At 42.6% G+C, this 57,671-nt stretch carries 49 protein-coding genes and 1 tRNA gene (2 of these 50 cut by a window edge); 33 read left to right on the top strand and 17 right to left on the bottom strand.

Annotated features, from left to right (window positions below):
* On the bottom strand, positions 1–326 hold the beginning of the coding sequence (locus BM378_RS07705; protein WP_036966104.1) for a DUF350 domain-containing protein. 568 nt of this gene lie to the left of the window's left edge; only the first 326 of its 894 coding nucleotides appear in the window; the start codon lies at positions 324–326; the stop codon falls past the left edge of the window.
* A gap of 73 nt (positions 327–399) precedes the next feature.
* Between BM378_RS07705 and glnE the strand changes: the two genes are divergently transcribed.
* Positions 400–3,192 carry a bifunctional [glutamate--ammonia ligase]-adenylyl-L-tyrosine phosphorylase/[glutamate--ammonia-ligase] adenylyltransferase gene (gene glnE, locus BM378_RS07700; RefSeq protein ID WP_036966107.1) on the top strand — a complete coding sequence of 931 codons (2,793 nt, stop codon included), beginning with the start codon at positions 400–402 and terminating at the stop codon, positions 3,190–3,192.
* Here glnE and BM378_RS07695 read toward each other — a convergent pair.
* The 3 genes from BM378_RS07695 to tolC all read right to left on the bottom strand — a co-directional run bounded on the left by BM378_RS07695 (position 3,181) and on the right by tolC (position 6,190).
* Positions 3,181–3,756 carry a TcpQ domain-containing protein gene (locus BM378_RS07695; RefSeq protein WP_036966110.1) on the bottom strand — a complete coding sequence of 192 codons (576 nt, stop codon included), beginning with the start codon at positions 3,754–3,756 and terminating at the stop codon, positions 3,181–3,183. The two genes, glnE and BM378_RS07695, sit on opposite strands and share 12 nt — an antisense overlap.
* 59 nt (positions 3,757–3,815) lie before the next feature.
* Positions 3,816–4,742, bottom strand: coding sequence for an LpxL/LpxP family Kdo(2)-lipid IV(A) lauroyl/palmitoleoyl acyltransferase (lpxL, locus tag BM378_RS07690; protein WP_036966113.1), 927 nt, complete (start codon positions 4,740–4,742; stop codon positions 3,816–3,818).
* 107 nt (positions 4,743–4,849) lie between these two features.
* A complete protein-coding gene (tolC, locus tag BM378_RS07685) occupies positions 4,850–6,190 on the bottom strand; it encodes an outer membrane channel protein TolC (protein WP_036966116.1) in 1,341 nt (446 codons plus the stop codon).
* A 151-nt stretch (positions 6,191–6,341) separates the two neighbouring features.
* Between tolC and BM378_RS07680 the strand changes: the two genes are divergently transcribed.
* The 10 genes from BM378_RS07680 to BM378_RS07635 all read left to right on the top strand — a co-directional run bounded on the left by BM378_RS07680 (position 6,342) and on the right by BM378_RS07635 (position 16,745).
* Positions 6,342–6,974 carry an NUDIX domain-containing protein gene (locus tag BM378_RS07680; RefSeq protein ID WP_036966119.1) on the top strand — a complete coding sequence of 211 codons (633 nt, stop codon included), beginning with the start codon at positions 6,342–6,344 and terminating at the stop codon, positions 6,972–6,974.
* Positions 6,975–6,989: 15 nt separating this feature from the next.
* Entirely contained in the window at positions 6,990–7,448 is a 459-nt protein-coding gene (locus BM378_RS07675; protein ID WP_036966122.1) for a DUF1249 domain-containing protein, read from the top strand.
* The gene (locus tag BM378_RS07670) at positions 7,435–8,217 is read left to right on the top strand and encodes a metallophosphoesterase (protein WP_074988928.1); all 783 of its coding nucleotides are present in this window, start codon (positions 7,435–7,437) and stop codon (positions 8,215–8,217) included. The genes BM378_RS07675 and BM378_RS07670 overlap by 14 nt, the downstream gene beginning before the upstream one ends.
* Complete coding sequence (locus BM378_RS07665; RefSeq protein WP_036966129.1) at positions 8,202–8,762, top strand: YqiA/YcfP family alpha/beta fold hydrolase; 561 nt, start codon at positions 8,202–8,204, stop codon at positions 8,760–8,762. Before BM378_RS07670 ends, BM378_RS07665 begins: the two co-directional genes overlap by 16 nt.
* Positions 8,763–8,795: 33 nt before the next feature.
* Positions 8,796–10,685, top strand: coding sequence for a DNA topoisomerase IV subunit B (gene parE, locus BM378_RS07660; protein WP_036966132.1), 1,890 nt, complete (start codon positions 8,796–8,798; stop codon positions 10,683–10,685).
* Positions 10,686–10,734: 49 nt separating this feature from the next.
* The gene (locus BM378_RS07655) at positions 10,735–11,835 is read left to right on the top strand and encodes a PQQ-dependent sugar dehydrogenase (RefSeq protein ID WP_036966136.1); all 1,101 of its coding nucleotides are present in this window, start codon (positions 10,735–10,737) and stop codon (positions 11,833–11,835) included.
* A gap of 10 nt (positions 11,836–11,845) precedes the next feature.
* Positions 11,846–14,143: a DNA topoisomerase IV subunit A gene (gene parC / locus BM378_RS07650; RefSeq protein WP_036966139.1), complete on the top strand. Its 2,298-nt coding sequence runs from the start codon at positions 11,846–11,848 to the stop codon at positions 14,141–14,143.
* Between the two features lie 140 nt (positions 14,144–14,283).
* On the top strand, positions 14,284–14,997 hold the full coding sequence (locus BM378_RS07645; RefSeq protein ID WP_036966142.1) for a 1-acylglycerol-3-phosphate O-acyltransferase: 714 nt from the start codon (positions 14,284–14,286) through the stop codon (positions 14,995–14,997).
* A complete protein-coding gene (gene rraB / locus BM378_RS07640; RefSeq protein ID WP_036966145.1) occupies positions 14,997–15,332 on the top strand; it encodes a ribonuclease E inhibitor RraB in 336 nt (111 codons plus the stop codon). Before BM378_RS07645 ends, rraB begins: the two co-directional genes overlap by 1 nt.
* Positions 15,333–15,527: 195 nt before the next feature.
* Entirely contained in the window at positions 15,528–16,745 is a 1,218-nt protein-coding gene (locus tag BM378_RS07635) for an HD-GYP domain-containing protein (protein ID WP_074988927.1), read from the top strand.
* On the opposite strand, the gene BM378_RS07630 is transcribed toward BM378_RS07635, so the two are convergent.
* Complete coding sequence (locus tag BM378_RS07630) at positions 16,705–17,028, bottom strand: hypothetical protein (RefSeq protein WP_036966150.1); 324 nt, start codon at positions 17,026–17,028, stop codon at positions 16,705–16,707. The two genes, BM378_RS07635 and BM378_RS07630, sit on opposite strands and share 41 nt — an antisense overlap.
* 334 nt (positions 17,029–17,362) lie before the next feature.
* On the opposite strand from BM378_RS07630, the gene BM378_RS07625 reads away from it, so the two are divergent.
* The gene (locus BM378_RS07625) at positions 17,363–18,640 is read left to right on the top strand and encodes an outer membrane protein transport protein (protein WP_036966153.1); all 1,278 of its coding nucleotides are present in this window, start codon (positions 17,363–17,365) and stop codon (positions 18,638–18,640) included.
* 127 nt (positions 18,641–18,767) lie between these two features.
* On the opposite strand, the gene BM378_RS07620 is transcribed toward BM378_RS07625, so the two are convergent.
* The 3 genes from BM378_RS07620 to pepA all read right to left on the bottom strand — a co-directional run bounded on the left by BM378_RS07620 (position 18,768) and on the right by pepA (position 23,734).
* A complete protein-coding gene (locus BM378_RS07620; RefSeq protein WP_065979700.1) occupies positions 18,768–21,623 on the bottom strand; it encodes a valine--tRNA ligase in 2,856 nt (951 codons plus the stop codon).
* Between the two features lie 23 nt (positions 21,624–21,646).
* Positions 21,647–22,093, bottom strand: a complete 447-nt coding sequence (locus tag BM378_RS07615; RefSeq protein ID WP_036966161.1) for a DNA polymerase III subunit chi — start codon at positions 22,091–22,093, stop codon at positions 21,647–21,649.
* A gap of 126 nt (positions 22,094–22,219) precedes the next feature.
* On the bottom strand, positions 22,220–23,734 hold the full coding sequence (pepA, locus tag BM378_RS07610; RefSeq protein WP_036966165.1) for a leucyl aminopeptidase: 1,515 nt from the start codon (positions 23,732–23,734) through the stop codon (positions 22,220–22,222).
* A 322-nt stretch (positions 23,735–24,056) separates the two neighbouring features.
* Here pepA and lptF point away from each other — a divergent pair, with 322 nt between their 5' ends.
* On the top strand, positions 24,057–25,169 hold the full coding sequence (gene lptF, locus BM378_RS07605) for an LPS export ABC transporter permease LptF (RefSeq protein ID WP_036966168.1): 1,113 nt from the start codon (positions 24,057–24,059) through the stop codon (positions 25,167–25,169).
* Positions 25,166–26,233 (top strand): LPS export ABC transporter permease LptG, encoded by a 1,068-nt coding sequence (gene lptG / locus BM378_RS07600; RefSeq protein WP_074988926.1) that lies wholly within the window; start codon positions 25,166–25,168, stop codon positions 26,231–26,233. Before lptF ends, lptG begins: the two co-directional genes overlap by 4 nt.
* Positions 26,234–26,347: 114 nt before the next feature.
* Here the strand turns inward: lptG and BM378_RS07595 are convergent, their stop codons facing one another.
* Positions 26,348–26,848 carry an RDD family protein gene (locus BM378_RS07595; protein WP_036966174.1) on the bottom strand — a complete coding sequence of 167 codons (501 nt, stop codon included), beginning with the start codon at positions 26,846–26,848 and terminating at the stop codon, positions 26,348–26,350.
* A gap of 140 nt (positions 26,849–26,988) precedes the next feature.
* Here BM378_RS07595 and BM378_RS07590 point away from each other — a divergent pair, with 140 nt between their 5' ends.
* The 5 genes from BM378_RS07590 (at position 26,989) to BM378_RS07570 (ending at position 33,063) form a co-directional block, all read left to right on the top strand.
* Positions 26,989–28,647, top strand: coding sequence for an acyl-CoA dehydrogenase family protein (locus BM378_RS07590; RefSeq protein ID WP_065979701.1), 1,659 nt, complete (start codon positions 26,989–26,991; stop codon positions 28,645–28,647).
* A 170-nt stretch (positions 28,648–28,817) separates the two neighbouring features.
* Positions 28,818–28,902: transfer RNA gene (locus tag BM378_RS07585), tRNA-Leu, on the top strand.
* A gap of 517 nt (positions 28,903–29,419) precedes the next feature.
* Entirely contained in the window at positions 29,420–31,591 is a 2,172-nt protein-coding gene (locus BM378_RS07580) for a putative bifunctional diguanylate cyclase/phosphodiesterase (RefSeq protein WP_074988925.1), read from the top strand.
* Between the two features lie 46 nt (positions 31,592–31,637).
* Positions 31,638–32,645, top strand: coding sequence for a fatty acid desaturase (locus BM378_RS07575; protein ID WP_074988924.1), 1,008 nt, complete (start codon positions 31,638–31,640; stop codon positions 32,643–32,645).
* Between the two features lies 1 nt (position 32,646).
* Positions 32,647–33,063: a GFA family protein gene (locus tag BM378_RS07570; protein WP_074988923.1), complete on the top strand. Its 417-nt coding sequence runs from the start codon at positions 32,647–32,649 to the stop codon at positions 33,061–33,063.
* A 9-nt stretch (positions 33,064–33,072) separates the two neighbouring features.
* On the opposite strand, the gene BM378_RS07565 is transcribed toward BM378_RS07570, so the two are convergent.
* The 3 genes from BM378_RS07565 to rhlP form a co-directional block, all read right to left on the bottom strand.
* Positions 33,073–34,275 (bottom strand): MFS transporter, encoded by a 1,203-nt coding sequence (locus BM378_RS07565; protein ID WP_074988922.1) that lies wholly within the window; start codon positions 34,273–34,275, stop codon positions 33,073–33,075.
* A 96-nt stretch (positions 34,276–34,371) separates the two neighbouring features.
* Positions 34,372–36,432 carry a TonB-dependent receptor gene (locus BM378_RS07560; protein ID WP_074988921.1) on the bottom strand — a complete coding sequence of 687 codons (2,061 nt, stop codon included), beginning with the start codon at positions 36,430–36,432 and terminating at the stop codon, positions 34,372–34,374.
* Between the two features lie 76 nt (positions 36,433–36,508).
* On the bottom strand, positions 36,509–37,327 hold the full coding sequence (rhlP, locus tag BM378_RS07555) for a rhombotarget lipoprotein (RefSeq protein WP_065979707.1): 819 nt from the start codon (positions 37,325–37,327) through the stop codon (positions 36,509–36,511).
* 260 nt (positions 37,328–37,587) lie between these two features.
* Between rhlP and BM378_RS07550 the strand changes: the two genes are divergently transcribed.
* The 3 genes from BM378_RS07550 (at position 37,588) to BM378_RS07540 (ending at position 39,533) form a co-directional block, all read left to right on the top strand.
* Complete coding sequence (locus tag BM378_RS07550; protein ID WP_036966195.1) at positions 37,588–38,022, top strand: hypothetical protein; 435 nt, start codon at positions 37,588–37,590, stop codon at positions 38,020–38,022.
* A 98-nt stretch (positions 38,023–38,120) separates the two neighbouring features.
* On the top strand, positions 38,121–38,441 hold the full coding sequence (locus BM378_RS07545) for a hypothetical protein (RefSeq protein ID WP_065979708.1): 321 nt from the start codon (positions 38,121–38,123) through the stop codon (positions 38,439–38,441).
* Positions 38,442–38,459: 18 nt separating this feature from the next.
* On the top strand, positions 38,460–39,533 hold the full coding sequence (locus tag BM378_RS07540) for an endonuclease/exonuclease/phosphatase family protein (RefSeq protein WP_074988920.1): 1,074 nt from the start codon (positions 38,460–38,462) through the stop codon (positions 39,531–39,533).
* A gap of 31 nt (positions 39,534–39,564) precedes the next feature.
* On the opposite strand, the gene BM378_RS07535 is transcribed toward BM378_RS07540, so the two are convergent.
* The gene (locus BM378_RS07535) at positions 39,565–40,941 is read right to left on the bottom strand and encodes an NAD-dependent succinate-semialdehyde dehydrogenase (RefSeq protein WP_074988919.1); all 1,377 of its coding nucleotides are present in this window, start codon (positions 40,939–40,941) and stop codon (positions 39,565–39,567) included.
* 168 nt (positions 40,942–41,109) lie between these two features.
* On the opposite strand from BM378_RS07535, the gene BM378_RS07530 reads away from it, so the two are divergent.
* Genes BM378_RS07530 through BM378_RS07520 form a run of 3 tightly spaced genes read left to right on the top strand, consistent with a single transcriptional unit; the run spans position 41,110 to position 43,254 of the window.
* Positions 41,110–42,147, top strand: coding sequence for an NAD(P)H-dependent flavin oxidoreductase (locus BM378_RS07530; protein WP_074988918.1), 1,038 nt, complete (start codon positions 41,110–41,112; stop codon positions 42,145–42,147).
* Complete coding sequence (locus tag BM378_RS07525; RefSeq protein WP_036966211.1) at positions 42,144–42,710, top strand: Crp/Fnr family transcriptional regulator; 567 nt, start codon at positions 42,144–42,146, stop codon at positions 42,708–42,710. The genes BM378_RS07530 and BM378_RS07525 overlap by 4 nt, the downstream gene beginning before the upstream one ends.
* 49 nt (positions 42,711–42,759) lie before the next feature.
* Positions 42,760–43,254 carry a YgjV family protein gene (locus tag BM378_RS07520; RefSeq protein ID WP_074988917.1) on the top strand — a complete coding sequence of 165 codons (495 nt, stop codon included), beginning with the start codon at positions 42,760–42,762 and terminating at the stop codon, positions 43,252–43,254.
* 60 nt (positions 43,255–43,314) lie between these two features.
* Here BM378_RS07520 and BM378_RS07515 read toward each other — a convergent pair whose 3' ends face one another.
* The gene (locus BM378_RS07515; protein ID WP_074988916.1) at positions 43,315–43,827 is read right to left on the bottom strand and encodes an NUDIX hydrolase; all 513 of its coding nucleotides are present in this window, start codon (positions 43,825–43,827) and stop codon (positions 43,315–43,317) included.
* 220 nt (positions 43,828–44,047) lie between these two features.
* Between BM378_RS07515 and BM378_RS07510 the strand changes: the two genes are divergently transcribed.
* From BM378_RS07510 to BM378_RS07490, 5 genes are read left to right on the top strand one after another with little or no spacing between them, the layout of a single operon-like run.
* Positions 44,048–45,388, top strand: coding sequence for a sigma-54-dependent transcriptional regulator (locus BM378_RS07510; protein ID WP_036966220.1), 1,341 nt, complete (start codon positions 44,048–44,050; stop codon positions 45,386–45,388).
* 14 nt (positions 45,389–45,402) lie between these two features.
* Positions 45,403–45,612 carry a histidine kinase gene (locus BM378_RS07505; RefSeq protein ID WP_036966223.1) on the top strand — a complete coding sequence of 70 codons (210 nt, stop codon included), beginning with the start codon at positions 45,403–45,405 and terminating at the stop codon, positions 45,610–45,612.
* A gap of 22 nt (positions 45,613–45,634) precedes the next feature.
* Positions 45,635–47,113 carry a sensor histidine kinase gene (locus tag BM378_RS07500; RefSeq protein ID WP_036966226.1) on the top strand — a complete coding sequence of 493 codons (1,479 nt, stop codon included), beginning with the start codon at positions 45,635–45,637 and terminating at the stop codon, positions 47,111–47,113.
* The gene (locus BM378_RS07495) at positions 47,114–47,575 is read left to right on the top strand and encodes a response regulator (RefSeq protein WP_036966232.1); all 462 of its coding nucleotides are present in this window, start codon (positions 47,114–47,116) and stop codon (positions 47,573–47,575) included.
* 10 nt (positions 47,576–47,585) lie between these two features.
* Positions 47,586–49,553, top strand: a complete 1,968-nt coding sequence (locus BM378_RS07490; RefSeq protein ID WP_065979714.1) for a response regulator — start codon at positions 47,586–47,588, stop codon at positions 49,551–49,553.
* Here BM378_RS07490 and BM378_RS07485 read toward each other — a convergent pair.
* Genes BM378_RS07485 through BM378_RS07475 form a run of 3 tightly spaced genes read right to left on the bottom strand, consistent with a single transcriptional unit; the run spans position 49,540 to position 53,252 of the window.
* Positions 49,540–50,544, bottom strand: coding sequence for a LacI family DNA-binding transcriptional regulator (locus BM378_RS07485; protein ID WP_036966238.1), 1,005 nt, complete (start codon positions 50,542–50,544; stop codon positions 49,540–49,542). The two genes, BM378_RS07490 and BM378_RS07485, sit on opposite strands and share 14 nt — an antisense overlap.
* A 23-nt stretch (positions 50,545–50,567) precedes the next feature.
* Complete coding sequence (locus BM378_RS07480) at positions 50,568–51,899, bottom strand: glycoside-pentoside-hexuronide (GPH):cation symporter (RefSeq protein WP_036966243.1); 1,332 nt, start codon at positions 51,897–51,899, stop codon at positions 50,568–50,570.
* Positions 51,900–51,917: 18 nt separating this feature from the next.
* Entirely contained in the window at positions 51,918–53,252 is a 1,335-nt protein-coding gene (locus BM378_RS07475; protein WP_083422887.1) for a GH1 family beta-glucosidase, read from the bottom strand.
* A 234-nt stretch (positions 53,253–53,486) separates the two neighbouring features.
* Between BM378_RS07475 and BM378_RS07470 the strand changes: the two genes are divergently transcribed.
* The 3 genes in view from BM378_RS07470 to BM378_RS07460 are tightly spaced (at most 11 nt apart) and all read left to right on the top strand, a layout consistent with a single transcriptional unit that may run on beyond the window.
* A complete protein-coding gene (locus tag BM378_RS07470) occupies positions 53,487–54,752 on the top strand; it encodes a sugar MFS transporter (RefSeq protein WP_074988914.1) in 1,266 nt (421 codons plus the stop codon).
* Between the two features lie 11 nt (positions 54,753–54,763).
* Positions 54,764–57,280, top strand: a complete 2,517-nt coding sequence (locus tag BM378_RS07465) for a glycoside hydrolase family 3 protein (RefSeq protein ID WP_036966252.1) — start codon at positions 54,764–54,766, stop codon at positions 57,278–57,280.
* On the top strand, positions 57,271–57,671 hold the 5' portion of the coding sequence (locus BM378_RS07460; protein ID WP_074988913.1) for a glycoside hydrolase family 16 protein. The gene runs 631 nt beyond the window's last position; only the first 401 of its 1,032 coding nucleotides appear in the window; its start codon is at positions 57,271–57,273; the stop codon falls past the right edge of the window. The genes BM378_RS07465 and BM378_RS07460 overlap by 10 nt, the downstream gene beginning before the upstream one ends.

Genomic DNA, 57,671 nt, shown 5'->3' with positions numbered 1-57,671 from the left:
AGAATCCATTTGCGATGAATTAAGTGGCCGACTTTAATAAAGGCAAATAATAACGCGATTAAAATAACCACCTTGAGTGGGTTAGACTGGGCTGCACTTAGACTAATTTCATCAAAAATGTACGCGATAGTCGCGATCACTACTAAGATTTCACTGGCAAAGCTGATCCCCATTGCAAAGTTATCATGCTGGGCTAGTTCTTCCTTAAGCGCTTGTTTTGCTTTGATTTGCGTTAGGATGCGTAGGAGCACGATGGTGATGCAAATTACAGCGAAACTAATGGCAATCGCAAGTAAACTAGTGTTAGATAGTGATAAATATTGCATGCAGATCCCTGCTAAAAAGATTCTTTGATAATCATTCTAGTACGGTTACAGGTAAGTTAAAAGAGAGTATTTAATGAGTAATTTACACCCGCTTCCAGAAGCGCTTCAGCAGCTAGGTCAGACACGATTTGCTGATTTGTATCCAGGCCAAGATGTTGAACCAAGTATTGTTAACTTATTGTCTTTAAGTGACTTTGCCTGGAGCTGCTTACAATCGCAACCAACATTAAAAGCGTGGTTGTTAGATACCGATGAACTTGCTAATCGCACCACAGAACCGCCCCTCAATAGCAATGAACTCTCAACCCTTGATGATGCCGCGGCAATGGCAAAACTGCGTGTATACCGAGAAAAATATTGGCTAAAAGTCGCCTATTTAGACTTATGTTGCCAAAACCCGATTGATGACAGCATTGCTTATATCTCCGAGCTTTCAGATCAACTTATCGACAGTGCCAATCAGTGGGCATTTGCACAAGTAGCAAACGTGAGTGGCACACCGCTGAACAGTGCTGGAGAGGCCATTCCTATGATGGTACTTGGCATGGGGAAATTAGGGGGCAAAGAGCTTAATTATTCGTCTGATATTGATTTGATTTTTTCATACCCGCGAGATGTCGCAACCCAAGGTGGACGTCGCTCTGTCGAAGCACAGGTCTTTTACACAAAGGTTGCCCAAAAGCTTATTATGGCGCTAAATCAAACCACCGTTAATGGCCAAGTTTTTCGTGTTGATATGCGTCTGCGCCCATTTGGCGAAAGTGGCCCTCTGGTCATGAGCTTTCAAGCACTTGAAGATTATTACCAAGAACAAGGGCGTGAATGGGAGCGTTACGCCATGCTTAAAGGGCGTTTAATTGGCGCTGAAAATGGTTACTGGAAAGAGTTTTATGAGCTACTAAGGCCCTTCGTATACCGACGTTATATCGATTTTTCGGTGATTGAATCTTTACGAAAAATGAAACAAATGATCGCACAAGAAGTACGCCGAAAACGTTTAACTAATAACATAAAACTTGGCGCAGGCGGAATTCGTGAGGTGGAATTTGTGGTGCAAGCACTGCAAATGGTTCGCGGCGGGCGCGAAGCTAACTTGCAAACTCAGTCGCTCTTATTAGCTTTGCAAGAGCTTGTTAATAATCAAGTGATTGAGAAAAAAGAAGCTGATTTACTTAAGCATAATTACTTAGCGCTTCGTCGTATTGAACAGTACTTACAAATTTTCGCAGACAAACAAACACAAACATTGCCAGATGACGCGCAAAATCAGCAGCGTTTATGCTACTTACTTAAGCAGCCCGATTTTGATAGCTGTCTTGTGGCTATTAATAAAATAATGGCCGACGTGCATGGTGAGTTTGAGCAGGTGATAGGCTTTGAAAGTGACAGTGCAGACCCATGTGAAAGTGAATTTATCAGTGCATGGGAAATGACCGACGTCAGTTTAATGTGCGAGCCTAATCTAGATTGGCAGACTGCGCTTGATGATTTTAAAGCACGCTTAACAAAAGCCAAAATAGGCACCCGTGGTCGTGATATTCTCGATAAACTCATGCCACTATTGCTTAAGCAACTTACGGTAACGAAAGCGAGTAGCGATGCCTTTACCATGATTTGCCAAGTGCTGAATAAAATTATCTCGCGAACGGCTTACCTAGAGCTTTTATATGAAAACCCAGGTGCACTTAATCAATTGGTTGCACTGTGTTGTCATAGTAAATGGATTGGCGAACATATTTCTCGTTATCCAATTTTGCTTGATGAATTAATTGATCCCCAGGTGCTTTACAAACCAACGCCGTTATCTGCTTACAAAGATGAAATTAGGCAGTATTTTCTACGCATCGAGCATGGCGATCTTGAGTTACAAATGGAAGCTTTACGCCAGTTTAAGCAAACTCATCAATTGCGGATTGCCGCGGCCGATGCCACAGGTGTTCTTGATGTCATGAAAGTAAGCGATCACTTAACTGCGCTTGCAGAAGCGATTGTAGAGCAAGCGGTTAATATTGCATGGCATGCTTGTGTTGAGCGTTTTGGCCGACCAACAAATACCTCGGAGCAAGAAAAAGGATTTGCAGTTATTGCTTATGGAAAAACGGGGGGATTTGAAGTGGGCTACGACTCTGACCTCGATTTAGTGTTTGTTCACAACCACGATGGCAGTAGCTACACCGATGGCGATAAGTCGATTGATTCGCGTCAATTTTATTTAAAACTCGCTCAGCGATTGATGCACTTATTTAATACTCGTACAGCATCAGGCATTTTGTATGAACTGGATACGCGTCTGCGGCCTGAAGGGGCGTCGGGGTTACTCGCAATTAATCTTGAAAGCTACTACCACTACCAGCAAACGCAGGCCTGGACATGGGAGCATCAAGCCCTTGTACGCTCGCGTATGATCTACGGTCAGGCATCGTTGAGTGAACGTTTTGCAGAAATTCGTCAAGATGTATTGTGCCAAGCGCGTGAAGCAGACAAATTACAAAAAGACGTGGTTGAAATGCGCGAAAAAATGCGTGCCCATCTTGCCAAGGGGACCGAAGAGTTATTTGATTTAAAGCAAGACCAAGGCGGTATAACCGATATTGAATTTATCACTCAATATGTTGTGCTCAAAAATGCGCATCAGCACCGTGCGCTGACATGTTGGTCTGATAATGTGCGCATTTTGGCTGATGCCGCTCGTTTTGGGTGTATTTCAGAACACATGCAGCGCGATTTAGTCGCTGCATACATTGAGTATCGCTCGCGTTATCATATGATGAGTTTAAATCAGCAAGGCCGTTGTGCCCCTCGTGCTGAGCTAACTCAGCACATAGCACTTGTAAAGCAGGTGTGGCAGCAAGTATTAGCTTTTTAAACGACGGCAGTTTTCACGTACATAAGCAGAGGGCAGTTCAGTGATCACCGCTGCTCTTTGCTTAAAGCAGAAAAATGTATACACCTCGCTTTCAAAGTCGTCGTTAATTGCCCTGCCTACTTGGTACAGGGCAGAGACAAAATTACTATCAACACGAAAGTGATCTTTAACAACGTAATCTTTGCTTAAATACCAATACAACACAATGTCTTCGTTACGTGCGTAATCGGACAACACATCCTTGAGGGTTGTGCCGTTTTCAAAGCGACGCGGTTGCACATCACCCGTCCAGTTAGGTGAAGAGGGCTCAACGACTTTTTCTCGTTCAAACAACGCCATATCAAGGCTTGTTTCAGGTGCGGGCAACTTGAGCACGTATTTATCACGCTCGTTGTCTTTACTGTTCACTTGATTTCTAAGGGCAGCGTAAAAACGGGATAGTCCCTGTGCTGCAGCATTCTGAGTATCCTTGATATCAAGAACTGGCCCGCTGCCAAATAAAAAATAAATCGCAGCAGCAATTAAAATTACAGCTAATGATAAATGCTTAACCCAAAACCACATTTCTAATTCTCTTGTTGTTTACTCGTTTAATAAAACCATACAAATTAAAAATTGTCACTCTACTTATAATAAGAAGGGGCATTCTCGTCAGGGCGTGTTTTAAAACGGCGGTGTAACCACATGTATTGTTCGGGCGCTAAGTCGATTGCCTGTTCCATACGTTGGTTAACACGCGTCACATCTGTCAGGTTATCGCCAGATGGAAAATTTTCAAGAGCCGGCAGTACCGTTAAATGATAACGCCCTTGCTCATCTCTGCGACTAGTCAAGCTCACCGTTTCACAATATTTACTGCTTGAAAAAAGTAATGTTCCCGTGGTGGTTGCTGCATCTTGAACGGCATAAAAGGGCGCAAACTCACAACGGTTACGGCCATAATCTTGATCAGGTAAGTAATAGCATACTTTTTTGTTTTTAAGCGCTTGTAGTAAGCCTTTTACATCGCGTTTGCCAATTAGGTATTCGTTAGAACGCAACCGCCCGTTGGTGGTGAAGTATTCCATCAATGGATTATTGTGTGGGCGATAAAAGCCTATGCCTTGGTGCTTTATTCCCATGATTCGGCTGGCCATTTCTAAATGCAAAAAATGTGGAACCAGTAACAAAACTCCTTTACCCGATTGCTGCGCTTTTTCAAAGTGTTCAAGTCCTGTTACTGAACCAAACACTTTTTTAATTCGCCACTCTGGCCACCACCAAGCCATGCTTGTTTCCATCATGGCTATGCCGGTGTTTTCCATGTTTTTTAGTACCAACTCACGTTGCTCGTGTTCAGGCATATTAGGAAAACATAACCGAATATTTACTTCTGCAATATGGCGGCGGCGCTTCATAAAGCGATGCACTAAACGGCCGATGAGTTTGCCGAGAAATAATTGGAATTTATGTGGTAACCAAGAAATTAAATACAGAAAAAATACGCCAACCCAAGTAAGCCAATAACGAGGGCCTAAAAAAGACGCTTTAAAGGGAGATGAACTAACCACAAAAATTATCTCTAAAAATAAAAAAGCTAGTTTAACTGTAAGTGTTTAAAAATACAAAAAGCCAGCAATAGCTGGCTTATAGAATCGTCAAGAATGATAAGAAATACTTAGATTTCTTTTAATCCTTGATTAATCGCGACGAGGTCTTCACCTGTTAAAGTACCCGCAGCTTGCTTCAAGCGTAATGTAGAAACAACATAACGGTAACGTACGTTGGCAAGGTTACTTTTCGCGTTATAAAGATTTTGTGTGCTGATCAGTACGTCAACAATGGTACGTGTACCGACTTCAAAACCTGCTTCAGTCGCTTTTAATGCACTTTCGGCTGACACAACCGCTTGTTGAAGTGCTTTGTATGTAGCGATATCTGAAACCACTTGGTTATAAGACGTAATAACAGAACGTGTAACTGCACGTAAACTTGCTTCTAAATCTTCGCTTGCTGCAACGTAGAATGCACGCGCTTGATCTGTCGCAGCTACAGTTGCTCCACCAGAGTAAATTGGTACACTGAAATTAACGCCCACTCTGGCCGTATCTGTGCGTGGCTCATGTGAGTTTTTATTTAAATCTTCTAGGCCGTCACTGTACGATGCGTTGAGTGTCAGCTTAGGGTAGTGTCCTGCTTTTGCTAAGTCGATTTGATCTTTTGCAATATCGACAGTCACTTTTGACACTTGCAGATTTAAGTTTTTCTCTTCAGCGATTTTTATGTAATCAGTTGACTGTTTACTAGGTGCAACCGTTGAAAAAGTGTCCGTGTTCAACATGTCTAATTTAGCATGATATTTACCCGTGATTTCACGAAGTTGCTCACGCGCTGTTTCGACACTGTTCTTAGCAACAATTTCTTTTGCGACTGAGTTATCAAACTGAGCTTGAGCTTCATGAACGTCAGTTATCGCGGTTAAACCCACTGCATACCGCTCTTTTGTTTGTTGAAGTTGGCGCTCAATGGCACGTTTCTCAGCTTGCACAAACTCTAAGTTATCAATCGCGCTCAATACATTGAAATAGCCTTCTGCCACACGCACGATAAGATCTTGTTTTGCAAAGTCGTATTGTGCAGATGCTTGTAAAGCCTGTTTATCAGCAATACCTAGGGTATTCCAAGCACCTAAATCAAATAATGTTTGGCTTAAGCTGATGCCACGGCTGAATACATCTGTATCGCGACTAAACTCAGCATAACCTGTCGCATCAGTGCCTTCGTATAATGTTGAATCTGTTGATTCATAGCCAAGGCTAAGACCAATTTGCGGTAATAGTGCACTTAACGCGCGATCGCTCTCATAAGCTTGCGCATCTGCTTGGGCTTTTGCTTTAAGTACGGTAGGATCGTTTGCTGTTGCAATCTCGTAAACTTGAAGTAGGTCTTCAGCGTAACTTGCTGTTGCAGTCAATGCGCTTGAAAAACCGATAAGCGCAGCGAGTAGTGTTTTTTTCATTGTTCGTTCAGTCCTTAGACAATTTTCGTACTGTCACCATGGTACTCTTTTTTAATGAATAACCAAAAAAAAAATACGTAAATCTGCATGTCCAAGTGTAACAGAATATAATTGGCCGTATTTTTTACGCATAATGTATAGGAAATAGAGAATGAAAATAACCGCAATCTCACAATTTAGCCATGACGACATAGAGTTAAAGCCTATTGAACGTGTTTATGATGGTTTTTTTAAGATCAATTTATATTGCTTTCGTCATGCACTGTTTGCCGGTGGACAGTCTGTCGAAGTAAAGCGTGAAATATTAGAACGAGGCCATGCGGTTGCCGTACTTCCTTATGATCCGGTGACTGATCAGGTGCTGTTAATTGAGCAAATACGCATTGGGGCATTGGCCTCAAAACACTCTCCTTGGTTACTTGAATGCATAGCGGGTATGGCTGATGGCAGTACTGACTATGAAGAAGTCGCCAAACGCGAAGCGTTTGAAGAGGCGGGGATTGAGCTTGATAAACTTGAATTCATGATGTCGTATCTTTCAAGTCCGGGTGGAACAACAGAGCGTTTGTTCTTGTATTTAGCCTATACTGACCTATCTCAATACCAAGGTGGTATTTTTGGTCTTGATAACGAAGATGAAGACATCAAAACACATATAATGTCATATGATGAAGCCATGCTGCGATTGGAGCAAGGTGAAATAGACAATGCTGCAACGGTTATTTCGCTACAATGGTTAGCACTGAACAGGCAACGTATAGTGTCTGATTTGCAAAACGACTAACGAGTAGGGGGCATTTTGACGTACGTCACGGCTGAACAACGTTACATTCAGAGCTTACCTAAGTACTTAACTTTGTGTGAGCACAATTATGTGCGTGCATTAAAGTTACTTCCTCAAGAGCGTCAAGTTGACCAAGAACGTAAAGTTCAGTTGGGAAGTAGTACTTTTGTGGTCAAAATTGACAATACAGCAAAGTACACCATGGATATCTCGATTAGTCAGGAAGCGGGACACGTACATTCGGTTAAACCGCTGTATTTAACCGTTCGTATGTACCATGATGCGAAAGTCGCCGAAATAATTCATCATGATTTTCATCAGCGCATTAAACCTTCGTATGCTTATCCTAATCCAAATATGCATCAAAAAGACGAGAAATATCAGCTGAATGCTTTTTTATATGACTGGTTAGTGGCTTGTGTTGAAAATGGTCGCGCAGTATTAAATTGGGATGTTAACAATGGCTTGGTTTAGCGACGCTTACCATTTTGAAAAATCGCAGTTAACGGTTGCCCATGTTACAGATTGTCACTTATTTAAAGATCAAAGTGGCGAGTACTTTGGGGTTAATACCGCAGAGTATTTTGCACGTTGTTTAGCCGCAATTGCAGAGCATCAAGTCGACTGCGTTGTATTTGGTGGTGACTTAACGCAAGATCATAGCCGCGATTCATACCAGTTATTCGCTAAACTAATTGCGGATTCACCGCTGTTGTGTCCCGTATTTTGGTTGCCGGGTAATCACGATGAGTTACAGGAATACCATGCGATTGCGGGTCCTCACATTTTAAGCCATAAGCGAATTACTTTTCAGGGTGGGCAATTATTGTTGGCTAACTCGAAAGGCGCAACACCTGCGGGATGGGTAAAACAGGCGCATTTAGAGGAGCTTAGTAAGGGAGTGGATGACACACCTAGTGTGGTGTTTTGTCATCATAACCCATTACCTATAAACGGTTATCTCGATAAACACCTCCTTGAAAATGGCCCGCAATTGTTAAATGCGTTGGTGAACACTCATCACTGCATCGCGTTGTTTCATGGTCACGTTCATCATGATTATAAGTATGCATTTCGCGGCTTGAATATATACGCAACACCCGCAAGCTCCATCCAGTTTACCAAGCAAACTACACAGTGGCAGCAAGAGGATTTAGGGCCTGCTTTTCGTTTAATTACCCTAAACTTTGATGATACGCATAGCGTGCAGTTAACAACGGATGTAGTATGGCTAAACGGGTAATTTATATTCATGGCTTTAACAGCTCTGAAAAGTCTTATAAAGCGGTGCGTTTTGGTGAGCATATGGCGCAATTTGATGTTGACTATCAAGTGCCTCGTTTAACCCATGAGCCATTGCATGCCATGCTACAGCTAGAGCAGCTCATCACGGCAGATACCGTGTTGTTAGGCAGTTCGCTTGGTGGGTTTTATGCGACGTATTTGTCGCAGCGTTATGGCCTCCCTGCTGTTGTCATTAATCCCGCGGTTCGTCCTTTTGAGCTGCTTGATAATCTCTTGGGACCAAACTATAACCCGTATCAAAATGTTCATTATGAGCTTGATAAGCGGCATATGGATGCATTGCGCAGCTTGTATTTAGCGCAAATAAAAACGCCGTCATTACTCTATTTGTTACAGCAAACAGGCGACGAAGTACTGCCTTATCAAGAGGCGGTTAAATATTATTCTCAATGTAAGCAACGCGTTGAATTTGGAGGCGATCATAGTTTTATCGGCTTCGAACAAACCTTTGCAAGTATTGTAGATTTTCTTAAAATCACGTAAAACATAGCTAAGCGCATAAAAGATATAAAAACTATGAGTCAGCAAAATTATAACGCCGAAGCAATTGAAGTCTTAAACGGGTTAGAACCTGTTAAACGCCGCCCTGGTATGTATACCGACACGGTGCGTCCTAATCACTTAGGCCAAGAGGTTATCGATAACAGTGTCGATGAAGCAATGGCAGGCCATGCAACAAAAATAGATGTCATTCTTCATGAAGATAACTCATTAGAAGTCATTGATGATGGCCGAGGGATGCCAATCGATATTCACCCTGAAGAAGGAATTCCCGGGGTAGAGCTTATTTTTACCAAGCTACATGCAGGTGGTAAGTTCTCAAATAAGAACTATCAATTCTCAGGTGGTTTGCACGGCGTAGGTATTTCGGTTGTGAATGCGCTATCTACTCGTGTTGAAGTGACTGTTCGCCGCGATGCGCAGCAATTTAGAATGGCCTTTGAACACGGCGATAAAGTCGAAGACTTAAACGTTATTGGCACGGTTGGTAAGCGTAATACCGGGACAACGGTTCGTTTTTGGCCTGATGCCAGCTATTTTGACTCAGCGAACTTTTCGATCACCAAACTTAATCACTTATTAAAAGCCAAAGCCGTATTATGCCCAGGTTTGCGCATCAAATTTACCAATAAGCAAACTAAAGAAACACTCGAGTGGTACTACGAAACAGGCCTAAAAGACTATTTAAATGAGGCTGTAAAAGGCTTTGATGTCTTGCCTAAAGAGCCGTTTATAGGTGAGTTTGCCAGCTCAACAGAAGGCGCTGATTGGGCAGTTGTGTGGTTACCTGATGGTGGTGAATCGATTGCCGAGAGCTATGTAAATTTAATTCCAACCGCACAGGGCGGAACCCATGTAAACGGCTTGCGCCAAGGGCTTTTAGAGGCGATGCGTGAGTTTTGTGAGTTTAGAAACTTACTGCCACGTGGTGTAAAACTGACCCCAGATGATATTTGGGAGCGTTGTAGTTATGTGCTGTCAGTTAAAATGCAAGACCCGCAATTTGCAGGTCAAACAAAAGAAAAGCTGTCTTCGCGTTCATGTGCTGCATTTGTGTCTGGTGTGGTGAAAGACTCATTTAGTTTATGGTTAAACGAGCACACCGAAACTGCCGAGTTACTTGCCGATTTATGTATTTCTAATGCGCAACGTCGTTTACGTGCAGCCAAAAAAGTAGTGCGTAAACGCATTACCTCAGGCCCTGCATTACCTGGTAAGTTAACAGATTGCAGCGCGCAAGATAATGACCGCACTGAACTGTTTTTAGTTGAGGGTGACTCGGCGGGTGGTTCGGCTAAACAAGCACGTGATCGCGAGTTCCAAGCGATTATGCCGCTGCGAGGTAAAATCTTAAATACGTGGGAAGTAGAGTCTGGGCAAATTTTGGCATCGCAAGAAGTTCACGATATTTCGGTAGCACTCGGCATTGACCCTGATTCGAGTGACCTATCTGGTCTGCGCTACAATAAAATCTGTATCTTAGCGGATGCTGACTCGGATGGATTACACATTGCCACCTTGTTGTGTGCATTGTTTGTGCGTCACTTTCCTGCGCTTATCAAAAAAGGCCATGTGTACGTGGCAATGCCCCCTTTATTTCGAATCGACATTGGTAAGGATGTGTATTACGCCCTTGATGAAGACGAAAAAAATGGCATTTTAGCCCGGATAGAAGCAGAGAAAAAACGCGGTAAAGTTAATGTACAACGCTTCAAAGGTCTTGGTGAGATGAATCCGCTGCAATTACGCGAAACCACCATGGATCCTAATACACGTCGCTTAGTGCAGCTAACACTTGATGAGGAAGAGCAAACCATGGAAATGATGGACATGTTGCTTGCTAAAAAGCGTTCTTCAGACCGTCGTCAGTGGCTAGAAGATCACGGTAATCGTGCACAAGTTTAAATATAGAGCTGCAACTTAGTTGCTGAAAATGAATTAAAAGGCAAGAAAAATGAAAAAAATACTGACTTCATTATTATCACTGAGCTTGTTGTCAGCGCCAGTGATGGCAAAAGATATTTTAGATAAACTAACGGTTGCTGATGGCTTCAACGTTAGTTTATTTGCAGATGATGTTGAGAATGCGCGTCAAATTGCCGTTTCTAAAAAAGGCATTGTGTATGTCGGCTCGCGAAAAGCGGGCAATGTTTATGCGCTTATCGATCATAACAGTGATGGTGTAGCAGATAAGAAAATTGTGATTGCCAAAGGGCTCGAAATGCCGTCGGGTTTAGCAATAAAAGACGGCGATTTATACGTTGCTGAAGTGTCACGTATTATTCGTTTTAAAGAAATTGATAAACATTTAAAAGCACCCAAATTTGAGGTGGTTTACGATAAGTTCCCAACCGATCGTCACCATGGCTGGAAGTTTATTAGCTTTGCGCCAACGGGGGAGTTAATTGTTCCTGTTGGTGTACCGTGTAATATTTGTGCAGAAGATGACAAGTACGGCCGTATTTTCTCTTTGGATGTTGATACCAAAGAAATTAAAACGATTGCCAAAGGTGTACGTAATTCAGTGGGCTTTGATTATCACCCAACTACCCATGCTTTTTGGTTCAGTGACAATGGCCGTGACATGATGGGCGATGACATGCCTCCATGCGAGATTAACCGAGTAGGTGAAGGAGAAGAAGGCGCTCATTACGGTTTCCCTTATGTGCATGCAGGGGCTATTTTAGACCCTGAATTTGGCAAAGGTAAGCGTATTGCTGATTACAAATCACCTGCACTGGCGCTGGGGGCGCATGTTGCACCATTAGGTATTCATTTCTACAACGGTAAGCAATTTCCGGCCAACTACAAAGAACAGTTATTTGTTGCTGAGCATGGTTCGTGGAATCGTTCGAAAAAGTCGGGTTATAGAGTCATGCTAGCCAATGTTGAACAAGGCCGTATTACAAAGTACACCCCATTCATTACTGGCTTTATGCAAAATGAAGAAACATTTGGTCGCCCAGTTGCATTTGCAGAACTTGCAGATGGCAGCTTATTGATCTCAGACGATTACGCTAATGCGATTTACCGCGTTAGCGCTAAGAAAAAATAGGTAAGCGTTAATGAGTGATACAGATACCTTGCTGATGCAGGGCATAGAACAACAAACAATGGGGCGCTTTACTGAAGACGCCTATTTAAATTATTCGATGTACGTCATTATGGACCGCGCCTTACCGCATGTAGGCGATGGTCTAAAACCTGTACAGCGCCGTATTATTTATGCGATGAGTGAGCTGGGCTTATCGGCACAAGCAAAATATAAAAAATCAGCGCGTACCGTGGGTGATGTTTTAGGTAAATACCATCCACATGGTGACAGCGCATGTTACGAAGCCATGGTCTTAATGGCGCAGCCGTTTTCTTACCGTTATCCGCTGGTGGATGGGCAAGGTAACTGGGGGGCAGCGGATGATCCTAAGTCATTTGCTGCAATGCGTTATACCGAAGCACGATTATCAAAGTTCTCAGAAGTTTTACTTAAAGAGCTTGGGCAGGGAACTGTTGATTGGACGGCTAACTTTGATGGCACATTAGATGAGCCGATGGTGCTGCCTGCTCGTTTACCGCATATTTTACTTAATGGTGTGACGGGTATTGCGGTGGGGATGGCAACCGATATTCCACCACACAATGTGCGAGAAGTGGCGAGTGCATGTTGTTTATTACTCGATAAACCAAAAACTGAAATCGAAGAACTGCTGGAATTAGTGCATGCGCCTGATTACCCAACAGAAGCTGAGATCATCACACCAAAAGACGATATTCGTAAAATTTATCAAACTGGTCGTGGTTCAATTAAAATGCGTGCAATCTACACCGAAGAACATGGTGATATTGTTATTACGGCGCTACCGCATCAATGTTCAGGTGCTAAGGTACTTGAACAAATAGCTGCGCAAATGAATGCGAAAAAGCTGCCAATGGTGGCAGATTTACGTGATGAATCTGATCACGAAAACCCAACGCGTATCGTTATTGTACCGCGCTCAAATCGCATTAAAGCAGAGCCATTAATGGCTCACTTATTTGCGACAACCGATTTAGAAAAGAACTACCGCGTAAACTTAAATATGCTGGGTTTAGATGGACGCCCACAAGTAAAAGATTTACTCAGCATTTTAACTGAATGGTTGACGTTCCGCCGTGAAACAGTACGTCGTCGTTTACAGTACCGTTTAGATAAAGTACTTGCGCGCTTACATATTTTAGAAGGTTTATTAACTGCTTTCTTAAATATTGATGAAGTGATTGAAATCATCCGTACTGAAGATAAGCCAAAGCCAGTGCTGATGGAGCGTTTCGCAATAACAGACACGCAAGCCGAAGCGATTTTAGAATTAAAACTACGTCACTTAGCGAAACTTGAAGAGTTTAAAATTAAAGGCGAGCAGGATGAGCTTGCCAAAGAGCGTGATAAATTAGAGCAAACGCTAGGGTCAGATCGTCGTATGTCGACGTTAATGAAGAAAGAAATTCAAGAAGCTGCTGAAATGTACGGAGACGATCGTCGTTCGCCTGTTGTTGAGCGTGTTGAAGCAAAAGCGTTGAGTGAGAAAGATCTTATTCCATCAGAATCAGTCACTGTTGTGCTGTCTGAAAAAGGCTGGGCACGTGTCGGTAAAGGCCATGATTTAGATGTGGAAGGACTCAGCTATAAATCGGGCGATAACTACAAAGCATCGGCGCGAGGTAAGAGCAACCAGCCTGCGGTGTTCCTTGACTCAAGTGGTCGGGCATTTGCCACGGATGCGCACAGCTTACCGTCAGCGCGAAGCCAAGGTGAGCCAATGACAGGGCGCTTTAATTTAAGCTCTGGGGCTAACTTTGAACATGTGGTGATGGCAGAAGACAATCAAGTATTATTGATGGCTTCAGATGCAGGTTATGGCTTTATTAGCGACTTTAAAGATCTTGTTAGTAAGAATAAGAATGGTAAAGCGCTGGTTAGCGTGCCTAAAGGCGGAGAGCTACTTGCTCCTATCCGTGTGAGTGATGTTGCGACAGATTACTGTATGGCGATTTCAAATGAAGGCCGTATGCTGTTATTCCCATTACGTGATTTACCTAAGCTAAGCAAAGGCAAGGGAAACAAGATTATTTCTATTCCTAGTGCAAAAGTACAAGCCCGTGAAGAGTTTGTAAAAGTACTTGCGGTGGTGCCAGAGGGCAGCAGTGTGACACTTCATGCAGGCAAGCGTAAATTAACCTTAAAACCAAGTGATCTTGAGCATTATCATGGTGAGCGCGGTCGACGAGGTAATAAGCTACCACGCGGGTTACAGCGTGTAGATGAAGCGGTGGTAGAAATAACACACACCGATGAACCAGACGAATCCTCAACAGATTTGAGTGAATAAATTAAGAAGGCCTGCTAAGCAGGCCTTTTTTATTGCAACGAAAAGAGATTAATATCTTAGCGCACACATGTACGCCAAAAGCTATGGTAATGACATATTTCACGTTATAATGCGCGCTGATTTACTCGAGGAGAATCCGTTTGTTAGCTGTTTTTCGTATTATTATCATGGCGTTATTTATTGTTTTAAGCTGTGTGTTTGGTTTGCTTTTATGCATTTTTAAACCATTTCACAATAATAATGTGCACATTGTTTCAGGTTGGTTTAGTAAAATGGCGGTGTTGCTAGGCGTCAAGCTTGAGCTGACTTATCACCCTGACGCTAAAAATGTGGGTCCAGCAGTGTATGTAGCAAATCATCAAAACAACTACGACATATTCACCTTACCCGCGATGGTGCCAGAAAATTGTGTCAGCCTTGGTAAGAAAAGCTTAAAGTGGATTCCGTTTTTTGGTCAGCTATACTGGCTTTCAGGTAATATTTTAATTGACCGTGCAAACCGCTCAAAAGCAGCGGGTACCATTTCTAAATCAGCCGAAAAAATAAAGCAAAAAGGTCTGTCTGTGTGGATGTTCCCAGAGGGAACTCGGAGTTATGGTCGCGGTTTACTGCCTTTTAAAACGGGGGCATTTCATACCGCAATGAGTGCCGATGTCCCCATTGTGCCTGTTTGTATGAGTACCACGCATAAAACTATTAAGCTAAACCGCTTAGACAATGGTACAATTTACCTTGAAATGTTAGCGCCGATTTATCTTGATAAAGACGTAACTGCACGTGAGCATGCGTCGCATGTTCATAATATTATGGCTGCTAAAATAACTGAATTAGATGCTCAAGTGAGAAATAAATAATGGAAAATTGGCGCGAAATTAGTGAAGACATTGTTACTTCACTCCTTGAAGATGGCTCAGATCCTGAAGTACTGTATGAAGTTGAACATCACTTCGTAAGTGAAAACTTCGAAAAATTAGAGCAAGCTGCGCTAGCCGCATTTAAACTTGGCTACGATGTTGAAGAACCTGCAGAACTTGAGCTAGAAGATGGCCAAAAAGTATGGAGCTTTGACGTCGTTGTTGAAGCTGAGCTTGACGTTGAAGTCATAATGGAAGATGTTGATAAATTAGAAGCTCTTGCACAGCAATGTGACGTTGAGTATGACGGTTGGGGCACATACTTTCAGGAATAAAATGTAGCAGCGGGTTTACCCCGCGTTACTGTCTGAATTATGGCGCGATATACAATCGCGCTTATAATTTCCTAACCTCTAACCTCTAACCTCTAAAATTAACTCATACCTATTTCGTATTCGAGACTTGATCTATAGACATTTTTTTCGGTTGGGCGATAATGAAAACTCGATTTTTTATGCACTAACCTTTTTATGTTAATCACCTTACCGATTGCCGAACTTGTACCAGGGATGTTTGTTGACAGTGTCAGTAAGCAACAAGAACACATAAACAGTATTAAAATAAAAACGCGTGGTTTAGTGCGTGATAAAACCATTATTAAGCGTTTAATTTCTGAGGGCGTTGAAGAACTCCTTATCGATTTTGCTCAGAGTGATGTTGCGCTTCCTAAAAAATACCAACCAGTTGCAGAACCAAGCAAACCAATTGTAGAGCAAACTGACGCCCTTAATACTAAGTCGCACGCTGTAACGGTTGAGCAGGAGTTTCTTAAGGCGAGTGTTCACTACGAACAGTACAGCCGTAAATTACAAGCACTTTACTCAGACATCACCGCGGGTCTGAAAATGAATATGAGTTTATTAGATGATATTGCGGTTGATATTGTCGGCTCTGTGTTTCGAAATCACAATGCGCTGACGATATTAACGCGTCTTAAAGACAAGCATATCTATAATTGGCGTCATATGATTAATACCGCAATTTTAGTTAGTGTGTTTGCTAAGTATCTAGGCTACAAAGAAAAAACGATAAAAGAGCTTGCTATGGGGGCGCTTTTGCATGATATAGGGCAAGCAAAAATGCCGCAAGGAGTGCTATCAAAGCCCAGTGCATTGAATGACACAGAAATGCAGGTTGTTAGAAAACATGTCGCACAAAGCTTAGGTGTGATTAAAGGTGAAAAGGGAATTAGCCCTTTAATGCTTGATATGGTCGTTAATCATCATGAACGCTTAGATGGCAGTGGCTACCCGCGTGGCATTGGCGCTGAAAAGCTGAGTCGGCCAGCGCGAATGATGGCCATAGTCGATGTGTATGATGCAATGACAGCAGACCGCCCTCATCAATTAGGCGAAGAGCCTATCTCGGCATTACGTTACTTGTTGGCTAATAAGCACCTGTTTGACTCAGAACTTGTACAGCGGTTTATTAAGTGCTTGGGAGTACATCCAGTTGGCACAATTGTTAAGCTTAACAATGAACGTCTTGCGTTAGTGATGGAAGGGAATCACGAGAACCCTATAAAGCCTAAAGTAAAAATATTTTATAATGCTAAACACAAGCACCATATTACCGCTAAAGATGTTAATTTAAGCGAAAACCATGAATTAAAGATTGTTGCTAGTATCAAACCGCTTGATTACCAGCTTAATTTGGCTCGTTTGTTAAAAGAGCATTTGCTTGTTTAGCTTTAGTGCAGCGCTTTTTGGCATTACGTTTAGCTGAAATAAATGCACCACTAAAACAACTTACCATTAATACCAACCACAATAATGTGCCTTTTTCGACATGCAAAGCAACACAACACAACAATAACGACAGAACCGCGCTGCACATCGCACCTAACCAATACTGATTAACGGGGTTATCGCACTCACCGGCTTTGGTGCAAGCACAGTAGTTTGCTTTACAGAAGTAGTAAACACTGACTCCACATAAGAGCAATGCAGTAAAAATAAAAGCGATTTCCATAACCATGCCTGATCCATTAACACACTGTTTTTAGTCTAAAGCGATGCTAAAAAGATGTCAATGCAAATGATAATTGATATCAATTACTATTTGTTACCAGAGATCTGATGAGTTTTAATAAGTTGTTATCTTGTTGTTAAAATGTGGGTTTTTTACCTATTTCTAACGAAAAATTACAGTTTTTTGATCTTAATTAAGGTAATGTTCGAAAGTTTGTAATTATTAGAATAAAACATCTAATACCAACATGTAGCGCTAACTTTAAAAGCTAACTAGCTGGTTGCACTATAAATTGGTATCGCTAACGCATTAGATTGCAAGAGGACACAGATTTATGAAGTTCACTAAAACATTAATTGCAGCATCACTTGCTGTTGTTTCTGCTGACAGCTTTGCTGCAGCTTTCCAATTAGCAGAGCAAAATGTATCGGGTTTAGGCCGTGCATACGCAGGTGAAGCAGCCGTTGCTGATGATGCTTCAGTTGTAGCTCGTAACCCTGCACTTATGTCTTTATTCAAAGACAAGCAAATTTCAGTGGCAGGCATTGCTGTTATTCCAGACGTAAGCTTAAAAGGCCAGAGCGCTGCATATGGTTTAGATGCAAACTCAATTGATGATGATAGCATCGCTCCATCTGCATTTATTCCTGCGGGTTACTTCACCATGCCATTAAATGACAAAGTGTCGTTAGGTTTTGGTGCTTTTTCTAACTTTGGTCTTTCAACTGAGTTTAATGACGACTATGCGGCAGGCTCGATTGCGGGTGAAACTGAAATCGTAACTGTTAACATGAATGCCAGTGCATCGTACAAAATCAACGAGCAGTTCAGCGTAGGTCTTGGCTTAAACTATGTTTACGCTGATGCAAAAGTAGTTCGTAATGCCGGTGCTAACCCATTTGGTATCCCTGCGAATACGCAAATTGCTCACCTTGAAGGTGACGATTACGGTTTTGGTTGGAACGTGGGTGCAATGTACCAACTTGATGAAAATAACCGCTTTGGCTTTAGCTACCGCAGCGAAACAGATATCGATTTTGAAGGTGAGTACTCAAACCAATTACCTGCAGCTGTGGGTGGTTTAGCGGGCATGACTGTACCTGGCGAGCTAAAATTAACATTACCAGCGATTGCTGAGTTCTCTGGTTCACACCAATTAGACAAAAAGCTAGGCGTACACTACAGCATTTTATGGACTGGTTGGGATAGCTTCCAGAAATTAGAAGCGTATACACCAAGCCGTGAAACGCCTGTTTTCTCTAAAGAAGAGAATTTCTCTGATTCAATGCGTTACTCAATTGGTACTGACTATCAGTACAGCGATGCGTTATTACTTCGTGCAGGTATTGCCTACGATGAATCGCCAGCTGATCAATCACACCTTTCAATCTCTATTCCTGATACAGACCGTTTCTGGTTCTCGTTCGGTGGTAATTACGCATTTAGCGAAAACTCAAATATCGACTTAGGTGTGAGTATTCTTCGTGGTAAAACACAAAACTTCACTGAAAAAGATAGTTTAGCAGCGTCACTTGGCCAAAATGTTTCATGGGAATATGAATCAAAAGGTCATGCTGTACTATTAGGTGCTCAGTATAACTACACATTTTAATATTTAAGGCGATTTTTATACTGTGTAAAAATCGCTGATACTTATTAGAAATTAAAAAAGCCGCATCATGAAATACCATGATGCGGCTTTTTTGTAAGCGCGAATTAATCGCGCTTAGTGTATGGCGTTATAGGCTTTCTATTTTCGCCTTTTGCGCTAATAGTTTGTCTTTTGCATCTGTAAACTCAGCAAGCTTAGCGTGCTCTTTAGCAAGAACTGCTTCAGGTGCGTTGTTCACAAACTTTTCGTTGGCAAGTTTATTTTGTACTTGCGCTAAGCCTTTTTCAGCTTTTTCTAGCTGCTTAGCAATACGACCAAGCTCAGCTTCAACATCAATTAAGCCAGCCATTGGGATCATGATTTCCAAGTTGCCAACATACGATGTTGCACACGCTGGCGCATCGTCTTTATTTTCAAGCAGCGTGAACGCTTCAAGCTTAGCAAGTGATGCTAAGAATGCTTCGTTATCAGCTAAACGGCGCGTGTCTTCATCTGATGCATTAGCCAGTAAAACCGACAATGGTTTACTTGGGCTAATATCCATTTCACCACGGATATTACGGATAGCTAGAATGAACTGTTTAACCCACTCTAGGTCGTCCATTGCTTGGCTGTCGACGTTTGCAGCTGTGTAAACAGGGAAAGCTTGCACCATAATACTGGTGTTTGCAGTTTCAATACCCGCCAGCGGTGCAACACGTTGCCAGATTGTTTCTGTGATATAAGGCATCATTGGGTGCATTAAGCGCAGTAAGCTTTCTAATACCGTGATAAGAGTATGACGCGTACCACGTTGTTGTGCTTCGTTGCCTTTGAATAATACCGGCTTAGTGAGCTCTAAGTACCAATCACAGAACTGGTTCCATGTGAACTCGTAGATAGTGTTTGCAGCAAGGTCAAAACGGTAGTTTTCTAGGTGCTCTGTGTAGGTTTTAACCGTGGCTTCAAATTGACCTAAAATCCAACGGTCAGCCAGTGAATACTGCTTTTCAGCCTCAGTATTAAAACCACAATCTTGCTCTTCCGTATTCATTAATACGTAACGGCTCGCATTCCATAGTTTATTACAGAAGTTACGATAACCTTCAAGGCGGTTCATATCCCAGTTTATGTCACGGCCTGTTGAAGCCATTGCCGCTAATGTGAAACGTAGGGCATCTGTACCGTGTGCTTCAATACCATTTTCGAATGTTTTACGGGTATTCTTTTCAATCTTCTTCGCAAGCTGTGGCTGCATCATGTTGCCAGTGCGCTTTTCAACGAGACTTTCAAGGTCGATACCGTCAATCATATCGATTGGGTCAAGTACGTTACCTTTTGATTTAGACATTTTGTCGCCGTTTTCATCACGGATAAGACCGGTGACATAAACAGTTTTAAATGGAACTTGTGGCTTGCCGTCTTCATCTTTGATGAAGTGCATGGTCATCATGATCATACGCGCAACCCAGAAGAAGATAATGTCGAAACCGGTTACCAATACATCTGAAGGGTGGAAGGTTTTTAAATCATCTGTGTTTGCAGGCCAACCCTGTGTTGAGAAGGTCCACAGTGCTGATGAAAACCATGTATCAAGTACGTCTTCGTCTTGTTTAAGCGCCACGTTATCAGCAATGTTATTGTCGCGGCGAACTTCTGCTTCGTCACGGCCAACATACACGTTACCTTCGTTGTCGTACCAAGCTGGAATACGATGACCCCACCAAAGTTGACGTGAAATACACCAGTCTTGTACGTCGTTCATCCACGAGAAGTACATGTTCTCATATTGTTGTGGTACAAATTTAATGTCACCGTTTTTAACGGCTTCTTTGGCTGGTTCTGCAAGCGGTGCTACACGCACGTACCATTGGTCTGTTAGTAGAGGCTCAATTACCACACCAGAGCGGTCACCGTAAGGAACCGTTAGGCTGTGGTCTTCAATTTTTTCTAATAAACCCAGTTCTTCAAATTCGCTCACAATTGCCTTGCGCGCATCAAAACGGTCAAGACCGTGCAAGCGTTCAGGAATAGGTGCATCAAGCGCCAGCTCTTTACCGTCGAAAGTATAGCTTTCGCCTTGGCTTAATACTGCCGCATCTTTGTTGAAGATGTTGATCATAGGCAGTTGATGACGTTTGCCTACTTCGTTATCGTTAAAGTCGTGCGCTGGCGTGATTTTCACACACCCCGTGCCTTTTTCCATGTCGGCATGTTCATCGGCAACAATAGGAATACGACGATTGACGATAGGCAATAAAATTTCTTTGCCGATCAGGTCTTGGTAACGCTCATCATCAGGGTTAACAGCCACGCCAGTATCACCTAACATGGTTTCTGGACGCGTTGTTGCTACGATGATGTAGTCTTTACCGTCTTGTGTTTTTACGCCATCAGCGAGTGGATAGCGAAGGTTCCACATATGGCCTTGCTTGTCTTTATTTTCAACTTCAAGATCAGAGATGGCTGTGTGTAACTTAGGATCCCAGTTTACTAGACGCTTACCACGGTAGATTAAATCGTCTTTATGAAGACGTACGAACACTTCTTTTACGGCTTCAGATAGACCTTCGTCCATAGTGAAACGTTCACGGTCCCAATCGACTGACGCACCTAAGCGACGTAATTGTTTGGTAATTGTGCCGCCAGAGTGATTTTTCCACTCCCAAATTTTGTCGATAAATGCATCACGACCTAAGTCATGGCGTGTTTTACCTTCTTCGGCAGCAAGCTTACGCTCAACCAGCATTTGTGTTGCGATACCTGCGTGGTCGGTACCTACTTGCCATAATGTGTTGTTGCCTTGCATACGCTTTAAACGTGTTAGCGTATCCATGATAGTGTCTTGGAATGCGTGGCCCATGTGTAAGCTACCCGTGACGTTTGGTGGCGGGATCATGATTGAGTATGCGTCACCTTGGCCAGATGGTTTAAAGTAGCCTTTTTCTTCCCAGTCTTGATATAAAGACTGTTCAATATCTTGCGGATTGTAGGTTTTATCCATTACACAGAACCTTAAATAAATGCTTAAATGTCAATTTCTTGCGTTGCAATATGGGCGCCCAGTTGGCGAAGCTTTTTAAACCGCTCACGGGCAGCTTGTTTAGCGGTTGGCTCAACGGGAACAAAGTCAAAAACTTGCTGAAAACGGCGAATAAAATCCGGCAGGTGTTCAGCTAAGTTGATTAATATCTTTCTGTTGCCGACAGGTGGCGTCATACCAATTTCTACTGGAGCGCCGCCTTTAGGGCCTTCACCTTGTAGGTTGTGTGGTATGAAACTATCTGGTTCAAATGACCAAATGATGTCGTCGATTGTGTGGGCCGTGTCGATGTTATCGGCGTAAATAAATACGCGATGACCAAGACGATACTGATCCGCAGCGATTTTAGCGGCAAGATCAAAACACGCTTTATCAGCTTGCTGGCTGTTATCATCTTGTTTTAGAACGTAAAATTGTGCGTTCATGCTCATTGTGACGGGCGTCCCCACAGATACACAGATCAAAGCAGAGATTTTGACATAGAACGCGTATTGCTTCAATTAATAAGGCGCCATTTGGCGCCTTATTTAGCGTTACTTACTCTGTAAATAACGTGCTTAGTCGTGGCTTGCTTCGCTAATGCCAGCACGGTTTAGTAAATACTGTGTCAACATTGGCACCGGACGACCCGTTGCACCTTTGTTTTTACCACCACTGCGCCATGCTGTACCAGCGATATCTAAATGCGCCCAATTGTATTTTTTGGTGAATTTAGACAAGAAACACGCAGCAGTAATTGTCCCAGCTGCACGGCCACCTAAGTTGGTGAAATCAGCAAATGGGCTTTCAAGTTGTTCTTGATAATCATCCCACAGTGGCAACTGCCATGCGCGGTCGCCACTTTGCTCAGATGCTTTAAGTAAGTCATGGGCAAGCGGGTTATGATTTGAAAGTAACCCCGTTGCATGCGAACCAAGCGCAATAATACAGGCACCCGTTAAGGTGGCTACATCGACCACGGTATCGGGTTCAAAGCGCTCAACATAGGTGAGTGCATCACACAGCACTAAACGGCCTTCTGCATCCGTATTTAATACTTCAACAGTTTGACCTGACATTGTCGTTAAAATATCACCCGGACGATAAGCATTTGAACCAGGCATGTTTTCACAACCAGCAAGCACACCAACCACATTAATAGGTAACTGCATTTGAGCCAATGCGCGCATTGTGCCAATAACCCCAGCTGCACCGCCCATGTCGTATTTCATTTCATCCATGGCTTCGCCTGGTTTGATTGAAATACCGCCAGAGTCAAAGGTTAAACCTTTACCAACGAGTACGATAGGGGCTTGGTCTTTGTCGGCACCTTGGTATTTAATCACCGACATCACAGACTCGTTCGCACTACCACGGCCGACAGCAAGGTATGAATTCATGCCAAGCTCAGCCATTTTTTCTTCACCAATAATTTCAACCGTGACATTGTCAAAGTTGTCGGCAAGCTCTTGTGCTTGCTCACCTAAATACGCTGGGTTACAGATATTAGGTGGCATATTGGCAACGTCTTTACATAATTTACTACCGGCTGCGATAGCTAAACCATGCTCAATTGCACTTTCGCCAATCGTGAGTTCACGGCGTGTCGGTACATTGAAGACAATTTTGCGTAATGGTCGACGAGGATCGCTTTTTTTACTTTTAAGCTGATTAAATGTGTATAAACAATCTTGTGTCGTTTCAACGGCTTGACGTACTTTCCAATAAGTATCACGGCTTTTAACGTGCTGCTCTGTTAAAAAGCATACCGCTTCCATAGAGCCTGTCTCGTTCAGCGTGTTAATGGTTTTAGAGATGATTTGTTTATATTGTTTGTCGTCCAACTCTCGCTCTTTACCACAGCCTACAAGTAAAACGCGTTCGCTCAGTACATTGGGTACATGATGCAACAACAATACTTGACCAGGCTTACCTTCAAGGTCGCCACGGCGCAGTAAATTTGAAATATAACCATCGCTGATTTTATCTAGCTGTTCACCAATGGGCGATAAACGACGTGGCTCATAAACGCCAACTACAATACATGCGCTACGTTGTTTTTCTGGACTACCACTTTTTACGCTAAATTCCATTGTCACTCCTGATTTTGAGTCGTATAACCTTAGTAAATAAGGGTAAGAAATTCATTTTCGAGTCCTTTCTTACATTTTTTAGTTTATTAACACTAATATTAGCTCATAAACTATGACTCTATTTACGTGTTTTTGAACTTTATCTTATTGTGAATATCAATATCACATAATAGATGCCATCTGTACTATAAATGCAAGATTATATGTTCTTGCTAGGTATGATATTTAATTGTGATGGCATATAATAAAGTGAGTAAAATAACTAGTTTACTCAAAATTTCTTACTATTCCAGTGAAACACGATGTTTAACAGGGGCGAGCATTGCTAATTTTCCGTTATTTGACCACTGAAGTCTTAAAGTCGCAGGTCGCCGTATTTTTAACTTTAATGACCATTTTTGTGTCGCAAAAGTTTGTGGTGATTTTAGGTGATGCCTCAGATGGAGGACTTCCTGCAAAGCTTGTGCTTTCGATGATCGCGTTAAAACTACCGCAGCTTGCGTCGCTTATTCTCCCTTTGAGTATCTTTTTAGGCATTATTTTGGCCTATAGTCGTATTTATGCCGATAGCGAAATGACGGTGTTTAGAGCCTGTGGCGTCAGTGAATGGTATGTTGTGCGCGTCACGCTTATTTCAAGTACAGCGATGGCCATTCTTGCGGGTGCCTTAACACTGTACATTGCACCTTGGGCGAGTGAGCAAGAGTATCAATTAAAAGAACAAGCAAAAGCCGATGCTGGTTTGTCTGCGCTTCGAGCGGGTCGTTTTCAGCAAACAGGCAACGAAAAAGCCGTTGTCTTTATTCATAATATTGAAAACGGTGGTAAAGAACTTCACAAAGTTTTTGTTGCCCAGTTACCTGACCGTGAGAAAGGTGATTTGGCACGGTTAGTCTACGCAGAGCGTGGTGTCGTGATTGAACAAGATAACGGTGAGCAACAACTTATTTTGAATGATGGTAAGCGTTATGAAACAGACGGTGAATCTGCGGCGCTTAACCTGACAGAGTTTGATGGTTATAGCGTACAAATCCAAGACCAAGAAATTGAACATCAACGCCGTAAATTAGAAGCCGTACCAACGTTTGATTTATTTAAAATGAAAAGTGTAGAAGCGGTTGCTCAGTGGCAGTGGCGTATTGCAATACCGCTTTCGATTCCACTGCTTACTTTACTGGCCGTTCCGCTTAGTGTGGTTAACCCACGACAAGGTAAATTTGCTAAATTAGTGCCTGCAATCAGCTTGTATTTAGGGTATTTCATCCTTCTTAATGCCGCTAAATTTGCTGTTGAAGATGGTAAAATACCACCTTCAATTGGGCTGTGGTGGATTCATTTATCTGCCTTGTTTATTGGTGGTTTATTGATTATTAAAGGCCGCCCGCTCGGCGCATGGTTAAAAGCAGTGGTGACTAAGCGGGAGTTAAGCGCATGATGAAAACACTCGACTGGTATTTAGGCCGCAGCATTATTCAAACTACAGGATTTGCATTAATGGTGCTGGTTGGTATCAGTACCCTTATTAAATTTATTGAACAGTTAAAATCGGTAGGGCGTGGCAGTTATGATATTGCGACAGCACTGATTTACACTGTGTACAGCATGCCGGGAGACTTGGTTATTTTCTTTCCGATGGCAGCGCTCATTGGTGGCTTAACGGGACTCGGTGCTTTAGCATCAAACAGTGAGTTGGTGGTGATGCAGGCCGCGGGCATGTCGCGTTTACAGATTATTGCCTCGGTAATGAAAACTGCCATGTTTATGGCTATCTGTATGATGGCGCTTGGTGAGTGGGGAGCGCCCGAAGCACAGCTTAAAGCGAAAGAAATACGCAACCACGCTATTAACGGGGGTGATGTCTTTAATGCCAAACAAGGTGTATGGGCAAAAGATGGCAGCAACTTTATAAATATAGAAGATGTTGATCAGCAAGGCGTATTGCGTGGTGTACATATGTATCATTTTGATAAGTCATTGCAATTAACTCAAATAACGAAAGCAAAAGAAGCCATAAACCGAAAAGATGGTTGGCTGTTGCGTGGCGTTAATAAAGTTAAAATCACGCCAGAACAGATTAGCACTGAACAGCAAACTGAAGAGTTTTACGATTCACAGTTAACAGCAGAAAAATTAGGGGTTGTATCGGTAAAACCAGAAGCGTTATCGTTTACTGGGCTTTGGTCATATTTGAGTTACCTAAAACAAAATGAACAAGATACCAGCACCTATGAGTTAGCACTGTGGCGCAAAGTAATGCAGCCTGTGTCTATCGCGGTGATGTTATTAGTGGCGTTGTCGTTTATATTTGGCCCACTGCGAACCGTTACAATGGGCGCTCGAATCATTATGGGGGTTATAACCGGCATTACCTTCCACTTAACCAATGAAATATTTGGCCCTGTGGTGATGGTATATCAAATTCCAGCGGTTGTCGGTGCGGTGTTGCCAAGCATTCTATTTATTGGTTTTGCGACCTACTTGCTAAATAAGCGTGTGTAGTAAACGTACTTAATTACAAAAAAAGCGTGACCATTTAGTCACGCTTTTTTGTATCTACTGTATCGCTTTACCAATCAGTGATTACACCAATAAGCTTAATTAAGCGAACTGCGCCTAATCCAATGAGCGATAAATGCGTTTATTTTCTTCTTTTGTGAGCGTAATTACTTCTGTTTTAGCTATGTAATCTTGCAGTGCACGTTTGTTTTTAAAATCAATCAGCACCACTAAATTACCCAAACCTAATAAAGCACATATTGCTCTTAGCGCACCTTGTTGCCAGCTAATCAGCTTACCATCGAGGGTTTGTACTTTTAAGCGCCATGCGCGCATGCCTATGGTTTGCCCGCTTTTAGCCCAAAAGTAACTAAAAAATGCCACGCTCACTAACACCAGTAATCCACTACGGATGCCATAAAGCAAAGGGGAGTTTTGAATATACGCTGAGACATCCTCAGCATTGCCAATACTCAACACATCAAGTGAAATAAGTCCCTGAACAGCCAGTAGGTATAGCACAGTTGTGAGCATTGCAAAGGCAATCACAACCAAGGTGTCGTAAATTAACGAGGCAAAACGGCGCCAAAAACCGGCACGAGGAAACTCAGCTGACATAAACACTCTCATCCTATTAAATTGCGCTGTAGTTTAGCAAAGTCCTTAGCAAACAAGAAATACTTAGCGAGGGTTTCGCTTGTCGACAAACAGGTCTGACCTGCTATAGTTGAAAAAATAATAAAAAAGAGAGCCCTTCTATGTCTGTTTCTTCGAGTGAAACCCACGTGGTATTTAATCAACCCAAACCGCTTGAAAACTATAACGCGTACGAGGCTGACGACGTGTTGCAGTATTGGCAAAATTGTTTTGCGGGACAATGGGGAACAGCGCATCTTTCTGCTTTTGGGCAACAGGTGGGAGGGGAACTGTTACAAGCTGGGTTCTTGGCAAATAAGCATTTGCCTGAACTTAATACACATAACCGCTTTGGTGAGCGTATTGACCATGTTGATTACCATCCAAGTTATCATCAGCTTATGCAGCATGCCATAGCGCAAGGACACTGTGCCTTACCTTGGCAGCAAAAAAAGCAAGGCAGTCATGTTGTACGCGCGGTGATGGCTGTACTACATAATCATGCTGACCCAGGGTCAGGTTGCCCGCTAACGATGACCTTTGCGAGTGTGCCCGCTATTGCCAGTCAAGCCAATATCGCTGAAGTTTGGCTGCCAAAAATACTGGCCAATCATTATGATGGCGACAACAAGCCGTGGTTTGAAAAACAAGGTGTTACGATTGGTATGGCCATGACCGAAAAGCAAGGAGGCACCGATGTACGAGCAAATACCACCAAAGCAACACCACTAAATGAAGGCGGTGCAGGGCAGCTTTACGTGCTTGAAGGACACAAATGGTTTTGTTCAGCCCCCATGAGCGATGCTTTTTTAGTGCTCGCCTATGCCCCTAATTCACAATTGTCGTGCTTTTTAGTGCCGCGCTGGCTTGAAAGTGGTGAAAAAAATGCCGTCTATATTCAGCGTTTAAAAAATAAATTAGGAAATCAGTCAAATGCCAGTTCTGAAATCGAGTTTAGATCAGCGCATGGCTGGATGTTGGGCGAACCAGGCAGTGGTATTAAGACGATTATTCAAATGGTCGCACTCACACGGTATGACTGTATGCTCGGCTCAAGTTCATTGATGATGCAAGCAGTAAAAGAAGCGGTATGGCACACATCAGAGCGCGCTGTTTTTGGAAAAAAACTGCATCAACAGCCATTAATGCTGAATGTCTTAGCTGATTTAGCATTGGAAGCAGAGGCCGCGTTGGCAATCTCGATGCGGATTGCCCACGCACTTGATAAACAAGACGATGATAGCGAAGCTGCACTCGTTCGCAGTGCGACTGCGATTGGAAAGTACTGGATTTGCAAGCGTGCAGTTCAGCACACCTTCGAGGCGATGGAATGCATTGGTGGAGTAGGTTATGTGCAAGACAATATTGCCAGTCGCCTTTATAAAGAAGCCCCTGTTAATTCAATTTGGGAAGGGTCAGGTAACGTGCAATGCTTAGATTTAATGCGCGTGTTTAACCGCGAGCCAGAATCGTTAACGGCGCTTATGAAGGAGCTTGAAAAAGCACGTGCACTAAACAGTGATTACGCCGATAAGCTTGATGAATTGCAGGCATTACTAACCGATACGTCACATTTAGAAATACAGGCTCGGCGGATCATTGAGCGCTTAGCACAGCTTTGGCAAGCCGCAACGCTCTTGCAGTTTGGTGAACCCATTATCGCACACGCATTTGTAACAAGCCGTTTGAAAGGTCCTCACTTTTCGCAGTATGGTTGTTTAAGCCATGAAATAGACTGTCAGGCCATTGTTTCTCGAATGATGCCAAAGCACACTGGTTAACAACTTGTTTAATAATTGTGCGGTTGATTCATCAGGCCGCATAAAACGCTTGCTGCCTCACCCATTCTTTGTATAATGCTTGGCATAGAGACAAAAGCAGTTAAAAAGCTTATTGCTCTAAAGTGGTTTTTCTTTATCTTCTCGTGTTTAGAAGGTTAAAGAAAAATGAAGCCAGTGTGATGGAATTGGTAGACATGACGGATTCAAAATCCGTTGCCTTCGGGCGTGGCGGTTCAAGTCCGCCCACTGGTACCACTTTTTAACCTCAGCACCTTTTGCTGGGGTTTTTTTATGCCTGAAATAAATCAGTTATGTGTCTTATGTTGTGTGTTCGCGTTTTTGAGTAACACACGGGGCGTGGCAATTAGGCAAGTAAAGTCTGCGCATCGTGTCTTTTTGCCTGCGTACCTTTTAACCACTGTATCTTTTAGCCATCGTATCTTTTAACCACCGCAACTTTAAACATTCGTGCCTTTTGCAAGAGGGGGCATAAAGACAGCTTTCAGTATAATGCCATGGCTAACCTTTCATTCATTTTCTTCTGGCATGCTCTGATTGCCCCTATAAAATCCTTTTTGTTCTATTATTAATCACAGGTGTTCAAACAATGTTGAGTAATTAAATAACCCCTGATTTTGTGTGTCTACTTGATTGAAAATTAATCATAATGGACTAGAGTAGCATGGTATTTATAGGCTTCATGTAATACAATTTGAAACCTTAACTTTAAGTTAAGTCAAACACTTAGTGCATATAAGATAAGGCGGGAAGCGTGGGTACATTCGACCTAAAACGTATTGTTGAAAGTATATCTAATCTTAAAAGTGAAAACTTTTATAATGCTATATGCCTCTCTTTGTCAGAAGTGGTGGGTGCGTCACACGTTTTTTTAGCTCATGTTGATGAAGACACCATGCAGGCAACAACGCTAACGTTGGTGGCCAATGACGAAATCGTTGAAAACATTAGTTATGATATTCGCTGCACGCCTTGCAACGATGTAAGTTGCGGCGGTATCTCGAGCTATAGCTCAGGCGTACAGCAATTATTTCCAGACGATAAATTACTCGTTGATATGGGTATTGAAGCGTATGTCGGGGTGCCCTTGCAGAGTATGTCTGGTAAAACAGATACCATTCTCGTTGCACTTTTTCAGCATGCAATCAGTGATGCCATGCAAATTGAGTCTTTCTTTTCCTTATTTACAGGCCTTATTCAACGAGAGATTGAAAAAGATCGCTTTATTGCCAAGTTAGATTTTGCCAATCAATTGATAGAACAAAGTCACGAAGCTATTTTTATCTGCAATGAAAATGTCGAGATCATATACGCAAATACTGCATTTACGAATATGACTGGCTATTCGTTCGACGAGATTATAGGAAAAAATCCTAAAATATTGAGTTCGAATAAGCATGCATCGCATTTTTATCGTGCCATGTGGCATCACATTGATACCGAAGGTAAATGGTCTGGTGAGATCATGAATAAGAACAAGCAAGGGGACTTATACACCCAGTTTTTATCAATTACTAAAATGGTTAACAATGGTGAGGTGTGTTACGTCGCCTTCATTCTCGATATCACAGAGAAAAAAGAAGCTGAGCGGAAAATTTATTTTCATGCAAATCATGACCAACTGACGGGCCTCACAAATCGCTTTTATTTTAAAGAACGTATTTGTGATTTAATTTCGGCACCGTCGCATCAAAATGATGTTAATACGCACTTGGCAGTGATTTATTTTGATGTTGATCGATTTCAAGATATTAACACCGTATATGGCTTAACCTTCGGGGATAAACTGCTATGTGAAATAGCAAATCGGCTGGCATATACCTTTAAAGAGTGTGCATTTTCACGCATCGATGGTGACAGCTTTGCAATATTACAGACCTATCAGGATAGCCATGAGCTTGAACTTGTCTGTAAACAAATTAATGCTTTATTAATTGAGCCTTTTTCTATTGGCGGTATTCGTCAGCATGTAACAGTGACACTGGGTATCAGTCATTATGAATATAATAATGTACTGACATCGCAGGTTAAAATTGAAAAAATAGCCCGTCGTCTTATTAGGCAAGCTGAGCTGGCTAGCTTAAACGCAAAACAAACAGCGGATCCATATTTACACTTTTGTACTGAAATGGACGACAAGGTTAAAAAACACAATTTACTGGTAGAGCAACTGACACAGGCTGTTAAGAACAACGAGATAGAGGTTTATTTTCAACCAATTATTGATATTGAAAATAACACAGTTGCTAAATTCGAGAGCTTAGTCAGGTGGCAAAACCAAGGGCAGTGGGTGTCGCCTGTAGAGTTTATACCATTAGCGGAAGAGTCGCGTGTCATAATTCCACTCGGTGAATTGGTGTTAATAAAAACGTGTCAGCAAATTAAGGCACTTGAAGCACAAGGGTATGATCAACTGGTATTTAATGTTAACCGTTCATTATTTGAGTTTGCAGAGTACAACCCTGAACGCAATGTGTGGATTGACATCATAAAGAGTCAAGGTGTTAAGCCTTCGCAAATATCGTTTGAATTAACTGAAAGTGTACTTGCCCCCGAAAATACCAATCACCTCGACGTGCTTACTCAACTTAAAGCAGCAGGGTGTTTAATTTCGTTAGACGACTTTGGTACTGGTTACTCATCGTTAAGTTACCTGCGTCGTTTTCCGGTTGATGTGCTCAAGCTCGACAAGTCGTTTATTGATGAAATACATGTTGATTTAGCTGACGAAGCCTTAGTTAGATCAATCATTCAAATGAGTCGTGTACTGGGTATTAAAGTGGTTGCTGAAGGGGTTGAAGAATACGCTCAACTTGAAGTGTTAACGGATGCTGGTTGTGACTATATTCAAGGTTATTACTTTTCAAAACCTTTGCCACCCAGTCAGATACTTCCTTTTTTAGAGCAATTTGCTAGAGACCGCTGAGTATTCGCGGTATGATTTTGGTATACACAAACGAGCAAACGTAACTATGCCAAAATTAACCGCTAAGCAAAATATTCAGGCGATTGTCAGTGCTATTAAAACAGAAGAACAAGCACTGAGAGCGAAATACCCTGTTCTTAATCAACAAAATAGTATTGCTTTGGTTATTTTGTTGTTGTCACTATTGTCATTAATTGGTGTCGCGTCACTTTATTATATGAGCCTCATTCCCGCGTGGTTGTGTATTATTTTAGCGGCTGTGATTACGTCTATTTCTCACGAACTTGAACATGACCTTATTCATAAGCAATATTTTAGTAAACGTCCTTGGCTTCATAATTTTATGATGCTGGTTGTGTGGTTAATGCGACCAAATACGGTGAACCCGTGGTATCGACGTAAAATTCATTTGCACCATCATAAGGTCTCAGGAACCAATCAAGACTTAGAAGAACGTTTGGTCGGTAATGGCATAAAAAACCCGCTTGTTAGGGCTGTGGTGATTGTTGATGGTTTGTTGGGATTAGTAATCAGCAGTAAGCGCTTTAATAAAGAAATTAAAGGCTTTAAGTTTTTGACCGTATTTAACGCGGGGTTTCCAATTGCGACCGCCTATTTCGTTATTTTATATGGGGTAATCGCGTACTACTTACTGCAGTTATTTATGCCGTTAGAATCTATGTTACCTAGTTGGGGGGTAGATGTGCTGGCGGTTGCTGAGTTTTTGATGGTGGTGTTAATAATACCAAATATTATTCGTTCATCATCGCTCAATTTTATTACTTCATCGATGCATTACTACGGTGGTGTAAACAATGTGATTGAGCAAACTCACGTGATTAATAGTCGCTGGTTTATACCTTTTCAATTATTTTGTTTTGACTTTGGTCGTACCCATACTATTCATCATTTTGTGCCAAATCAGCCGTTTTATATTCGCCAACTTATTAGTCAAAAAATACTGCCTATTATGGCGCAGCACGGGGTAAGATTTAATGACTTACGCAGTATCAAGCGTGCGAATCTATACGAAACTAAACAAGAGGGAGTTTAATATGCAAATCACGGGTCGTTGTCACTGTGGTGAGGTAACTTACCAAGCACAAGTTGATGAAAATAAAGTATTTAACTGTCATTGTACCGACTGTCAAATAATTTCAGGGGCACCATTTCGTACCGTTGTTATGTCAATGCCCGATGCTGTTACATTCACGGGTGCTATACCAAAAGAATATATAAAAATCGCTGAAAGCGGTAATCAAAGAGCGCAGGGGTTTTGTGCTAATTGTGGTACTGCTTTGTACGCGACCTCAGTCGGCGAAGGCGAGCGCATTTATGGCTTACGTTTAGGGGCTGTTGAGCAAGCCGCTGAGCTTATTCCAAACACACATATTTGGTATCGTTCTCATAAACCATGGCTTGATAACTTAGCGGATATGAGCACATTTGAAATCACGGCAGCCAGTCAATAAGGGGCTGTACTATTTATTGTTGATAGTTACGTCATTGTTGATAGTTACGTTTCGGCCACTCAAGTAACCAAATAGCGCGCATAATAGGCTTGATACAATACATAGCCAGAGCGCGCCAGCCCAATTATTAAAAAAGCTATGTAATGTACCGGCCAAGATTGGCCCTGTTGCGGCCAGTAAATAGCCGATACATTGCGCCATACCTGATAAAGCAGCAGCTTGCTGCGCATTATGAGTACGTAAACTCACAAACGATAAACCTAAAATAAAACAAGCACCTGAGCAAAACCCTAAGGTGACAGACCAAATCATAGCGAAGCTTGGGGCGTACAATAATCCAAATGAACATAGCGCACCTAATAAGGCCAAGCTAAAAGTGAGTATTCGCTGATCATTTAGTTTTGCTAATAAGGGAATAAGCACGATACCGGGTAATGCTGAGGCAACTTGAAACGCACCTTGCAAGGCTCCAGCGTGTTCAGCTGTATGACCAAACTCAATCAAAATACTCGGCAGCCAACCAAGCATAATGTAAGTAAAAAATGAGTTAAAACCGAGTAATAGTGTTATTTGCCACGCTAATGGTGAATGCCAAACTTTCGCCTGAGTGGTGTGTGATACCTGTGCTTTGCTAGGCATCGTATGCTGTTTTAACTGAGGAAGCCAAACAACAATGGCCAGTAACACCAGTAATGAATAACTGGCTAAAGCCACTTGCCAGCCTATTTCTTTGTATTCTGCAAGGGGAGTGATCAGTGCTGAATAACTCCCGCCAAATATGCCCATTGCAAGTACGTAGCTTGACGTCATTACCGCCACTTTATGCGAAAAATCACGCTTAATAAGACTTGGCAATAATACATTACCAATCGCAATACCAACGCCAATCACGGCGGTGCCAATAAATAAAACACTTGCAGAATCAATCAGGCGAGACAAAACACCCACGCCAATCAGGAGCAGAGCGATAAACAACGACAGTTCCAGACCATATTTTTTAGCCAAGCTTGCTGCCATGGGGGAGGCAATGGCAAAGGCTATCAGGGGTAAAGTGGTCAACATACCGGCTTGCGATGCTGTGAGCTTAAATTGCTCAATAATCTGTTCAAGTACTGGCGCAATGCCTGTGATGGGCGCGCGTAAGCTGGCTGCAATAAGAAAAATGCCAAGCACTAATAAAAGGGTGCGAATTGCGTTTTGAGAAGATGGCACGCTGTTTAGACACTTAAGTAAGAGATAAAACTATCATACCTAAATACTAAACAGCGTGGGTGAACTATGAGATAGCTCACCAAATAATGCGGTCACTTAAAACTGATAACGTGCTGATAACATTGCGTTGCGGGGTCTTCCTGGAAAATAGCGATCGCCGTTAAAGCTCGTGTAGTCTGCTCGTTCAGCATAGTGCTCATCGGTTAAGTTGTTCACGCGCAGAGTGACAGCAAACGTAGGGGTAAGCTGCCAAGCTGCTGTTAAATTAACCAGCGTGTGGCCTTCGTAACGATGAAGATTTTCAGGGTCGGTAAAATAGCCGCTGGTGTTGTAGAGCTCAAGCGCTACCCGAGTCATATCATTAGCCTGCCAAAGTAATTGTAAGTTAGCGATATTACGCGGGGCGGTATCGACCTCATTGCCATTGATATTAACCTCACCTAATAGTTGGTCATAGCTGTAGGTATGCTTAGCGTGCGTTGCAGCTAATTGCATTGAGATAGTGGGCGTAATGGCGTAGGCGAGTTCAAGCTCAATGCCGCGATGCTGGGTTTGCCCGTCATTGACATAGAAAAAGTCACTGTCGCGGAAAATCGTATTTTCTTTATTCATAGCATAAGCACTTATCACGTAATGAAGTTGTGCTTGCTGACCTTTGAAGCCAAATTCCAGATTTTTTGCAATTTCTGATTTTAACTCAGCAACGCTTTGTTCACGCTGAAGCTGATAAAGCTCAGCCGCTTGCGGCGCTCGAAAGCCTTCAGACGCATTGGCATAAATAAAGTGATTATTGGTAAATTGGTAGCTTATGCCAAGTTTAGGTGAGAAATTAGCAAAGCTATTAATACCGCTTTCTGGGCGAGAATAGCGACAGCCACCCATTCCGCACGGGGTGCCATCTTCTTTCGTGCGCCCTGCGAGCATATGGTTCGTGTAATCATAACGCATGTGTTCGTATCGGCCCCCTACAGTGACTAATAGTTCATCATATTGCCAGTCTAGGTTTATAAATGGTGCCAGTAAGCGACTCGTAACCTGATAATCATAATGTTTACCCTGAGGGACTGTTGCGACCAAAAAAGCAGACCCCTCTGTTGGCTTATCTTGGTATTGTAAAAAATCGGCATCGGTAAGCTCACCATCAAAGCCCACGGTAAGCGTACTTGCGTTTGCAAATTGGTGCTGCCACATTGATTGTATACCTACGCCTTGTTGCGCGTTTTCTTCCAAAGGTGTGCCGGGTAAAAAGTGTTTAAAAAAGGTCATGCTTTGGTCGCGCAGGTAAGGGGTTAGCGTGAAACTATTGTTGTCGTCTTTTGTCCAATTTAACTTGGACCACACACGCATTGATTGTGCTTTTCTAAAGGCATCGGGGTTTGGATTTGACTGTGCAATGTCTTCATCTTTGTAGCTTTCAAAGCCTTCAATATAGCCTGCGGTTTGTTGATCTAAATGCGTATAAGTAAGGCCGCTATTGAGCGTGAAATTGTCAGCATCATAACGATGACGCATGGTCACTTTTTCTTGGTCAACCCCTTCATCATCACGGTAGCCTGTGTCGCGAGTGATACTCACATTAATACCAAGGCCTTGTTTGCCAAAGTCGTGACCTTGCCCCAATTTATAGCGGCTATAGCCAAAAGAACCGTAGTCTAAACCAAGTGTGGTGTGATCATAGGTTGTATCGGGCGTAATAACGTTAATAACCCCATGGACTGCATTGGAACCATAAAGAGCTGAGCCTGGGCCTTTTAATACCTCAATGCGCTCAGCCATTTCTGTGTGCGCTTCAAATAATTCGTTGATATTACAAAAACCAGCGGCACGTAGGGGAATACCATCTTCTGCTGTGAGTATCCCACTGCAGGCCCCAGCGCCCGATAGCACTGGCGAGCGAAGAGCGGGTAAGTACTCTTGTCCATTACCATGTTGTAAGTTTGCACCTGCAACCTGTTTAAGGGCTTGTTGAATATGCGTGGGCGCAATGAGTGATAATTGTTGTTTAGAAATACTGCTTACAACCACAGGAAGTGGATCAGCAAGCACTTCAGTACGAGAGGCGGTGGTAGTGATATGCTCAAGTTCATTTGTTGCGGCAAATGTATGGCAGCTAATTGAAAGAGAGCCAATAAGCGCTGAGATTAATGACAACTTCATGAAAACCCTTTGATTAAACAACGACAACGAGAATCAAAGGGTAACTGCTTTTAACGGTGTGTAAAAGCTTTCGCGATTATTGAATTGCTTTTCGTCGCAGACACACAGCCCCCAAAAGTAAAGCGATAAGCCAAAATAGGCTACTGCCACTGTGCCCCTTTTTATGGCTGACATTGGCAATTTTCTCGTCTTTAACGCGAATTTTAAATTGACCTAATTCGCTATCTAGATTTCCTATCATGTCGTCAACAGCAGCATTAAAACTTGCTAGCGATTGCTGTTTCGCGACCTCATCGATACCAATTGCTGTACTTCGTTTCTCTGCTTTATGGATACCTGGCGCACGGAACAACATTTTTCGGCTTTTAATATCAAATACCGCGGTATCGACGAATGTTTGCACCGTGTTTTCATTACCCGGAATGACATAGAGACCAACAATGGTGAGGTATAAGAAGGCTGCATTATTTTCTAAACTTTGTGACACTTGGTCATACGACACCAGCGCCATAATGTCCACATCGTATAAACGTGATACCTGCTCTAAAGTAGTAAACCCCTCGCCTCCCTTTAAGTAGGTACTTGGGATGACTTCGATACGGTCAATATAGTCATACTGCATAAATTGTTTTTTTACTTTGTTGAGTAGTGCTATTTCGTCACTATGATGGAGGCCGTTGTTGTATTTGTTAGGAATAAAGGCAATACCCACTGTGGCGGGTAAGTTTAGAGTGGGCACACTGATTTGTTCGGCTGCTCGTTGTTGTTGATCTGGGTATAAATAGTCAACCAATGAGCTAGATTGAGTTTGTTGATTACCGTGTTGACTCAACATGGTACTGCAGCCAGTTAGCGTAAATATCACAATGATCAAACACCACTTTAATGAATTCATAAACGATCCTTTTTTATAACGTGTTCGAAAACAATGGGTGTAATTTTGGTTTTTTAATCACAGTCATTGTTCCTAATTGAAGCTTTCATTCAGACAAAGAAAGTCATGAAAAGTGCCAAAGAAGTTTAAAGAAATGTAAAGATTGTTTTTATAACGTATTGTTATTTATGATCTTGTTATTTTTAATTGTAACCCTTCATCTATGATTCAGGCTTGCTTGATAGGCTTTTCAACAAGAGCAAATGCAGAGGGTCTCTATTATGAATAAAATAATTACTATCTCGTTAGCCGTGCTAGGTTTGAGTTTGGTGCCTATAGAAGCGAGTGCTAAACATGATCGTGACCATGACAGATACGAGTACAAACACGAACGTAAAAAGCACCATAAACATAAAAAGCATCATAAGCATCATCGCCATGACCGTGATTGTCATCACGATAGGTATGACCGCTATAGCTACCGTGATTTACCACCCGGTTTATACAAAAAAGTAGGTTATGGCGGTGGCTTACCGCCAGGTTGGTACAAACGCTATCATCATGGTGATATTCTCGACAGAGATATTTATCGCCACGGCCGAGTAATAAAGCGTCGCGATAGAAATGGCATTATTGCCATTGAAATTGATGATCGCTTAATACACTTAGTACATGACACACGAGAAATTTTATCCATCGTGTCGCGTCATCGTTAATCCTGTTTAAAGCCGCTTTGCGGCTTTTTTATACTCTTTCATTCCCAGTTCAGAAATAGTTGCTACGCTTAGTAGAATACATAAAAAGGAAAGTTCGTATGAAAATATTTTTAACAGTGGCTGTTTTAGGGCTTAGTATTGTTGCGACAGGCGCTTTAGCAAAGGACAAAGATAAGGACAAAGACAAAGGAAAAAGCTTACCGCCTGGTCTAGAGAAAAAACTTGAAAATGGTGGAGATCTTCCGCCTGGTTGGCAAAAGAAATACCGAAAAGGTGACATACTTGACCGCGATATTTATCGTCGAGGTAAGGTGATTAAATCGCGTAATAACGACGGGTTAATTTCAATTCAGGTTGATGGCACCATTGTTCGTTTGGTAGAGGATACCCGCGAAATAGTCTCGATTCTGAGCCGATAAATTGTGCCAATGAGTTATATGAGCCATGCATTGAGTGTACTGTCTGTACTTTTGCTTATTGTCTCACTATTGCCATTTTCGTACTCCCAGCATTATTTAATTCGAAGTTGTGATTTTGTGCGGCTGCAAGTAGCGTATCTTGCAGGAGCATGTTTGCTGGGAGCAAGCGTGTTATTTTACCTCTCCAACAGCTATTATTTACTCGGTTGTATTGTTATAAGCTTTGTGGTTTTGCTACTGCAAGCGAACTGGATTTACCCCTACACATGGTTCGCTAAGAAAGAAGTTGTCTCAAGTAGTAAAGATGATGCTCACAGTATTCGCATAATGTCTGCGAATGTGCTGATGTCGAATACGCACTACGGCAAACTTATTAAACTGGTAAAAAACCACCAACCAGATTTACTCATCACGCTTGAATCTAATGAAACGTGGCAACAGCAGCTCAGTTGTCTAGAAGCAGATTACCCATATCGTATCTATTGCCCTAAAGATAATCGTTACGGTATGCATTTATACAGTAAGTTTGAAATTAAACACCAACAGGTATGTGAATTAATCGAAGCGGATATTCCTTCGATTCATATCGTATTTGAAGATGCCAATAATACAGAAGTTGAGGCGCACTTTATTCACCCAGCTCCTCCAAGTCCCACCGAAAAAGACACCTCGCGTCCTCGTGATACCGAGCTTATTATTCTGGCCAAAGCCCTTAAAAATAGAACGCGCCCTTGCATCGTTGCAGGCGATCTGAATGATGTTGCTTGGTCACGGAGCACGCGTTTGTTTATGCGAGTTTCTAAGTTGTTAGACCCGCGTAAAGGACGCGGCTTTTTTAATACATTTCATGCGGGTTACTTTTTTATGCGTTGGCCGCTTGATCATTTATTCCACAGTGATGAATTCAGTGTAAAACGAATTGAACGCCTTGCTAAGTATGGCTCTGATCATTTTGCACTATTAACCGAATTGACTTATGACCCCGCTGCTTCAAATCAAAAACAACATGAGGATATTGATAAAGATAAAGCGATTAAAGAGTTAAAAATGCCTATGACATCTAAGCAGCAAGTTCCGACCTTTGATGAATGAGAAAGGGCTCAATGAGCCCTTTCAGTGAGTATTATTGGTTGATCATAATGGTTTTAATATTTACAAATTCGCGTAAGCCAAAACCACCATGCTCTCGGCCATAGCCGCTGTCTTTCACTCCACCAAACGGCAAGTTTGGCTGAGCGAGTCCATAGCCATTTATATTTACCATTCCTGTATCAAAATGCAGCCTAGCCAGTTCAACAGCCTGTTTCTCGTTGCTAGAAAAAATACCTCCTCCTAATCCATAACGCGAGTCGTTGGCTATACGCATCGCGTCGTCATTATCTTTGGCGCGGATCAGAGAGGCCACGGGGCCAAATAGCTCATCATCGTAGGCTGGCATTCCTGGTTTTACATTTTCAAGTAAGGTCGCTGGGTAGTAAAAACCAGTGCCTGTTGGCATGCTGCCACCGACAATCGCCTTCGCTCCAGCATCAATAGAGTCACTTACTTGTTGGTGAAGCTGTGCGCGTAAATCTTCACGTGCCATTGGCCCAAGCCCTGTGTTTTCATCATTAGGGTCACCCAGTTTTACTTGCTCAAACTGTTCTTTAATACGTGCTTTAAAGTCATTATATACTGCGTCAACCACCACAAAGCGTTTCGCCGCGACACATGTTTGGCCATTATTGATAAGACGACCTTGGGTACATGCCTCAATGGCGGTATTAAGGTCGGCATCATCAAGGACAACGTAAGCATCATTACTGCCAAGCTCAAGCACGGTTTTCTTGACATGCTTACCGGCACGCTCTGCCACTTTTTTACCCGTGCTGTCACTGCCAGTAAATGTGACCCCGCGAATAGCGGTATGCTCAATTAATTCGCTGGCTGTTTTACCGTCGATTAATAAGTTTTTAAAGCAATGGGTTGGAAAACCAGCTTCATTAAATAACTGCTCAATTTTTTCAGCCATTCCAAATACGTTACCGGCGTGTTTTAGCACGGTCATGTTACCAGCCATAACATTAGCACAGGCATAACGAATAACCTGATAAAGAGGGAAGTTCCAAGGTTGAATACCTAAGATAACACCGATAGGTTGGTAGCTAATGATGGCGCGGCCACCTTGCATATCGCGTTTTTCTTCGGCGAGGACCTCAGGGCCTTGGTCGGCTGTGTAGCGACATATAGCAGCACAAAGTTCCGTTTCTTGTAAGCCTTGTTGATAAAGCTTGCCCATTTCGTCAGTCATTAACTGTGCTAATTCATGTTTATTATCGTCAATCAATTTTGCAAGTTGATTAAGGTATTTAGCTCGCTCTAATAAAGATGTCTCGCGCCATGATAAAAAGGTTTTATGGCATTTATCTATTTCAGCCTTAGCTTCTTGTAAAGACAAGAGAGTGTAGGTATTTAAAGTTTGCTCGTTTGTTGGATTGATTGTAGTTACTGTATCAGTCATCATTATCTCCTTACAAAATGTACATGACCTTGTGCAAAGCTAACACCAGCTTTTCAAATGTTTTTTAGATTTTTGTTTTTATTGGCTTTTATTTGTTTTTATCTGGTTTCTGTGTGTGTGGAAATATGTAAAAACTGCAAGAGGCTGCAAAACTTACAAGGATAGGCTATGAGTAATACATTGTTTAATACAGAGCTTGCGATTATCCAAGCGCCCATGGCAGGGGTGCAAAATGCACAACTGGCGGTTGCGGTGTGTGAAGCGGGAGGTTTGGGGTCGTTACCTTGTGCCATGCTCTCGAAAGAGCAACTGATTAACGAGTTGGACTATTTAACACACCATACTAATAAGCCATATAATTTAAACTTCTTTTGTCATCAAGTCAGCCCGTACAGCGAAGCTGAGCAACAGCAGTGGCATGAACTATTAAGCCCATATTTTGCTGAGTTTGAAATAGATGCATCGCAATTCAGTCGCAAAGCCTCACGACAGCCCGTTGATCAGCAGGTAATTGATACAATTGCGACTTATAAACCTCCCGTGGTTAGTTTTCATTTTGGCTTACCTAATCAAGAAATTATCGCGCAAATCAAAGCATGGGGTGGCAAGGTTTTGTCATCAGCAACGACTTTAGACGAAGCTCGTTGGTTAAAAGAGCGTGGTGTTGATGCAATCATTGCACAGGGCAAAGAAGCGGGTGGACACCGAGGATGCTTTTTATCGATGGATTTATCGTCACAGCCCAGCACAGAACAGCTCGTTCATGATTGTTTATGTTTGGATATACCGATAATTGCGGCTGGGGGCATTAGTACGCCAGAACAGGTAAAAATGTTTAAAGAGCTCAACGTGGCGGCAGTACAAGTTGGCAGTGCCTACTTGTTATGTGAAGAAGCAACGACAAGCGCATTACACCGTGAAGCATTAAAAACGACAGCGGCAAATAATACTGAGCTCACCACTCTTTTCTCGGGTCGTCCTGCGCGCGGGATACGAAACAGAATTATGCAAGAGCTTGGCGCAATGCCAACGCAAGCGCCTGCTTTTCCTTATGCCTCGATAGCCTTAACAGCACTGCGCTTAAAAGCAGAAGCACAAGGAAGCAGTGGTTTTTCACCGCTGTGGTGTGGTGAGCGTTTCAAAGCCAGAGAAGGCATTAACGCCAAACAAATAACCGCGCTATTAATGCAAGGATGGCAATCTTGACGGATACTCAGTTACTGCCCTTGGGTGATAGTTACCATCACCTTGCTAATGAGTTTCGTAATAAGCTTGCGGGCATAATTGCACTCAAGCGATACGCTAAAGAGCATGTGCTGCTACAGCAAGGTGAGCAACAACAAGCGGGGTATTTAATTGTATCTGGAGTACTTGGCGCATTACATGTATCAGAGCAGGGCGCTCAAAAGTGCAAAGAGTTTTACTTTCAGGATGAGTTTGCACTGCTTTATGGCAACTGGCTAACCGAAACTAATGCGTTTTACCAACTTAAAGTAATGCGGGACGCTGAGCTTATCAAGGTGCCACTGACTTTATTTGATAACCCAGATTGGCAAGCAATGAAGCATAAATTAATCACTCAACAGCTATTATTTAAAGAGGCAAAAGAAGCCTTTTTATTACTGAATACGCCAGAGCAAAGGTATAAATATTTGCTGGATAACAAACCGCATTGGCTCGCACAATTGAGTTTAAATGAGGTCGCAATGTATTTAGGTATTTCAGCTATTTCATTATCGCGAATTAGAGGGCGCCTTAACTTAAGTTAATGTGCGCGATTTTAAGGAACATTACACTGCTGATTTTTCAGGAGTTGGTATGTTTATTTTATCGCAATGCTTGGTCGCTATTGCCACATTACTCGATTTAGCGTCATTTCAATTTAAGCAAAGGCAGTTTATTTTAGCCTGTTTGTTTAGTTCTGTGTTGCTCACTTCTGTGCACTTTTTGCTACTTGATAATTTAAGTGCCGCAAGCTTAATGCTCATAGCCGCAGTGCGCTACGTATATTGTATTTTTGCCCGTAAAACCAAGATGATGGTTGTTTTCATGTTGCTGAGTATGACTGCTGTAAGCCTGACTTGGTATAACTGGGTGAGTGTTATAGCCCTCGCCGCAACCTTAATTCAGACTTATGCTTCGTTCCAAAGTAAAGACTTATCATTACGGCTGATGATGGTGGTAGGTACGCTATGTTGGATAACACATAACGCGCTCTTGTTTTCGCCAGTCGCAGTGGTGATGGAAACGGTATTTTTATTGAGTAATTTAGTCGGAATATGGCGCTATTATGCGCCGCCTAAAGCTGTATGAGTATCAGTAAGGTATTAGCACGGCATTATAGGCATACCGTGCTTTTCCATCGAAAAAACCTCAAAGCGTGTTAGCAATCCGCTTGAGTAAGTAGGTTTCTCGTTGAATAGATAAACCTTGTTTTTCGCTCATAGCCAAGGTGGTCTCGTTATGAGCGATGGCGTCATAAATATTAATCCACTTTGGTTGCATGCCATTTTGTACTTCGTAGTGCTCCATTTTGGGCGCGGCTAGCTCACCGTTGATCTCGCAAAAGTAGCAGTAAGATTTAATATGCACACAATCAAAATCATCTTTATACCACGGCCTAATTTCTTCGTATAAGCCTAGTGGGTGCGTTATGTTTATCTGTTGTGCACCGGTTTCTTCTGAAAGCTCTCTGTACAGGCCTTGTTCAATACTTTCACCGTTATCGACCCCACCACCCGGTAGACTATAGTCATCATAGCGTGCGGTGTATAAAAGCAGTATGTGTTCACCTTTTAGCACTATTGCACGCGCGGTGTTGCGAATAAATACCGAACCATAATCATTACTTAGGCTTGGATGAATAACTTTTCTTAATAATTTCATTTAATTACAACGTAGCAACTTCGCTAAAGTACAGCTTAGCTTAATATTTGGTGAGTTATGATAACGTGTTATGAATATTTAATTCATTATAATTACCCCAAATTGAAACTTAATGCGATAATATAGTTGTAATTAATAATAACTTAGCTACCTAACGCTCGTTGTTTTATTTTCGGAAAAACTGTGCGTAGAATGGTAAAAAAAGGCTTAGGGAAAGAATATGTTAAATGTGCTTTTAGTTGATGATGACAGTGAGTTTAGTGATGTCGTGTGTCACATTGTAGAATTCCTCGGGCATAATATAAATACAGCTGCAAACCTTGCAGAAGCAGAGCAATGGTTCGAAAACAATACATTCGACCACGTCTTTTTAGATTTTATGTTACCAGATGGCAGTGGTCTGCACCTACTTGAACACCTTAAAAAAATTGGTCAATCCCCGCGAGTGACTCTCATTTCTGGCCACCCTTCGGTGAAGGGGAAATTAGCAGAAATGTGTGAGGCGAATGTAGGGCACTTAGTTAAACCCCTTCAGCGCGAAGACATCGAAAGGGTTCTCAACCCTAAAAAAGCAAATACAAAGAAAAAGTCTGCACCGAGTATTAAACGTCATTTTGGCACGCTCATTGGTGAATCTGATGTTATGCATAAGCTTTACACCATGATTGAACGTGTCGCAGCAACCTCTGCCAATGTCATGCTCATGGGGGAAAGTGGTGCCGGTAAAGAAGTCGTCGCACAAGCGATTCACAATGCGACAGCCTGCGATGGCCCACTTGTTGCCACAAACTGCGGTGCATTTTCTAAAGAGTTGATTGGCAGCGAATTATTTGGCCACGAAAAAGGCGCTTTCACAGGGGCTGTTGCACGCAAAGAAGGGGTGTTTGAGCAAGCTGCTGGTGGTACGTTATTTTTAGACGAAGTCACCGAAATGCCCATTGATATGCAACCAAATTTATTGCGTGTCCTCGAAAATAAACGAGTGACCCGTGTCGGGGGGACAAAAGAGCAAGCGGTGAACTGCCGTGTGATTTCAGCAACCAACAGGACGTTGGATGACCTTGCGCAGAACAACGTGATCCGTGAAGATATCTATTTTCGCTTAGCTGTTTTTCCGATTGATATTCCTGCGCTACGTGAGCGCAAAGAAGATATCCCGCTACTTGCGAACGCATTTTTAGAGCAACTAAACGAAGAAAATGGCACAGACTTTAAATGGCAAGCAAGTCAGCTAAAAGAACTTGAAAGTCATGATTGGCCCGGTAATGTGCGAGAGCTTCGCCATGCTATTCACCGTGCTTTTATAATGAGCGACCCTAAAGGCAGTGCTATTACTTTACCTGAATCGCTCGAATCACCATTTTCTCGCGTCAATAAAGAAACACAGACCAGCCAGGTTATGGCCGGACAAACCATAGAAGAAGTCGAAAAAGAGCTGATCCACGCAACCTTGGATAAAGTACAAGGTAATAAAACCATCGCAGCACAAATGCTGGGGATCAGTACTAAAACACTCTATAACCGTTTAAATGCTTATGGCGGCATCGGAGAATACAAATAAAAAAAGGATAAAAAATGAATAATCACGAGTCTTTACGTCAGTTGGTACACGATGCTCGCGCACCACTTAACCGTATTTCAATGAATGCAGAGTTAGTTAAGCTCGTATTAGAAAACGATATGCCTAAAGAAAAAGCATTGGCCGCGCTTGATAAGATTATCGCCAATTGCCAGCAATGTAGTGAGCAACTTCAGCAAATTAGTGATACGCATACCAGCGATTAACGAATAAGCCATTGGGAAGAAAATGCATAAACAAAAGGGAAAAATCACATTAAATTGGGCAGGCTTTATAGCGATTGTTCTGTGTATTGTGATAGCCAATGCCATTTTGGCAGTAAATACGATTCGCTCACTGACAGAGACACAAAATAGTCTTGATAACACCAATTCGCTAAATACTGCCATTGAACGATTACATTTATCGGTGGTGCAAGCTGAGTCGGGTCAACGAGGTTATTTACTGACAGACCGTGAAGATTATTTGCTGCCATACAATGATGCGATTGCGTCTATGCAAGCGCAAATTATGCTGGTTAAAAGTTTACATTCAGAGATACCCGGTCAGGCTGAGCGTATTGCGCGGTTTATTTTTTTAGTGAATGACAAAATCGCAATAATGAGCCAAATTACGGATCTTGCTTTGGCCGATAAAAACGTGAAAGCTCGGCGTTTGCTTTTAACAGATAAAGGGCGCGAACTTTACAAAGACATTCGCGCTGCTGTTGATGAAATTCATATGCGCGAACTTAATTTTAAAGTCGAACAGTTTGCTAAATTATCGCAAATCAAAAACGACGCAAAACTGACTTTTGTGATCACTGCGGTGACCAGTACGCTATTGATCATTGGCATGTTTATTTTGACGCGGATCAACTCACTTAATGCAGCAAAATACCGTGCAGATTTAGAAGTGCAAAATGAAACATTGGCCGCTAAAGTGTCAGAACGTACCCAAGAGTTAACCATTTATTCAGACGAATTAAGTCGCTCGAACCGAGAGCTAGAAGAGTTTGCGTTTGTCGCCAGCCATGATTTACAAGAGCCTCTGAGGAAAATTCAGGCGTTTAGTGATCGGCTCGAAAGTATGTTCAAAGACGATTTGGGTGAAAAAGGCCTCGATTATATTAATCGTATGAAAAATGCGGCGCAGCGCATGTCTAATTTGATTAATGACTTATTAGAGTTTTCGCGAGTTACAACCCGTGGCAAAGACTTTATTGATACAGACCTTAACGAGGTCGTTCATGAAGTGTTAGATGACCTTGAGATTGCCATTAAAGAGTCAGAGGCAACGGTAAACTTAGATACGTTACCGCATATTCAAGCTGATCCGAGTCAGATGCTGCAACTGTTTTTAAATATTCTTTCTAATGCCGTTAAATTTAGACGTGAAAATGTGCCACCTATCATTACCATTTCCTATCAACGGACTGAAGAGTTTAGCCCTGCACACAACAGCGATGTTGCGTGGGAAATTATTACTATTTCAGATAACGGTATTGGCTTCTCTGAAGAGTACTTAGAAAAAATATTTGTTCCATTTCAGCGCCTTCATGGTCGTTCGCAATACAAAGGCACTGGAATTGGCTTGTCTGTATGCCGACGAATCGTAGAACGCCACGGTGGTGAAATTACAGCAACCAGTCAAGTGGGTGAGGGTGCAAGCTTCACTATTAAACTACCTGTGGAAACATCACTTTTCACATTGCAAGGAGAGGCTTAGATGCCACTTAATAAAGTAAAACCCATAACCATTTTAATGGCAGATGACGATGAAGACGATCGTTTATTAACCCAAGACGCTTTAGCTGAAAGTCGCGTACTCAATGAGCTGTTTTTTGTTGAAGATGGTGTTGAGCTACTTGAATACCTTGAACGAAAAGGCAAGTTCAGTGAGAAGGAAAACTCGCCGCGTCCAGGGCTCATATTGCTTGATTTAAATATGCCTCGCATGGATGGACGTGAAGCGTTACAAGCGATTAAGTCTAACCCTAATTTAAAAGGGATTCCGGTTGTTATTCTTACTACATCAAAGCAAGAGGAAGATATGATCAAAGGCTACGACTTAGGTGCAGCCTCTTATATCACCAAACCGGTTACTTTTGATGGATTAGTCGAGCTCATGAAAACCTTAGGAAAATACTGGGTCGAGTTTGTTGAACTACCGCCATCAAATAATGATTAAAGGATAAGCAATGTTAGATAAGGTAACCCGATTACTGTTAGTAGAAGACGATGAAGATGATTATATTCTGACCTGTGATTACTTAGAGCAACTGGGTTCCCATACATTTGATGTTGAATGGTTAAGCTGCCCTGAGCAGGCGATTGGTGTACTGAGTGAGAACAAACATGATATTTGTTTGTTAGATTATCGCTTAGGGGCATCGGACGGATTAGAAGTGCTAAAACGGGCTGTTGCGAATGGTTTTCGCGGCCCGATAATTATGCTTACGGGGCAGTCTGACGAAATGCTTGATTCCGCAGCGCTCGATGCGGGAGCTGTTGACTACTTAGTCAAAAGCGAAATGAGCTCAGGGCGTTTTGCGCGCGCGATACGTTACGCACTAGCGCGACGAGAAGTCGAAGATGAGCGTGTTGAGCGTTTAAAAGCCGAAGCTGAAAACCGCTCGAAAGACCGTTTTTTAGCGCACTTGAGTCATGAGTTACGCACCCCTTTGTCGTCAATTCTTGGCTACACTGAGCTATTAATGCAAAGTGAAAAAAACCAGCATGCGCAGAATGAGCTCGGGGTGATTTACAGAAACGGTAAGCATCTTTTGAGTTTGTTAAACGATGTACTTGATTTGTCTAAAATTGCTGCAGATAAACTTGAGTTGAACTGCAGTGATGTAAACCTTGATAGCTTGATGGCTGATGTGTACACGCTGATGCGGGTATCTGCGATTGATAAGGGGTTATCATTGCGATTTGAATCGCAGCAAGCCCTGCCTTTGATCATTAATTCAGACGCCACGCGCTTACGACAGATTTTAATTAATATTATTAATAACGCGATTAAGTTTACGAACCACGGTGAAATTGTCGTGCGCGCATGGACTGCGTGGGTTAATGAGCGCGAAATGCTGTTTTTTAGTATTAAAGATACAGGGCTGGGTATTGCACCAGAAAAGCAAGCTATTATCTTTAAACCGTTTGAACAAATTGCCGATGTTGAATCACGCGATGTGGGCGGAGCAGGCCTAGGCCTTGCTATTTGTTCTGAGCTGTTAACGCGTATGCAGGGGTCAATCAGTTTGGAGTCAACTCAGGGAGTCGGGTCTGAGTTCACCTTGTCGATTTACCCTGGCAATATTCGCGATGTTGAACGCCAACGACTTCGCTTTGATTCGAATCCAGATTACCAACAAAAGTTAACGACCTTGACCACCCATGGCCGTGTGTTAGTTGTAGATGATTTAAAAGATTTGCGTATTTTAGTGGGCCATATGATCGCCAGCACAGGGGCTGATGTTGAATACGCTGAAAACGGCAAACAAGCGATTGAAAAAGTGGCCGCTGCTGAAAAAAATGGTAAGACGTTTGATATTGTTTTTATCGATTTGCACATGCCTGTTATGGGCGGCAAAGAAGCAACCATAGAGCTCAGAAAAATGGGTTACCAAGGTCCTATTATTGCGTTAACAGCCGCCACAATGAAAGGCGTTAAAAGCGAACTTACCGCGCTTGGCTTTAATGACATGATAGCGAAACCCCTTGATTCAGGTCTACTTTACCATGTGCTTAACCATTATATTTGCCAAGGAAAAACCGACCCCGTCGTGGCACGTGATGATTGCCCCGCCATAACACAACAAAGTACGCGCTACTTGCTGGTGGAAGATGATAGTGATGCCGCGCAAATTACGCAGCTATTGTTAGAAAGCTTGGGTGTCGAAACGGTGATTGCAGCCAGTTATAAGGCGTGCCTACAAACCTTACACACGGACCAACACTTCGATAAAGTGTTACTTGATATGCACCTACCTGATGGTGAAGGACTTGATTTAGCACGCGAAGTTAAACAGCTTTACCCCAACTTAACGTTAGTTATTGTCAGTGGGGCTGAGCCAGAACCAGAAAAAATTGAACAGTTAGATATTGATCAAGTGCTGTTAAAGCCGATTAACTTAGGCTTGTTAACCCAGCTTATTGAGGGTTAGTTGTTATCGACTGCCTTACAACCAGCTCAGGTTCAAATACGGTTTGCAAAGGAGCCGTTTGCTTTTGATAAACGTGGCTCAACACCCAATCTGCCGCCATTTTGCCCATTTCGTTAATAGGGTAGTTTATGGTACTGAGAGGGGGGTAAACATGGCGTGTAAAAAACACATTATCGTAACCCATTATAGAAAGTTGATCAGGGAGTGTGAGACCGAGCTCTCTGGCGCTCGCCATAGCACCGGTTGCCATCTCGTCATTGGCACAAATAACCGCACTAAACGGCTTAGCGTGTTGATAAAGCGTTTTTAGGCCTGTAAACCCGCTGGCTTCCATAAAGTCACCTTGATAAAGTAATTGTTCATCAAAGGGTAACCCATACTCTGCGAGTGCTTTTTTATGGCCTTCAAGACGGTCTTGCGCGTCTTTTTTCCAAAGTGGACCACTAATATATGCAATCTGTTTATGGCCTTGTTCAAGCACATGTTTCGTTGCAAGGTAGCCACCTTTAATATTGTTTAAAATAATGCACCGATCGCTTAATTCACTAATAAAGCGATTGATTAGCACAAAGGGTACTTGGCTTTTACTGAGTTTTATAAGGTAGTCATCACTTACGGCTTCAACATGTAAAATAAGCCCGTCACAATTACGACTAATAAGGAATTCAATGCCTTGTTTTTCACGCTCTTCATTACTGTGGCCTGCGGCGATAATTAAGTGCTTTTTTTGATTGCGAAAAGTATTTTCTATACCGCTCATCATCGGTCCATAAAAGGGACCATGTAATTCAGATACCAAAAGGCCAACACTGTTTGAGCAATTCGACGCTAATGATTGAGCGATTGAGTTAGGTCTATAACCAAGTTCATCCATCGCTGCGGTAACTTTTTTGCGAGTGGCATCACTAACATTAGCGTTGTTATTCATTACTCTTGAAACAGTCGCAAGTGATACACCCGCTAGTTTCGACACCTCGTAAATGGTGGCCATGTTATTCCTTTTTAAAACCCAAATTATGGATGATTTTTCAGTGACAAGTCAGCACTGATCTGCTCAACTGTTTTATTATCGAGAATATACCTTTTCATGATTAAGGCGACAAGCACGCTGCCAATTGCAGGGTATAGCGTAAATGAAATCAAAATTCCCGACAGTGTTTGATTACTCAGCGTTGTGTTTGCTTCGTAACCGTAAAATGCGAGTAACCAGCCAGCAATAGCCCCACCCAAAGCAAGGCCAAGCTTAATGAAAAACACCACACTGGCATACACTAGGCCGGTTAATCGCTCACCGGTTTTCCATTGACCATAGTCAATCGTGTCGGCCATTTTGGCCCACAGTAACGGGGTGGCCATTTGGGTGAAAAAGCACCATAAAAAGTAAATAATAAAGGCAAGTGCTAACTGTTCGCTCGGTAACCAAAATGCCACGCAACTAATGATGGCCGAGATGTATTGTAAGCGAATATAGGCCGTTTTTTTATCGACACGTTTACTGAGTGGTTGCGCACAAGCACAGCCTAAAATATTACCTATCATGCCAATTGTAATAAAGTAAGTGACCAGTTCAGCTTCGCCAAGAACATACTTGACGTAATAAATTGCCAAGGTAGTACGAAGTACCATACTGGTTAAAAGCATAACGGCGGCAAAACAAAGTACCTTAAACGGGCCGTTTTGCAATAAGGTGCTCATGCGGCTTTTCCAGCTCAGAGAGCTGTTATGCTCGGCTATAACACGCTCTTTGGTAAAGCGAAAACAGATTAAAAATAACACCACACCCAAGCCACTCATCAGTGCCATAGTAAGCTGATAACCTAGGGCGTTATCACCTTTACCTAACCAATTTACTAGCGGTAAAGTACAGGCACTGACAATCAATCCTCCTAACATACCGAATACAAATCGATAAGACTGTATAGATACGCGTTGCTTAGGGTCTGGGCTTAATACGCCCCCTAAAGCAGAGTAAGGGATATTGATAGCGGTATACACAAGCATAAGGAGTGTGTAGGTGATAAAGGCGTAAATGACCTTGCCCGACTCGGGTAAATCGGGGGTTGTGAAGGTGATCATACTAATCACCCCAAATGGCACAGCCAGCCACAGCAAATAAGGCCGGTAACTGCCATATTTAGTGCGTGTCGAGTCGGTTAATGCGCCCATAAGTGGATCGGTAATCGCATCAACGACTCTTACCACTAAGAACAGGGTGCCGACAACTGCTGGCGAGATACCAAAAATATCGGTATAGAAAAAAGTTAAAAATAACATTACCGTTTGAAAGATAATGTTACTCGCTGTATCTCCTAAGCCATAAGCTATCTTTTCTTTTGTTGTCAGCATGTGTGTTCTCGTTTGTTATTATTTTTTTCGCTGCTTTAACAGTGCGCGATACTGCTTTGCACTTTCTTTTAAAATGCGTTGTTGGCTTTGATAGTCGATATAAACTAACCCAAAACGTTTTTCATAACCATATGCCCATTCAAAGTTATCCATTAAGCTCCATGCAAAATAGCCTTGAATATTAACGCCTTGGCGAATTGCATTACACACAGCATTTAAATGAGTGTGATAATAATCAACGCGTTCAATATCGTATACTTCACCATCTACTAAACTATCAGCCATGGCTGCACCATTTTCGGTGATATACATTTTGGGTAAATTATAGTGCTGATGTAATGAAACAAGCAGCTCAGTTAGGCCTTCTGGGTAAACTTCCCAGCCCATATCGGTGACACGCACATCGGTCAGCGGGGCTTCTTCAAACCAGCCATCAGGCGTGCTTTTGTAGTGTATGCGGGTATAGTAATTAACGCCAATAAAGTCGACAGATTGACTAATAATTGCCATATCATCGGCTTCGATAATGGGTTTTACATCCGCCGCTAAGTCATCAAAAAGCGGGGGATAGCATCCCTCTAAAACCGCTTTAATGTACCACTGATTATGGTATTGGTCAGCAAGCTTTGCTGCGTTGCAATCATTCTCTGTCAGTGGGTAGGTTGGACTGAAGTTTAATACGATACCTGCCTCGGTATTAGGGCAGTTTTTTCGTAATACTTGCATAGCCAAACCATGAGCCAGTAATAGATGATGAGCCGCTTGACGACCTGCTTGCTGGCTTTTTATGCCCGGTGCATGCACACCAATTTCGTAGCCTAAATACGCACTACAAAACGGTTCGTTCAACGTGGCAAAAGAGTCAACCAAGTCACCTAAGTGACGACTGACTTTGTCGGCATAGTCCTGGAACTTGTAGGCTGTTTCGCGATTCAGCCAGCCCCCTTTGTCTTCAAGGTGCTGGGGTAAATCCCAGTGGTATAAGGTGACATATGTTTTGATATTGCGTGCTTTAAGTGCGCTGAGTAACTCAGTATAAAATGCCATGCCTTGTGAGTTTACAGAGCCATCCTCGTTGATTACCCGAGGCCATGAAATAGATAAACGATAGGCATCAACGGCTAAATCAGCAATCATCTCAATATCGTGTCGCCAATGTGTAACATGATCGCACGCTATATCACCGTTACTGTTATCGGCAATGGCGGAAGGTTTTTCGCAAAAAGAGTCCCAAATACACGCTAAGCGTGTATCCCGTGCGCCTTCAATTTGAAATGAGGCAGTAGCAACACCAAAGGTAAACTCGGGCTTGAGTAAATACGAGTCGGGCAAAAGAGAAATAGTTTTAAACACAGTGGATAGTCTTCCTTCGCATTGATTGTGTAAGGCGGCTGGCATACAGCATAGTAGTCAGTTGTAAGCGCTTACAGTTTTTCTGCAAATAAATTGCTTAATATGATTTATATGTTATAAATGTAAGCGCTTACATTTTATGTTGCAACACTTTTTTGTTTTTTCTTTAACCATGAAAAAGCACTATATTTGCTGTAACAAACTGATAAATATAAATAACTAGAGAATAAAATTATGGCTCATGTTTCAACGCCTGTTGCGGCAACATCAAGTCAAGTGGCGATGCCCAAGCAAACTTTTGCACTGGCATCATTAACCACTTTGTTTTTTATGTGGGGATTCATCACGTGTTTAAACGACATTCTGATCCCGTATCTAAAAGGCATGTTTTCACTTAACTACACGCAAGCGATGCTGATTCAGTTTTGCTTTTTTGGCGCGTACTTTGTGATGTCTATTCCCGCCGGTAAGCTTGTAAGTCGTATTGGTTATCAGTTTGGTATTGTTGTAGGGCTGGTTGTAGCAGCAATTGGATGCGCACTGTTTTACCCTGCGGCTGTCGCACATGTGTATGAGTTGTTTTTACTTGCCTTGTTTGTGCTTGCATCAGGCATCACTATTTTACAAGTCTCTGCTAATCCGTATGTCAGTGTACTTGGACCACAAAAAACCGCGTCTTCACGTTTAACAATGACCCAGGCATTCAACTCGCTAGGCACCACGGTTGCACCTATTTTCGGTGGGTGGTTAATTTTAACGGAAGTGAGTCATGCGACTGCGGAACAAGTGAAGTTTCCTTATTTAATGTTGTCTGCCAGTTTGCTGGTTCTTGCCCTCATTTTTGCATTCTTAAAATTACCTAAGTTAGGCAGAGAAGCTGATAACGAAGCGGAGCATCAAGACCTTGAAGACTTTGTTGATTTAGGCAGCGTTTGGCAGTATCGCCATTTGATTCTTGGTGCTGTGGGTATTTTTGTTTATGTCGGTGCTGAAGTCGCCATTGGCAGCTTTTTAGTCGGCTTTTTAACCCTTGATAACATTGCAGGCTTAACTGATAAAGAAGCCGCTCATTACATTAGCTACTATTTTGCTGGCGCCATGATCGGCCGCTTTATCGGCGCGCTGGTAATGCAAAAGTTCAATGCAGGTAAAGTGCTTGCGTGTCATGGATTACTGGCTGTTGTATTGATTATTGTTGCAATGACCGGCGAGGGCAGCCTTGCAATGTGGGCGATTTTACTGGTTGGGTTATGTAATTCAATTATGTTCCCAACCATTTTTAGCTTGGCACTGCATGGTCTGGGTAAATACACCTCAAAGGGGTCAGGTATTTTATGTTTAGCGATTGTTGGCGGCGCCATTATACCGCTTATGCAAGGTATGCTGGCTGATTCAATCGGTGTACAGCTCGCGTTACTACTGCCAATCGCTTGTTATTTATATATTACTTACTTTGCGCTTTCTGGCTCAAAAGTAGTGTCTCAGAACCGTCATTCTTAAAGGTGCAGACTATGACAATAAAAAAACCATTAACGCTGTGTTCGATAATGATTGCCAGCATCAGCATTCTTGGCTGTACAGGGCAAGATAAGGTGGCAAAAATGAACGCTGAGAATGAAATCTGGCCTCGTATCGAAACGGGCATTAACGCAGACCCAGAAATGGAAGCGCAAATAGCTGCTCTTTTGGCAGACATGACGCTTGAGCAAAAAGTGGCGCAGATGATTCAACCTGAAATTCGAGATATTACGGTTGAAGATATGCGTAAATACGGGTTTGGTTCTTACCTAAATGGTGGAGGCGCATTCCCTAATAATGATAAACACGCCAGCGCCGCTGATTGGATAGACTTAGCTGAAAAAATGTATCAAGCATCAATTGACGATTCACTTGATGGCAGCAAAATCCCTACTATGTGGGGCACCGATGCTGTGCATGGTCACAATAACGTAATTGGGGCGACCTTATTCCCACACAACATTGGCTTAGGGGCGACAAACAACCCCGCCTTAATTGAGAAAATTGCAGCGGCAACCGCACAAGAAGTGATGGTAACGGGTATCGACTGGGTGTTTGCACCGACCGTTGCCGTGGTTCGTGATGATCGCTGGGGACGTACATATGAAGGCTATTCTGAAGACCCTGAAATCGTTAAAGCTTACTCAGCAGCAATTGTAAAAGGGTTACAAGGCGCAGTTGATGAAGACTTTTTATCGGATAAGCGCGTGATCAGTACCGTTAAGCACTTTTTAGGTGATGGAGGGACTGAAGGGGGTGACGATCAAGGTAATAACACGGCATCTGAGCAAGAGTTATTTGATATTCATGCCCAAGGCTACGTTGGTGGACTAGGTGCCGGCGCACAAACGGTGATGGCGTCGTTTAATAGCTGGCATGGAGAGAAAATTCACGGCAGTAAGTACCTACTTACCGATGTGTTAAAAGGTAAAATGGGCTTTGATGGCTTTGTTGTTGGAGACTGGAATGGTCACGGTCAAATTCCGGGTTGTACAAATGGAAATTGTGCGCAAGCTGCGAATGCGGGTCTTGATGTTTACATGGTACCAACAGATGCGTGGAAGCCATTGTATGAAAATTTAATCAAACAAGTTAACAGTGGCGACATTGCCCAAAGCCGAATTGATGATGCAGTAACGCGTATTCTGCGCGTTAAAATGCGTGCCGGTTTATTCGATAAACCAAGCCCGGCAAACCGTCCGCTTTCAGGCAAAACAGACATCATTGGCAGTGCAGAGCATCGTGCAATTGCCAAGCAAGCGGTGCGTGAATCGTTAGTGTTATTAAAGAATAAGCAACAGCTGTTGCCATTATCGCCTAAAGCAAATGTACTTGTCGCGGGTCTGGGTGCTGACAACATTGGTATGCAGTCGGGTGGCTGGACAATTACGTGGCAAGGCACTGGTAATGAAAACAGTGATTTTCCGGGTGGATCATCAATTTACGATGGTATTAAACACACGGTTGAGCAAGCCGGTGGACAGGTTCAATACGATTTAAACGGTGAATATACAACAAAACCTGATGTGGCCATTGTGGTGTTTGGTGAACAACCATATGCAGAAGGCAATGGTGACCTAGATAACCTTGAATATCAGCGTGGTAATAAATCAGATTTAGCCTTACTTAAAAAGCTGAAACAAGCCGGAATTCCAGTGGTATCTCTGTTTATTAGTGGTCGCCCAATGTGGGTGAATGCTGAGCTTAATGCCAGTGATGCGTTTGTAGCAACTTGGCTTGTAGGCAGTGAAGGTGATGCCATTAGCGATGTCATCTTTAAACAGGCTGACGGTTCAATTAATCATGATTTTAAAGGGAAATTATCGTTCTCTTGGCCAAATAATCCGGTAGAAAATTATAATCGTGGCGATAAAAACTACGCACCTCTGCTGCCGTATGGCTTTGGCTTAACCTACCAAGATGCCAATACCTTAACTGATGAACTAAACGAGGTATCTGACGTGGCCACTAAATTAGAAGATTTAGTGTTATTTGAACGCGCAGTAAAAGCCCCTTGGTCATTGCAACTGCAAAGTGGCAATGAGCAACAAACAATGACAAGTAGCCGTGCATCACTCAATGCGGTAAGCGTAAAAACCTTTGATAAAGACGTACAAGAAGACGCGCGTGCGATTACCTTTAATGGTAAAGAGCCTGCTGCGGTACGTTTAATGGCTGCGTTCCCGTCAGATTTGCGTTCATATGTTGAAAAAGCGGGTCAGCTTGAAATGCAAATTAAGATAGACCAAGCAGCAGATGCACCATTGATGTTAGGGATGCAGTGTGGTGAAAATTGTGACGGTCAATTTGATATTAGCAAACAGCTAACACGCACGTCTGAGTGGCAAACACTCACGGTTGATTTGAACTGTTTTGTTGAGCAAGGCGTTAACCTTGGACAAATATTCTCACCATGGCAGCTTGCAACTGACGGTGCGTGGCATGTATCTGTTGCTAAACTTAGTGTGAGCAGTTCACACGCACAGGACTCAACAATTTCATGTCAGTAAGAACCTATGCTGTTATTTTGCTAACAGGCGCATTGAGTGCCTGCCAGCAAACAGCAGAACCCATTAAAGCCAGCCTAGGTGAAGGCTGGCAGCTTGTTTGGCACGATGAGTTTGAACAAAACACCATTGACCCAACTAAGTGGCAGCACGAAGTTAATTGCCGTGGTGGTGGTAATGATGAGCAGCAATGCTATACCGCCCGAAGCGAAAACAGCTTTGTTGAATCTGGCTTGTTGCATATTGTTGCGCGTAAAGAGCAATACACTGGGCCTTTACATAACGCAGATGAAGTTACTCGCGATGCTGAAAGAGCGTTGCTGGCTACTCAGCCTTTTACGTCGGCACGGCTTCGTACTAAGCACTTAGGTGATTGGCGCTATGGACGCTTTGA

Source organism: Pseudoalteromonas lipolytica (assembly GCF_900116435.1).
Taxonomy (GTDB): Bacteria; Pseudomonadota; Gammaproteobacteria; order Enterobacterales; family Alteromonadaceae; genus Pseudoalteromonas; species Pseudoalteromonas lipolytica.
This window is presented reverse-complemented; position numbering and strand designations above follow the sequence as displayed.

Bases quoted from the DNA above. Each gene is read 5' to 3' on its own strand.
- glnE (WP_036966107.1), top strand. From the start codon at position 400: ATGAGTAATTTACACCCGCTTCCAGAAGCGCTTCAGCAGCTAGGTCAG.
- BM378_RS07695 (WP_036966110.1), bottom strand. From the start codon at position 3,756: ATGTGGTTTTGGGTTAAGCATTTATCATTAGCTGTAATTTTAATTGCT.
- tolC (WP_036966116.1), bottom strand. From the start codon at position 6,190: ATGAAAAAAACACTACTCGCTGCGCTTATCGGTTTTTCAAGCGCATTG.
- BM378_RS07680 (WP_036966119.1), top strand. From the start codon at position 6,342: ATGAAAATAACCGCAATCTCACAATTTAGCCATGACGACATAGAGTTA.
- BM378_RS07670 (WP_074988928.1), top strand. From the start codon at position 7,435: ATGGCTTGGTTTAGCGACGCTTACCATTTTGAAAAATCGCAGTTAACG.
- BM378_RS07665 (WP_036966129.1), top strand. From the start codon at position 8,202: ATGGCTAAACGGGTAATTTATATTCATGGCTTTAACAGCTCTGAAAAG.
- parE (WP_036966132.1), top strand. From the start codon at position 8,796: ATGAGTCAGCAAAATTATAACGCCGAAGCAATTGAAGTCTTAAACGGG.
- BM378_RS07655 (WP_036966136.1), top strand. From the start codon at position 10,735: ATGAAAAAAATACTGACTTCATTATTATCACTGAGCTTGTTGTCAGCG.
- parC (WP_036966139.1), top strand. From the start codon at position 11,846: ATGAGTGATACAGATACCTTGCTGATGCAGGGCATAGAACAACAAACA.
- rraB (WP_036966145.1), top strand. From the start codon at position 14,997: ATGGAAAATTGGCGCGAAATTAGTGAAGACATTGTTACTTCACTCCTT.
- BM378_RS07635 (WP_074988927.1), top strand. From the start codon at position 15,528: ATGTTAATCACCTTACCGATTGCCGAACTTGTACCAGGGATGTTTGTT.
- BM378_RS07630 (WP_036966150.1), bottom strand. From the start codon at position 17,028: ATGGAAATCGCTTTTATTTTTACTGCATTGCTCTTATGTGGAGTCAGT.
- BM378_RS07625 (WP_036966153.1), top strand. From the start codon at position 17,363: ATGAAGTTCACTAAAACATTAATTGCAGCATCACTTGCTGTTGTTTCT.
- BM378_RS07620 (WP_065979700.1), bottom strand. From the start codon at position 21,623: ATGGATAAAACCTACAATCCGCAAGATATTGAACAGTCTTTATATCAA.
- BM378_RS07615 (WP_036966161.1), bottom strand. From the start codon at position 22,093: ATGAGCATGAACGCACAATTTTACGTTCTAAAACAAGATGATAACAGC.
- pepA (WP_036966165.1), bottom strand. From the start codon at position 23,734: ATGGAATTTAGCGTAAAAAGTGGTAGTCCAGAAAAACAACGTAGCGCA.
- lptG (WP_074988926.1), top strand. From the start codon at position 25,166: ATGATGAAAACACTCGACTGGTATTTAGGCCGCAGCATTATTCAAACT.
- BM378_RS07595 (WP_036966174.1), bottom strand. From the start codon at position 26,848: ATGTCAGCTGAGTTTCCTCGTGCCGGTTTTTGGCGCCGTTTTGCCTCG.
- BM378_RS07590 (WP_065979701.1), top strand. From the start codon at position 26,989: ATGTCTGTTTCTTCGAGTGAAACCCACGTGGTATTTAATCAACCCAAA.
- BM378_RS07575 (WP_074988924.1), top strand. From the start codon at position 31,638: ATGCCAAAATTAACCGCTAAGCAAAATATTCAGGCGATTGTCAGTGCT.
- BM378_RS07570 (WP_074988923.1), top strand. From the start codon at position 32,647: ATGCAAATCACGGGTCGTTGTCACTGTGGTGAGGTAACTTACCAAGCA.
- BM378_RS07560 (WP_074988921.1), bottom strand. From the start codon at position 36,432: ATGAAGTTGTCATTAATCTCAGCGCTTATTGGCTCTCTTTCAATTAGC.
- rhlP (WP_065979707.1), bottom strand. From the start codon at position 37,327: ATGAATTCATTAAAGTGGTGTTTGATCATTGTGATATTTACGCTAACT.
- BM378_RS07550 (WP_036966195.1), top strand. From the start codon at position 37,588: ATGAATAAAATAATTACTATCTCGTTAGCCGTGCTAGGTTTGAGTTTG.
- BM378_RS07545 (WP_065979708.1), top strand. From the start codon at position 38,121: ATGAAAATATTTTTAACAGTGGCTGTTTTAGGGCTTAGTATTGTTGCG.
- BM378_RS07540 (WP_074988920.1), top strand. From the start codon at position 38,460: ATGAGCCATGCATTGAGTGTACTGTCTGTACTTTTGCTTATTGTCTCA.
- BM378_RS07535 (WP_074988919.1), bottom strand. From the start codon at position 40,941: ATGACTGATACAGTAACTACAATCAATCCAACAAACGAGCAAACTTTA.
- BM378_RS07530 (WP_074988918.1), top strand. From the start codon at position 41,110: ATGAGTAATACATTGTTTAATACAGAGCTTGCGATTATCCAAGCGCCC.
- BM378_RS07520 (WP_074988917.1), top strand. From the start codon at position 42,760: ATGTTTATTTTATCGCAATGCTTGGTCGCTATTGCCACATTACTCGAT.
- BM378_RS07515 (WP_074988916.1), bottom strand. From the start codon at position 43,827: ATGAAATTATTAAGAAAAGTTATTCATCCAAGCCTAAGTAATGATTAT.
- BM378_RS07510 (WP_036966220.1), top strand. From the start codon at position 44,048: ATGTTAAATGTGCTTTTAGTTGATGATGACAGTGAGTTTAGTGATGTC.
- BM378_RS07505 (WP_036966223.1), top strand. From the start codon at position 45,403: ATGAATAATCACGAGTCTTTACGTCAGTTGGTACACGATGCTCGCGCA.
- BM378_RS07500 (WP_036966226.1), top strand. From the start codon at position 45,635: ATGCATAAACAAAAGGGAAAAATCACATTAAATTGGGCAGGCTTTATA.
- BM378_RS07495 (WP_036966232.1), top strand. From the start codon at position 47,114: ATGCCACTTAATAAAGTAAAACCCATAACCATTTTAATGGCAGATGAC.
- BM378_RS07490 (WP_065979714.1), top strand. From the start codon at position 47,586: ATGTTAGATAAGGTAACCCGATTACTGTTAGTAGAAGACGATGAAGAT.
- BM378_RS07485 (WP_036966238.1), bottom strand. From the start codon at position 50,544: ATGGCCACCATTTACGAGGTGTCGAAACTAGCGGGTGTATCACTTGCG.
- BM378_RS07480 (WP_036966243.1), bottom strand. From the start codon at position 51,899: ATGCTGACAACAAAAGAAAAGATAGCTTATGGCTTAGGAGATACAGCG.
- BM378_RS07470 (WP_074988914.1), top strand. From the start codon at position 53,487: ATGGCTCATGTTTCAACGCCTGTTGCGGCAACATCAAGTCAAGTGGCG.
- BM378_RS07465 (WP_036966252.1), top strand. From the start codon at position 54,764: ATGACAATAAAAAAACCATTAACGCTGTGTTCGATAATGATTGCCAGC.